We start from the raw sequence: 57,671 nt of genomic DNA on the forward strand, positions 1-57,671 counted from the left end.
CCTCAAAATAGCCTGATTTTATCGGTTTTCGTGTTCAGCTGGATATGTTCAAATGGTGTCAATGTAAAAGACGCTGTAAAATAAAAAAATGCCGTGATGAAAATCACGGCATTTTTTTGCTATTATTTGCTAGAAGCAAAATAACGTTGAGGCAAGCGACGCAAAATGAAGATACCCAAAACACCACAAGCAACAGCCTTGATGATACCTGGTAGGATAAAGGGAATAAAGCCAGTTTTAAGCGCGGCTAAAAATTCCATACCGGTGCCAAATTTCAACCAAGCGGTACCAAAAAAAAGTGTCACCATGGCACCGACGATATTTGCAATAACTGCCCAAAAATAATTTTTTTGCGTGGCTTCTAAAATAGAGCCGGTTACTAAGCCGTTGAAGATAAAACCGATCAAAAAACCACCCGTTGGTCCGAAAAGTACACCAAATCCAGCGCTACCGCCAGCAAAAACGGGTACACCGATTAGACCTAAGATAAGGTAGATGGTAATCGCCCAAGTTCCGGTTTTCGTTCCTAAAATGGTGACGGTTAAGCCAATGATGAAGGTTTGTAAAGTCAAGGGGATTAAACCCAAAGGTATTGTTACTTGGGATAAAATAGAAATGATCCCTGCAAAAATTGCTGCTAATAATTGTTCCCGTAAAGAAATACGCATTTTTTTCACTCACTTTCGTTAACTCCATTTACAAATGGTTAACAAGATTATATTTCTTGGTTAACGAAAAGTAAAGTGTTTTTTTAAATAGTTAACCAAAAAAATTTAAAATATTGTATGATAGTAAAGAATTCGCTTAAAAAAAGAATTAGAGGAGAAATTATGAAGCCGTTGAAAAAACAGATGCTGGTAGTTTTTGGTATTGTAGCGCTAGCACTACTCTTACTATCCTTTTATAAACCAGCGGGGAAAGCAGAAAGTGTTAAAGAAGATTTTGCCAGTTCAAAACATTATTCAGAAAAGGAAATTCAGGCGGCTGCAGAAGTTGTAAAAGGTGGCTTTTCTGAAGTCTTTAAAAATTGCCGCTTAGATACATTATCGTATCAAGAAAAATTACAAAAATATGCCCGTCTAAAAAGTGAAAAAGAAGTTGCCCCAAAAACAGAATATTTATTGTTGACCAGTACCCTTTACGTGGGTCCAGCTGGGTATGAAAATTTACGTCCCAATACTTTTTACCGCGATTGGTGTTGGTATTTAAAGCGAATTGATAAAGGTGAGTGGCAATTGTATTACTTTGGAAATCTGGAATAAATTTCGCTTTAAAATAGAAGTGTGATTCCTTAGAAATGTGCAGTCGTCTTTTGACGACTGTTTTTTTATTTAATCCGATACTACAAAAAGCTGTTTTATGAAACTATGAATACGATAGGCATGCAAGCATTAATCTAACTCTAGATACGTACACACACATTAACGATGAAGCGGATCGGTTAGCAGTAGAAAATCTCATGGATTATGTTGATAATAAGTAAATTCTAAAAAAATCTAAGGTGAAATCGAAGGTAGAATATTTTTTTGACAAATAAAAAAACGCAAATCCTTGAAGAAAAAGGATTTGCGTACAATGTAATCGTGATTACATTAATTGGTTGTAGAATTCAACGACGAATGATTCGTCAACATCAGGTGTCATTTCTTCACGTTCTGGTAAACGAGTTAATGAACCTTCTAATTTTTCATCATCAAAGCTAACGAAAGCAGGACGTCCGATAGTTGCTTCTAAAGCAGCGCGAACAGCTACGTTGTTTTGAGATTTTTCGCGAACACCAATCACTTGACCAACTTCAACGTGGTATGAAGGGATGTCAACGCGTTTGCCGTCAACCGTGATATGACCATGGTTAACTAATTGACGAGCTTGACGACGAGTAGTAGCCAAACCTAGGCGGTAAACGACGTTATCCAAACGTTGTTCTAACAAGATCATGAAGTTAACACCAAGTTTACCTTCTTTGATTCTGCCAGCTTTAACGAATAAGTTACGGAATTGACGTTCGTTCATGCCGTACATGTGGCGTAATTTTTGTTTTTCAGTTAATTGCAAGCCGTATTCAGATTTTTTGCCGCGGCTGTTAGGGCCGTGTTGACCTGGTGGGAAAGGACGACGAGCTAATTCTTTACCAGTGCCAGATAATGAGATACCTAAACGACGTGATAATTTCCATGATGGTCCAGTATAACGTGACATTTAAAAATTCCTCCAATAAAATAAAATTGTTTTTTGGAGTAAAATAATCCGATGAAAAATTCATATTCGTGCAGTTCATCCTTCAATCTTCACCTTTGCAGCCGCGGTTACACAATTGAACTGGCATGCCAGCGATGGACTGGTGACGAGCTATTATTCTTCTGCTGCATTATTTTACACAAAGCTTAGTATACGATAATTTTCTAGCTATAGTCAAGAAAAATTGTTCTACTAGGCTGTTTTCACAAAATGATAGGGTATGGGAATAAAAAACGCTGTTTATTTATCCGCATTTTTAGTATAAATAGATTATTTTAGTGAAATAGGATCAAGATGACTTAGACAACGGTCATTTTACATCGGCAAAAAGAGTTATTTTTCTCTTTGAAAACTAACGATATTTGAAAAAAAGATTAAAGATAATCATCGTCTTGTAATTTTGTTACGTACTTTTTCAGAAATTTCCCGAAAGAACTTTACAAAACCGAATTGCCTCTATAAAATAAGTGGGTATTTATAATTATTCACTTAAAGTAGAGGAGAAAAGAGATGAATCCTGTATCACCGTTATTTTCAAAAATTGACACATCGATTGAAAAGAAAGTTGATTTAATCCAAGGAAGTTACTTTCGTTATGCGGTCCGTGCAATTTTAGCTTGTTTATTTTTAGGTTTGGGAACGGCTGTGGCATTTGCAATCGCAATGAAAGGCGAGCATATTGTGCCAGGTTTGGGCAAAATGTTGTATGCCTTCATGTTCAGTTGGTCACTTGTAATGATTTTGTATTTGAATGCCGAATTGGGAACTTCAAATATGTTATACATGACTGTTGGTGTTTATCGTAAACGTTTGAATTTTGGGTTAGCTGCGAAAATTTTATTTTCTTGTATTTTGTTTAACTTGATTGGCGGTTTGGTAGTGGGCTTTTTAATTGCTCAAACAGGGCCATTTCAAGGTTTAGAACCAGATAATTTCTTCTTTACCTCTATTACAGGTAAATTGGAAAAATCAGCGATGCAAATTTTGATTGAAGCGATGTTTGCTAATATCGTGGTGAATACAGCGGTTTTAATTAGTATGCGTATGAAAGATGATGCTGGTAAAGTAGCGGCAATTATCTTTATCATTTTTATCTTTGCTTTTTTAGGCTATGAACACGTGATCGCAAACTTCCCAGCTTTTTCATTAGCTTATTTTGCTTCTGGTGGAGCAATTGAAGGTATGACAGCAGGTACTGTTTTTCATAATCTTATTTTTGCTTTAATCGGGAATTATATTGGTGGCGGCTTGGTGATGGGCTTAGGCTTTGCTTGGTTAAACAATTCGAAATCCATTTATGTTGACTAATTTTTAACAGTTGTAACAAAACTTTTGATTGGCAAATCTTTGCAAAGAAGATTTGCGTGAGATAAGTTTTGTTACAGCTTTTTTTTGTGACAAACTGTAAGTAGTAATAGTCTTTTGAGGTGTAATTTAGTTTGTCTTTTGTTATGTAATCTGATTTTGAAAAATGAAACCTTGCTTGTTTTTCTAATAACTTTTACAATTGACGTTGATAAGAAAGAAAACGCTGCAAATTCATAAGGAGATTTTATGTCACGATTAACTTTTGTGCCTAATCCAAGTCAAGCTATTCCCATGGCTAAATATATGAAAAATAAATTTCCTTTTTTGGGTATTCCAAAACCACTACGCGCTAAGGCGCAAAAAGAACTTTTAAAGGCAAGTCGCCAATGGTCTACAGCCACATTGCAAGAAGAAATTTTTTATTATTATCAGCAAGACGCACGAGAATACCAGTATTTAGCGATTGATTTGTTTAATAAAAATGTTTTGCGGCTTGAATTGTCTGAGTTAAGAGCTTATTTGCCACTAGTGGCGCAAAAAGAATGGTGGGACAGCATTGATGCGTGGCGTAAAGGGTTTAATGATTACATTAAGGCCTATCCTAAAAGCTTAGCAGAAGTGTTCAGCTGGTTTTATCAGGCAGAAGATTTTTGGTTGCGCAGGATGAGTATTAATCTGCAATTGCAAAGTAAAACTGCGACAGATTTGGTTTTACTAGAAAAAGCGATCTTGTGGGATCTGAGTACGCCAGAATTTTTCATTCAAAAAGCTATTGGTTGGTCATTGCGGGAATATAGCAAAACAGATCCAGTTTATGTAACACAATTTATTGCCCAGAATAATTTAAGTCCGCTTGCTGCAAGAGAAGGTAGCAAGCAGCTAAAGAAAGCGAGTAAAAAATGAAGCGAAAATTAATTGCCTTTGATATTGATGGAACATTGTTGAACAGTCAAAAAGAAGCCTTACCCAATACAATAAAAGCCTTGGAAAAATTGCGCAATAATGGCCATTTGGTCATGGTTGCTACCGGTCGTAGTCGGTTTTTGGCCCAACCGGTCTTGAAAAAATTGGCTTTTCATAACTATGTGGTTTGCAATGGTTCAGCCGCTTTTTTAGACCACAAACAGGTTTATAAGCATTTATTGGATGAAGCGCAACTAACAGCGCTAATTTCTGAACTGGATGAATTAAGAGTCGATACCGCTTTTATTGGGATGGATGCAATGGGTCGCCATAGTGATTTTAATGTTTCCGTCATGGACGAAGCGATGCGCTCTTTTGGCTCTCATGTGCCAGAATTTGATCCTGATTTTAAAAACCAACAAGAAGTGTATCAAGCGTTAGCTTTTTACGACGCTAATTATGAAGGCCGTTTTGATGAAAAATATCCGGCGTTGCGTTTTGTTCGTTGGCATGAAAAATGTGTGGATATAATTCCAGAAAATGGTTCAAAAGCTGCCACAATCCTCCATTTGGGAAGAACTCTCGGCATAAAACAAGAAGATATTATTACGTTTGGCGATGGTCAAAATGATAAAGAAATGTTGTCTGCAGCTGGAATCGGTGTGGCGATGGGAAATGCTGAAGATGATGTGAAAGATGTTGCATCTATTGTAACTGCTTCAAATGATGAAGACGGGATTTTTAAAGCCTTACAAGAATTAGCTTTAATTTAAATAATTTGGAGGTGGAAAAGATGAAAATCGCACTAATTGCACACGATCGCAAAAAAGATTTGATGGTACAAATGACAACGGCTTACCGAGATATTTTAGCGCAACATGAACTGTTTGCGACTGGAACTACAGGTCAGAAAATTGCAGAAGCAACGGGCCTTTCAGTCCATCGCTACAAGTCGGGTCCTTTAGGTGGCGACCAACAAATCGGCGCAATGCTTGCGGCTGATGACTTAGACATGGTGATCTTTTTGCGCGATCCACTTGCCGCGCAACCCCATGAACCAGACGTAACAGCTTTGATTCGGTTGTGTGATGTGTACGAGATTCCCCTCGCCACTAACATTGGTACCGCTGAAATATTAATTCGTGGCTTAGCACTAGGACTAGCTGATTTTCGTGAAGTCATCCACGAAAACGATCAACGGCCACTTTCATTTTAATGATGTATTAAATGTGCTTTGTCGATGCGACAAGGCACTTTTTTTACTATCAGAAATTAACAGGAATAAACGAATTTTATCGGCAACAAACAACGATATTTTTTTGATTTTGGCATCCGTTTTAAAATATTTTGTTCTTATGGCGCAAAAGCTAAAGGAGTGCGCGCTCTTTTTTATTACCGTTAGTTAACGCTAGTGATGGACACTTTTTTTTCCTTGGAAAAACCACTATAATGGAACAAGACATTTAAGAGAAGAGGAAAATTTGTGCGGGTATTATTTATTGGAGATGTTGTTGGAACACTAGGTAGAGAAACGATTACGGCGTATTTGCCCAAGTTAAAGAAAAAGTATCGTCCGCAAGTAACGATCGCAAACGGGGAGAATGCCGCCGGGGGTCGGGGGATTACAGGCAAAATTTATAAAAAATTTTTGCAAGATGGTGTGGATGTCGTAACACTAGGAAATCACACCTGGGATAATCGCGAGATATTTGAATTTATCGGGGATGCTAAAAAAATGATTCGCCCAGCTAACTTTCCTGCTAAAGCACCCGGTGTGGGGATGGTTTTTGTTAAAGTAAATGAAATTGAGCTAGCAGTAATCAATTTGCAGGCCCGGGCATTTATGACAGCGATTGATGATCCTTTTACGAAAGCAGATGAATTAGTAGCAGCAGCCCGAAAGCGGACACCGTATATTTTTGTCGATTTTCATGGAGAAACGACTAGCGAAAAACAGGCTATGGGCTGGTATTTAGATGGTAAGGTTTCGGCTGTTGTCGGAACCCATACCCACGTGCAAACAAATGATGGGCGTATTTTACCAAAAGGAACAGCATTTTTAAGTGATGTCGGCATGACAGGACCTTATGACGGAATTTTAGGCATGAAAAAAGAAGGGGTCATTGAACGCTTTATCACAGCTTTGCCACAACGCTTTGAAGTGGTGGAAGAAGGAAGAAGTATCCTATCTGCCTGTGTGATTGACATTGATGAAAAAAATGGTCATGCCAAAAAAATAGAGACGATTCAAATTTCAGCAGATCGTCCATTTTATGAATAGGAAGAAAAAATGGAAAATTTTGAACCAGAAGTAACGGCCGCATTAAATGAATTAGTTCAGGCGCTAGCAGAAAATGAAGTTGTCAAAGACTATCGCCAAATTGCAGCAAAAGTGGCAAATAATCCCCGCTTAAAAGAACTGGAAGAAAAAATTAAAGCAGCGCAAAAAGAGGCGGTACAATACGATCATTATGACAAGCCAGAAGCACAAAAAGCCGCAATTTCAGCAGCGAATGAATATACTAAAGAATATGAAAATCATCCGTTGGTCATTTCTTATCGCGAAAAACTGGCACTAGCTAATGATTTACTGCATTTTATTACGGAAAATATCTCCCAAGATGTGAATCAAACCTTAGAGAGTCACAACGAACAGGAAAAAACAGAAAATTAGTCTAGAAAATTTTTAAGCTAAAGCTAATAAGTGAAGTAAAAAAATAAATTTTACCCTGGTACAAAACAGTTAGTGTGAGCTACTGAATAACTAAAGGAGGAGCTTTCATGCCTCAAAAGACTAAAAATACACCCATGATGGAACAATATTTAAGTATTAAGGCAAACTATCAAGATGCTTTCTTATTTTACCGTTTAGGAGACTTTTATGAAATGTTTTACGAGGATGCGATTAAAGCTGCTCAAATTTTAGAACTGACTTTAACCAGCCGCAATCGTAATGCAGATGATCCAATCCCCATGTGTGGTGTCCCGTATCATGCGGCTCAAGGCTATATTGATACGTTAATTGAACAAGGATACAAAGTTGCTATTTGTGAACAAGTAGAAGATCCCAAAACTGCTAAGGGCATGGTAAAAAGAGAAGTTGTCCAATTGGTCACGCCGGGGACAGTCATGGATGCAAAAGGATTGGCAGCAAAAGATAATAATTTTTTGACCGCTTTGAATTTTGACGGTGATACGTATGGATTTGCATACGTGGATTTAAGTACAGGTGAGTTGAAGGCCGCAATACTGCCAGATGAAGAAGCTGTTTTAAACGAAGCCAGTGCTTTGCAAACAAAAGAAATTGTGTTTACTAGTGAAATTACAGAAGAGTTAAAAAAGACGTTGCAAGAACGGTTAAATCTCGTCTTTTCTAGTCAAATGGAAATGACGGATAATGCTGAATTTCAATTTTTAACCAGTGAATTAAAAGAAGCAACTGAAAAAGAAGTTACGGGTAAGTTATTATGCTACTTAGCAGAGACCCAAAAGCGTAGCTTAGCCCATATTCAAAAAGCAGAAAGCTATCAACCAGATCACTACTTAAAGATGGATTACTATTCGAAGTTTAACTTGGAGTTGGCACAATCGATTCGGACGGGTAAAAAACAAGGTACGCTATTGTGGCTTTTAGATGAAACCAAGACAGCCATGGGGGGGCGCTTGTTAAAACAGTGGTTAGATCGTCCCTTAATTCAAAACAAACAAATCACGCTGCGTCAAGAGATGGTGCAGTCTTTATTAGACAGCTATTTTGAGCGGGCTGATTTACAAGCAGCCTTAACCAAAGTGTATGACTTAGAACGCCTAGCCGGTCGGGTAGCTTTTGGCAATGTGAATGGGCGTGATTTACTACAACTAAAAACATCGCTCATGCAAGTTCCGCAAATTCGTAATCTTTTAAGCGGGATTAATAATGGTGCGTGGAATGATCTGCTACTCGATTTAGAACCGATGGATGATTTAGTTGCTTTAATTGAACAAGCTATTAATGAAGAGGCCCCTTTAGCCATTACAGAAGGCAATGTCATTAAAGACGGTTTTAACGCGCAACTGGACCAATATCGCTTGGCCATGCGTAACGGCAAACAATGGTTAGCTGAGTTAGAGGCAAGTGAGCGAGAAGCTACTGGAATTAAAAATTTGAAAGTCGGCTTTAACCGCGTCTTTGGCTATTATATTGAAATTACCAAAGCCAACTTAGCTAATTTAGCAGAAGGCCGTTATGAACGAAAGCAAACCTTAGCCAATGCGGAACGTTTTATCACCCCAGAATTAAAAAAATTGGAAACGCAAATTTTAGAAGCTGAAGAAAAATCAGTGGATTTAGAATACCAGCTCTTTTTAGCCGTACGAGAAGAAATCAAAAAGGCAATCAGCCGCTTGCAAAAATTAGCCAAAGCAATTAGTGCCACCGATGTGTTGCAAAGTTTTGCCACAATTGCGGAGCGCTATCAATATGTGCGACCAGCTATGAATAATAAACAAGAATTAGCGATTAAAGAAGGACGACATCCCGTTGTGGAAAAAGTTTTGGGCCATCAAGAATATATCCCAAATTCCATTACAATGGATCGTGAAACGTTAATTCTTTTAATCACCGGACCGAATATGTCAGGTAAGAGTACCTACATGCGGCAGTTAGCATTGACTGTCATTATGGCTCAGATGGGAAGTTTTGTACCAGCCCAAAGTGCCAATCTGCCAATTTTTGATCGTATTTTTACCCGCATTGGTGCAAGTGACGATTTAATTGCTGGTCAAAGTACCTTCATGGTGGAAATGATGGAAGCCAATCAAGCGTTACGGCATGCCACACCGAATAGTTTAATTTTATTTGATGAATTAGGGCGCGGCACAGCAACCTATGACGGGATGGCACTGGCGCAAGCTATTATTGAATATATTCACAAAGTAGTAAAAGCCAAGACCCTTTTTTCAACCCACTACCACGAATTAACTGTTTTAGATGAAGCATTGCCCCAGTTGCGTAATATTCACGTAGGCGCGGTGGAAAAAGATGGTGAAGTTGTTTTCTTGCATAAAATGATGGAAGGGGCTGCTGATAAGAGTTACGGTATTCATGTGGCCAAAATTGCGGGCTTGCCAACGGATTTACTGGAACGGGCCGCAACGATTTTACAGCATTTGGAAACACAAGAGACCACCGTTACCACACCTGCGTCAAAAGTGTCAGAAGAAGTCGAGCAAATTTCATTATTCCAAGAAGTTTCCACAGAAGAATTAGGTGTCATTGATACGTTGAAAAAATTAGATTTATTGGATACAACGCCACGAGAAGCGTTAAATATTTTATACGAGTTGCAAAAACGAATTTAGAAAAGGAGGCAGACGATGGGTAAAATTCAAGAGTTATCTGAACGTCTTGCCAATCAAATTGCTGCTGGTGAAGTGGTAGAACGCCCTGCATCAGTGGTGAAAGAATTAGTTGAAAATGCGATTGATGCAGGATCTAGTCAAATTGATATTTTAGTCGAGGAAGCTGGGCTAAAAAAAATTCAAGTAACAGATAATGGTGAAGGCATTGCCGAAGATGATGTGGAAAATGCTTTTAAACGCCACGCAACAAGTAAAATTCACAGTCGAGATGATTTATTTCGGATTAGAACATTGGGATTTCGTGGTGAAGCACTGCCAAGTATCGCCTCTGTATCTTATGTAACAGTAGAAACAGCGATTCAAGGTACTACGCAAGGTTCTTTGTTGCAACTAGAAGGTGGCAAAGTAATCCAGCACACAGCGGCGCCATTACGACAAGGAACTAAAATTACAGTTGAAAATTTATTCTTTAATACGCCAGCCCGTTTAAAATATGTCAAAACATTGCAAACGGAATTATCTAATATTGGGGATATCGTCAACCGCTTGGCATTGAGCCATCCAAATATTGCATTTCGTCTTGTTCACGATGGCAATAAAATGCTCACCACTGCGGGTAATGGTGATTTGAAGCAAACGATCGCCGGTATTTTTGGTGTTCAAACTGCGAAAAAGATGTTGGCTATTGATACAAAAGATTTAGATTTTACGGTCACAGGCTTTATTTCTTTACCTGAAGTAACACGGGCTAGCCGTAATTATATTTCAACCATCATTAATGGACGCTATATTAAAAACTTTGCGTTAAATAAAGCCATTATTACCGGTTATGGTTCAAAATTAATGGTTGGACGTTTTCCGATTGCGGTTTTAGAAATTACCATGGACCCACTATTAGTGGACGTGAATGTCCATCCAACCAAACAAGAAGTTCGTCTATCCAAAGAGCCAGAGTTAACAAAGTTAATTAGTAAAGCAATCAATGAACGGCTGCGGGCAGAAAATCTTATTCCCGATGCAGGAGAAAATTTGAGCTTTAAGAAAAAAATTTCCCGTGATGAACAAGAAAAAACAGAACAATTACAAATGGCATTGCCGGCTGCTGAAAAGAAAAACAACGGTTTAACGTTTGATCCTAGTAGCGGCAAATTTGTTTATCGTAATTCACAGTCTGTGGATAAAGCTGTGGATGATTGTGGACAAGTTGAGGAAAGTAGCGCTGAAAATCCCGTGCCAACAGCTGATGAGAAGACAAATGAATTTTATAATAGTTCACAAGTAGCAGAAATTCCAACAGAATTTCCCGTTGCGCCAAGTTATCCCCAACAAGATGAAGATGAGCCAGTTTTTATTTCTCCTGTGGATAATAAAATTGAAGATAAGCCAACTTTCTCAGCAGAAATTACACCCGAGCGTGAAGTAGAACTATCACCAGCAGAACTTGCCGAAGAATTGCAAAGTGAGTTAGATCATCCAGAATTTAATCTGCAGGATAAAAATGGCAGCCAAGCTTTAAACAAAGCAATCGCAGCTTTAGAAGCTGAAAAACCAGTAGAACGTTTTCCACAATTGGAATACTTTGGACAAATGCACGGCACGTATCTTTTTGCCCAAAGTAGTGATGGCCTGTATATTATTGATCAGCACGCAGCCCAAGAGCGGATTAAATACGAGTATTTCCGTGAAAAAATTGGCGATGTAGGCAACAGCTTGCAAGAACTACTCGTTCCGATTGTGTTGGATTATCCCAATAGTGACGCTATAAAATTGCGGGAGAAAAAAGAAATGCTGCTGGAAGTTGGGATTCAACTAGAAGACTTTGGTGCCAATAGTTTCATTATTCGCGCGCATCCAACGTGGTATCCTGCTGGACAAGAAGAAAGTATCACCCGTGAAATGATTGATATGTTGCTAACGACAGGAAATGTCAGTGTCAAAAAGTTTCGGGAAGCAACAGCGATCATGATGAGCTGTAAGCGATCCATTAAAGCCAACCATCACTTAAATGAATTGCAGGCGCGTGTGTTGCTGCAAGATTTGACGCTATGTGAAAATCCATTTAATTGTCCCCATGGTCGTCCAGTATTGATTCATTTTAGTAATGGTGATATGGAGAAGTTATTCAAGCGCATTCAAGATCCTCACCGTTCACCTATGAGTGGTCTGGAAGATTAATTTTTTAAGCTAGTTGGAAGATTGTTTCGGCAGTTTTCCCGCTAGCTTTTTTTAGCCAGATGAAAAAGCGAGTGAGGGGGATATCTTTTGAAAATACCTCTAAAGTATGAAGTATTTTCTGTTTTTTTCTGGCATAATAAATAAAAGTCTTATTAAGGAAAGAGTGTTGTGAATGATTGTTGATTTTGTTGTTTTAACCGGGTTGTTTGGTATTGGTATTATTGTTGTCAATTTATTAATTGCCCTGATGGAAAAAAACAGTTCTAAAAAAGGATTAGTTGGGTTAACCATTTTTGAACTGCTTTTCATGGGTATTTTTTTGTATCTTGCACTTCCAAGTAAAAACTTGAGTTCACTTTTATGGTACAACTTGTGGGGCGCATTTGCCGCAATCTTGTTAGCTGGAGGTTTATTAACCCTTGTAAAAGCGGGGCGTAAAATTCGTCAAAAAACATTAAATGTAACCGGAAAACGAGTGGATGTTTCTTTTGATAAAAAAACTTCTCCTGTGCAGTTGGGAAAATTGTTTGGTAGTGTGGTGGCCCTGATGGTAATTTTATTTGCTGTTTCTAAAATTAGTGCAATTACTTCTATTGACGAAGTTTATTCTTCCATCCATGCTAAAACAGAGGAAAAAGCAGAGGTATTAACTTCTACCAAAGAGACCCCAATTGCAATTGCACCAGATATGGCCAAGCGGAAAATGCTACAAAAATTCTCAGTGATTCCAAACTCCAATATGTTCACCTTAGATGGCATTACTGCCCAGACGATTAATGGAGAATACGTTTATGTAGCAACAGTGGAATACAATGGTTTTTTCAAGTGGCTTAAACTTGGAGAAGTTCCAGGTTATTTCAAAATTAGTGCTACGGATATTAATGCACAGCCAGAATTTGTCAAAGAGCCATTGAAGTACACCCCCTCGGCTTTCTTTAATCAAGATGCCGGACGAAAAATTTATGCTGCGTTTCCCGGATATGCTTCTTATGGCAAAATCAATTTAGAAATTGATGATAAAGGAATTCCTTACTACATTCAAACACTGTATAAAGAATATGGTGTAACCGGACTAATGCATTATGACAATTTCAAAACGGCAGTCTTAAACGCCCAAACAGGAGCAGTTAAGCTTTATGACAGTAAAAAGGCACCAGCTTTTGTGGATGCACCCATTACTTCAGCCGCGGCGAATAGTATGAATGAATTCTTCGGGCGTTATGGGCAAGGCTGGTGGAACCAATTTATTTTTGGGGCCAAAAAAGATGTGAAGGTTCCTACAGACAATGGTATTTATGCCGCTGGTCAAATTACGCCAATGCTTAGTAAAGAAGGGCAATTAAATTATTTTACCGACTTTACCAGTGGCGATGATGATCAAGATTCTGCGTTGGGGTATTCATTAATTAATGCCCGCAGTGGTCAATTGACTTATTACCGTGATTTGGAAGTTGGGATTATGGATAGTGACGGTGCGATTTCCATTGCTGCTAAAATCTATCCAGAAAAGAAATGGGATGCTGAAATGCCTGTTCTTTACAACATTGATGGCGTTCCAACGTGGATTGTTTCGTTGATGGATACCAAAGGAATCTTCAAAAAATATGTCTATATCAATGCGGTGGATAACGATATTGTTGTCGATGCCGAAAATGCGCAAAGCGCACTAGACGCTTATCGGATTGAGCTTGCAACTAAAGGCAGCAATAATAGCAGCACCGATGCGGATTCCTTAGCTGAAAAAAGCGGTATCGTCCAACGTGTGGTTGTGCTAGCAAATGGTAGTAATACTGTTGTATCCTTTATGCTAAAAGATGATAAAACTGTCTATAGCGTCAATTCAAACAACAGTCCCTACGCTATTTTTATTAAAGAAGGCGACAAAGTTACCTTTAAAGCTAACGTGACAGCAGATCAAACTGCGGCCAGCATTCAAGATTTAACAGTAGCGGGAATTGGTGAAATAAAATAAAAAAGAAAAAATCGGGAAATCACTCTTTCCCGATTTTTTCTGGTGGAAATTTTTTAAATTTGAAGAACAATTTCAAAAATTTGAAAAACAATTTCTAAAACTTCTGTCCTTATTTTTTTAGGTCTATTCAGTTTCCTCCGCTTTTTTTCTTCATGCTTATCAGTTGAAAGTAAGAAGGAGTAGTTTTACACTTGACAGTGGCGTTAGAAGTAAAGATTTATCATTTAGCTATAAAGGTTATTGTAAAGGGCAATTTAAAGGAGGAATTTTTCTTGGCAATTATTTTAGCATCACAATCCCCAAGACGAAAAGAATTGTTAGCGCGTTTGGTAGCAGATTTTAAAGTTGAACCGGCAGATATTGACGAAACGGTAAAAAAAACAGATTTACCCGAAGAATACGTGATTCATATGGCAAAAGAAAAAGCAAAGGTTATTGCAGCTAAACATCCCAATGATTTGGTGATTGCAAGTGATACGATTGTAGTAAATCATGGCAAAATTTTGGGTAAACCTGAATCAAGAGCAGAAGCTTTTACCATGTTAAAGGATATGAGTGGTGGCATGCACCATGTTTATACGGCGGTTGTGATGCGTAAGGGGCATCAAGTTTTGCAAGAATTGGTTCCTGCCAAAGTTTTATTCTTTGAATTAAGTGATGAAGAAATTAATCGGTATCTGGATACAGGAGAGTATGCAGATAAGGCTGGTGCTTACGGTATTCAAGGTCAAGCTAGCCTATTTGTTAAAAAAGTTGATGGTGATTATTATAGTATTGTCGGCTTTCCGGTAGGCGTTGTGAATCAAATGTTGAAAAAAATAAATTAAAAAATGCGCAGCAAGTAGCGGGATAAAAAGTCAGATAAGCCACTGATTTTCGTGCCAATATTTACTGCGTATTTTGTAGGCATAAAATTTCTGCTTTCAGACACAGGGGCGTACTATTTTCTTAAGAGGTGATATTCATGGATAAAGAAGAATTGAAAAAGAAATTAACACCAGAAGAATATGCGGTAACACAAGAAAATGCAACGGAACGGCCCTTTACTGGGAAATACGACGATTTTTATGAACAAGGAATTTATGTGGATGTTGTTAGTGGCGAGGCCCTTTTTGCTTCGACGGATAAATACGATGCTGGTTGTGGCTGGCCTGCTTTTTCAAAACCAATTGAAAAACTAGGTGTCAAAGAAAAAGCAGATTTTTCCCACGGGATGCACCGAGTAGAAGTAAGAAGCAAAGAAGCCAACTCACATTTGGGGCATGTTTTTAGTGATGGGCCACAAGCGTTAGGAGGCCTGCGTTATTGCATTAATTCTGCGGCATTAAAATTTATCCCCAAAGCAGAAATGGAAGCTGCTGGTTACAAAGAATATTTGCCGTTGGTAAAATAGTCAGCTTTTGTCTAGTTCCAAACTATGCTACAATAAGGGGAACGTATGTACAGGAAGGACAAAATAATGTACGAGTATTTAATCGGCAAAATTACGGGGATAACCCCGGCGTATATCGTGTTAGAAAATCAAGGGATTGGCTATCAGATTGCAGTAGGAAACCCTTATCGTTTTCACGAAAATAAAGAAACAAAAGTGTACGTCCAGCAAGTTATCAGAGAAGATGCCCATAGTTTATATGGTTTTAAAACGCTAGCGGAAAAGCAACTTTTTTTACGCTTAATCAGCGTTTCAGGCATTGGTCCAAAGTCGGCTTTGGCGATTATGGCCGGTGAAGAGCATACCGGTATGATCAATGCGATTGAATCAGGGGATGTAACGTATTTAACCAAATTTCCTGGCGTAGGTAAAAAAACGGCCCAACAAATGATCTTGGATTTAAAAGGCAAATTAGGGGACTTATACGACCCACAAATGAATTTGGAACTCTTACCTCATGCAAATGGTAAGATGGCGTTAACAGAGGCAATGGAGGCTTTAGGAGCATTAGGCTATAGTGCCAAAGAAGTCAAAAAAGTTGAAAAAGCTTTGGCGAATGAAGAAATGCAAACGACAGACGAATATTTACGGGCTGCCTTAAAGCTTGTAATGAAAAAATAGAGAGGGGGGAAAACTGTGACAGAAGAGAGAATTGTCTCACCAGAAAAAGAATCTGCAGAACAATTATTAGAAAAATCATTGCGGCCACAATTTTTGTCGCAATATATTGGGCAAGATAAAGTAAAACATGAATTATCTATTTATATTGCGGCGGCCAAAAATAGAGAAGAGTCTTTAGATCACGTCTTGTTGTATGGACCACCAGGATTAGGTAAGACCACTATGGCGATGGTGATCGCCAATGAAATGGCAGTTAATATTCGGACCACTAGTGGCCCTGCGATTGAAAAACCAGGTGATCTTGTCGCAATTTTAAACGAATTAGAACCTGGCGATGTTTTATTTATCGATGAAATTCATCGCTTGCCGCGAGTAGCAGAAGAAATGCTCTACTCGGCGATGGAAGATTTTTATGTGGATATTATGGTAGGACAAGGACCAACAGCTCATCCTGTCCATTTTCCCTTGCCTCCTTTTACCTTAGTGGGGGCAACGACGCGAGCAGGAATGCTTTCGGCACCATTACGGGATCGTTTTGGAATTATTAGTCACTTGGAGTATTACGAAGAGACCGATTTAAAAGAAATCGTCTTGCGTTCAGCTGATATTTTTGCTACCGACATTGTGGCAACTGGTGCCCATGAAATTGCCCGGCGTTCTCGTGGCACGCCGCGAATTGCAAATCGTTTGTTAAAGCGTGTGCGCGATTTTGCCCAAGTGGAAGCAGATGGGATTATCGATGATAAAATTGCCGCCAGAGCGTTACGATTATTACAAGTAGATGAAGCAGGACTGGATTATGTCGATCAAAAACTAATCAAAACTATGATTGAGCTTTATGGTGGTGGCCCGGTTGGCTTAAGTACATTAGCGGTAAATATCGGCGAAGAAACTGAGACAGTAGAAGATATGTATGAACCTTTTTTAATTCAAAAGGGATTCTTAAAACGAACGCCGCGGGGACGAATCGCTACCAGCCTGGCTTACGAACATTTTGGTTACCCTTATGAATAATGGAGTGTGTTGGTATGGCTGTTAATCAGACAAAAGTAAAAATTGCGACAGCGTTAATCGAACTGGTGAAAACAACAGATTATAATAAAATCAGCGTGCAAACAATCGCCAGTCAAGCTGGTATTAACCGCCAGACTTTTTATTATCATTTTGCCGACAAAGATGAATTACTACGATTTATTTATTATAGTGAGGCATTAAACTTTTTAACAAGTGACGAGTTGTCTTTGGACAATTGGGAAGAACAGGTTTTACAAATGTTGCGGGCGATTCATTCACGGGGAGATTTCTATCGAAAAACCGTAGCCGATCGAAAAGAAATCCTAATTCGCGAATTTTCACAAATTGTCGGACGTCTTTTTCGTAAATTGTTTGAAGAATTTGATACAGAAAACTATTTGTCAGAATCTGATAAAGACTTTTATGGTCACTTTTTTGCCTATGGCTGTAGTGGTGTCTTGTTAGCTTGGATTGAAGCAGATTATCCAGAGTCGCCCTTAGAAATTGCGACCCAAATGTTTCGGCTGGCAAAAGACGTAGAGCTTTATTCGTATCGGTTATATCAACAAGATGATCAGTAGGAGGTAAAGACATGGCTAGTATTTTATTTGTTTGTTTAGGTAATATTTGTCGCTCGCCAATGGCAGAAGGATTATTGCGACAATATGCTAATGAAAGAGGCTGCAAAATAGAAGTCGATTCTGCTGCGACTAGTCGCTGGGAGATCGGAAATCCACCTCATCCTGGCACCCAAAAAATTTTGAAAGCAGCAGGCGTTGATGTCGCACAAATGTTTTCTCGACAATTAAAAGCTGATGACTTTTATCATTTTGATTATCTTGTGGGCATGGATAAAGAGAATATGGCAGACATTTTAGCTGTGGCACCACCGGATAAAACAGCACAAGTGGCGTCTTTTATGTCTGTTGTAGCTGGTAAAGAAGATATTTTTATTCCAGATCCTTATTATACAGGTGATTTTAATGAAACAAAAAACCTAGTAAAAATGGGGTTAAAACCATGGTTTGAAATTTTGACTAAGGCTTAGGAAGTCAAAAAAGCTTGTCTTTTTGCGGAAATTTGATAAAATATGCTTACTTATCACAAAGGGGTGGCAGAAATGAAAGAAAAAATGAATGTCAAAAAATTCGGCAATTTCGTGGCCAACACCTCGAATGCCTTATTAAAGGGATTTTTAAGTGACAGTATGGAAGAAGAACTGCAGGCAAAAATTTCAGTGGAGATGGCAGAAACTTTAGTTTTAGCAGCTGAAAAGGAAAGTTTAGTAGTTTTACAGTTGGATATAGCCAAAAATAGTGTTAAATACGAGACCGTGTATGGTTGGATTTTAAATAAGCAGTTAAATCCCAATCATTTAGTCATTAAACCACAAAATAATGAACAGCAAATGCGGATGATTCCTTTAGAGTCGATTCGTAAAGTCAGTATTTTAGATAAAGAAGGGCAACGCACGAGTATTACTCGCGCATAAGGGCCAAGTAAAATTAGAATAGTCTAGTCAGCTGCGCAACGTTTGTTTGCGTGGTTTTTTTTATTTAAAAAAATGCGAAACTAAAAAAAGGGCCCGTCGCTAGGGAGGCGACGGGCAAGGAGTTAAAAATGAAAAAGTGTTAGTTAGGGTTGTTTGTTGGTACACTTATATACTACAAAGTATTTATGAATTTTTTGTGAATCAAAGATACAGAAGTTGGTAAATATCTTTAAAAAAGTATTAAGGAAAAAATACTGATAACTAAAAACTAAAGTTTCAAATTATAGGCACGAAAGGTATCACCGTGTTTTAAATCACCGTATTGATAGCCGCGTTTAAACCAATCGACGCGCTGCTCAGAAGTGCCATGGGTGAAGCTATCTGGAACAACATAACCTTGAGCTTCTTGCTGTAAGGTATCGTCGCCAATTTGATTGGCAGCAAGAATGGCTTCATCAATATCACCAGCTTCTAAGATAGGCTGTCCTTGGTACGTTTTATTTTCGAGATAGCGAGCAAAGCAACCGGCAAAATAATCAGCCTGTAATTCTAAAGCGACGCTGTAACGATTATATTGTTTTTCTGAGAGCTGACTGCGAAGGCGGTCCATTTCTTCAGAGGTGCCAAGTTCGTATTGAACGTGGTGTCCGACTTCATGGGCAATAACATAAGCCATGGCAAAATCACCCGTTGCGCCAAAGCGCTGGGACAATTCTGTTTGAAAACTCAAATCTAGATAGACTTTTTGATCTCCAGGACAATAAAATGGTCCAACCGCAGAAGAAGCTTGGCCGCAAGCCGAGCGCACACTGCCGCTGTATAAAACCAATGTCGGATCTTGATAATCTGGTTGGTGTTGCGCGTATTCTGTTTTTTTGAATTCTGTGTTCCAATAATCTTCCAAGTGGCCAAAAACAACGCTGGCAAATTCTTTTTGATCATCTGTACCAGTGGGCTGTTGGGCAGTAATCGGGCTATTATCAGTTCCTAAAAGTGACCCCAAATCGATATTGCCACCAGAAAAGAATAAAGAGAATAAAACGATTAAAAGTAGGCCAATCCCGCCCCCGCCGATTACACCACCGGATAAACCGCCGGAACTGCTTCTACGGTCTTCGACGTTTTTACTTTGTCGTCCGCCTTTAAAACGCATTAAATCTCCCCCTTAATTGCGCGTCTATTTATTTTTTTCGTTAAAAATCTTGCGTAGACGTTTGTATAAGATAATGTATTGTTCATCATCTAAACCGTGTTCCCATAAAAAGACGTTTAATTCAGGGTACTGATTTTTTACTAATAAAGAAGAGCTGATAATTAAATCATATTGGTCACGTTTTTGGCTGTTGTATGTTTCAGCGTTAACAAATTGCAAGTCAAACATAAACTGATAAACACTTTTAACAAGTAGATAATTGTGTTCTAAAGCCACACCAACTTCTACTTTATGCGCTTTTGTAGTTGTATCGTAAAGAGGCATTAAAACTTGCGTAAAGCCATTGACCAAACTGCTAATCGTCGCATTATTAACAAAGCTATTATAAGGTTCTTGTTCACTCATCTCGGTAAAGAAAGTGTGAATTTTAGCTTCCATTTCTCGAATTGGCGATTCAAAAACTTGTTTTGGTCCCAATAGTCGTTGAATAGTTGGAAACCGATATTTAATGACATAATAACCAAAGGTAATATTTAATAGATTTCCTAGTACCATTGGTTGATCCAAAAGCGCAGGGTTGTCTGAAAATAAGTCAGCTTTGGCAAAATCTAAGAATTTTTCCACCAAGGTATAAACAGGATTTGGTTTTTCGCTGAAGTCTTTAATGGTTTGCGTTAAGGTTGGATCATCTTCTAACGTGTAAAAAGGAATAAAGTGTGCCAAGAAGAAAATAAAGCTAGACTCTGCTTTATTTTGCCGTGACGTCAATTTATTGTCTACTAAAGGATTCAAACGAGAAAAATCATAATAATCGTTATCTTTCATCAAGCAGTCGTAAGCTTTGTCATATTTTACAAAATTACCTTTTTCAATTCGCAATAAGAAAATCGCGGCAAAGTATTTTAATTCCCAACGACCTAAATAAGTACGGGAAAGTGGGAAGTACTCGCCAAAGGCATCGACAATTTTTTCAACTTTTTCTTCGGACACACTAAAAGGCCAAGTAATCCCTCTAGAACCCAACCAGATTAAATTGAATAGGGCCAAGCGTACAAGGCGTTCATCCCCCACCATGCCAGCTTCAGTGTATGTAAAGCGCAAATTAAAAGATTTCAAGAAGTTCTTTAACTTCTCAATCTTACGCGATACTGTCGAGCGACTTGAGAAGTAACGGTCACAGAAATCTTCAATCGTTGGATTTTCTTCATTCATAAAATATAAAATAAATTGAAATGGCACTGAACCTTGTAATAGATAGTAACGGTACTCGTCGATGGTGGCCGTTAAATTAAGACAATCAATTTTGCCAGCCCCGATTAAAAAACTTTCGTGTTCAGGATGAATCTTACTAATATCTTTATCAATTTCCGTTAAGTCGATGACAGTTTGCTGGTAGTTTAAATCCATTTCTTGGGCCAGCTCTGCAATTGGGTAATTCTGTCGCCCAATAAACATCATTTTGCGGAACAGTTTAAATTTTAACAAGGTTGATGAGTCCATCATCAGCTCTTCATATACCATAAATATCCCTCCGTAATTTGACTCCTTTTCCCTCATTGTATCGTTTTTTTGTCAGACTGTCAGTTATAAGCACACGCAAAAGCGCCGGCTTTTAAAAAGAAGCCAGGCGCTTTTGTTTGTTTATTTTATATTTTGTTTTTAAGAAAATTTACTGCGAATTTTCAACTGGTGCTTTTTTGATGACGGTCCATATTAAACCTACACCAAAGCCGATAACAGCAGGTAAAATCCAGCCCATTCCCAGTTTGAAAAAGGGAAGGTAATCTGTCGCAAAGTGTAAGAGACTTTGAACCGGAGCTAAATTTTTCAAGAAGGCAGGGGCAGCGTTCAAACCGTCAATGATTGCAGCAAACAAAGTGAAATACGTGGTAAGTCGATACACGCTAGCTCTTTGTTTAAACAAAGGTCCAAGTAAAGCTAATAAAATTAAAGTGATGGCTAACGGATACGTGAACATCAACACCGGTGTTGAAAACTCAATGATCTTCGTTAGTCCAACATTGGCAAATAAGCAGGCTAAAAAACTAGCACCAGTAACAAAAGTTGTATATTTTTGTTGGGGGAATAATGCGACGAATGTTTCCGAAAAAGCCGTAATTAACCCGATTGCAGTTTTTAAACAAGCGATGATAACGATAAAGGCTAGTAAAATACTTCCACCGGTACCAAGATAGTGGCGGGCAATCTCTGCTAAGGCAATGCCCCCATTTTCAGAGATGGCAAACTTACCTAAACTCATGGTTCCCATTAAAGCCAGTAAAGTGTAAATAATACCCATTAAAAGAATGCTGACAAAACCCGATTTAACCGTATCGATGGCAATCGTGCTGGATTTTTTAACGCCCATATCTTTTAAGGTCGTCACAATAATAATCCCAAAAGCAAGGGAAGCTAAAGCATCTAAGGTGTTGTAGCCTTCAGTAAAGCCTGTTAAAAAGGCGTGATTGGTGTAGTCTGCTTGAATAGGCGTAGCCTGAATACCACCGATAGGATTTAAAAAGGCTAATAAAATTAAAATTCCTAATAGTAATAAAAACAACGGATTTAAAAATTTACCGACATAATTTAATAATTTTGTTGGCTTGCGGGATAATGCCCAGGCAGCTACAAAAAATAAAATACTAAAGCCTGCTAATGCTAGTGTAGTTTGCTCCTTAGCCAAAAAAGGCGCTAAGCCAATTTCAAAAGAGGTTGTTGCTAACCGAGGTAAAGCAAAAAATGGTCCGATAACTAAGTATAATAAAATAGTAAAAATTTTGGCATAGGTCTTATTGACACGACAAGCTAAATCATAAAGTCCGCTGCTGCGGGATAAACCGATAGCTAAAACACCTAAAAAAGGTAAGCCAATACCAGTAACCAAAAAACCTAAATTCGCGCGAAAGACGTTAGCACCGGCTAGCTGTCCCATGTGCACTGGGAAAATTAAATTTCCCGCTCCAAAGAATAGACCGAATAACATTGAACCGACAAACAAATAATCTTTAAATTGCAGTTTCTTTTCCATTTTCCCACCTCTAAAATTGTGTTTTCTAAAAATAATTGCAAAAGGCTTCGATAAATAAGTCATTTGCTCTTGTGAAAAGATTTTTTAAATGACAAATGTACCGTTTTATAAGTGTTACAAAAATAACAGAAAAGGTCTTGATTTTCAAGAGTTTTCTGAAAGTTTGAATAAAAACGTGCTAAAGCAGGGGATAAAAGGATTACTTGTGCCCATAATCTTTAGGTATGCTAAAATAAGACGAGGTGAATATTGTGACAAAAGGACGTTTAACGGCTTTTACTGACGGTGTTGTAGCAATCGTCATTACCATTTTAGTATTGGAAATTCGTTTTCCCCAAGCGCCAACTTTAGCATCACTTTTAGCCATGCGGGATGTGTTAACTGCGTATACTATCAGTTTTATTTTTGTCGCGGTTATTTGGGTGACACATCATCGGGTGATGAAGATGACAGAAAAAGTCGATGACCGGGTCATTTGGGCCAATATTTTTTGGCTTTTTTGGTTAACTTTGTGTCCAGCTGTCACGCAGTGGGTGGGAAGTAATCCGGGGATGTTCTGGCCAGCGTTAGCTTATGTGGTGGTGTACACCATGTGGAGCTTTTCATTTGGTATTTTGACAAAGCAAATTTTAAAAGCGAATGATGACAACACCCGGGGAACACAGTTGTTGCGCAATGATCGTCGCAGCAGTTTTTCAATGGTGATTAATCTATTATTAGTGGCAGCCGTTTTTTGGCATCCTACGATTGGGTTGTTTGGTCGTTTTATTGTTTCTGCCATTTGGATTCCTTCTTACGAAACAGCCGCCAAAATTCAAGCAGGATTGCACCTATAAATTTTTTCATTTTCGCAGGGGAAATTATCCTCCCTGATATAGATAAAAAGCGTTGGTAGTGAAGGGGAATCCTTCATTACCAACGCTTTTTGCAGGTAACAAATAATTGTAACAAAAGGTCCTCATTTTATTTTCGCTCGAATTTAAAATGATAAATGAGCCACAAGATAACAAACCAAACTGGCGTTACCAAGGCTGCAATACGCGTCTCTTTTGATAAAAGTAAAACGACGGCAACAAATAATAAAAAGGCAAAAATTAAGACATTGCTATAAGGGTAAAGGGGCATTTTGAAGTCGTGACTTTTCTTTCCCAACATACTTTTGCGATATTTCATATGGGTGTAAACCAAGATACCCCAAATAAACAAAAAACAAGTCGTCGCAACACTTGTTACGATGGTGAATACTTCACTGGGCATAAAGTAATTTAAAATGACGGCAATAAAAATGACTAATGCCGAAAAGAAGATGGCATTACCTGGAACTTGATGTTTGGTTAATTTTTCAAAGGGCTTTGGCGCACTGCCTTCTTGAGCTAAAGAGCGTAACATACGGCCGGTACTGTAAATCGCGCTGTTACAAGCAGATGCGGCGGCTGATAAAACGACTACATTAATGACAGTAGCAGCAGCAGTAATACCAATGTCAGAGAAGACTTCAACAAATGGACTTTCACTGGAATTTAAACTATTCCAAGGGTAAATTGCCATAATGACAAACAATGCTCCTAAATAAAATAGAATAATTCGAATAGGGATGTTGTTAATTGCTTCTGGTAAAACTTTTTTCGGATTTTTGGTTTCGCCAGCAACAAGTCCAACCAACTCAATTCCGGCAAAAGCGAAAGTTACCATTTGAAAAGAGAGAATAAAGCCAGAGGCACCTTTTGGAAACCAGCCACCGTGATTCCAGACATTGCTGATTTTAACTGTCCCTGCAGCGGTTTTGTAATGGGTGACAATCATATAGGCGCCTACGATTATTAAAGCAATAATGGCCACTACCTTGATTAAAGCAAACCAAAACTCCAATTCGCCAAATAAAGACACAGCAATCATGTTTAAGGCAACTAGTAAAACTAAGGCAATAATTTCAGGCAGCCATTGGGGGACTTGCGGAAACCAATACCTCACGTAAAGTCCAGTGGCAGTTAAGTCGGCCATGGCAATTGAAATCCAACAAAACCAATAGGTCCAACCGGTTAAAAATGCCCATTTTTTGCCTAAATATTCCGCAACAAAATCTAAAAAAGAGTGTTTGTCCGTATTTGATAAAAGTAACTCGCCTAAAGAGCGCATAATCAAAAAGCAAACGCAGCCGGTAATTAAATAGGCAAATAAAATGGAAGGTCCAGCTAATTGGATCGATTTGCCGGCACCTAAGAAAAGTCCCGTTCCAATCGCGCCTCCGATTGAAATTAATTGGACATGGCGATTTTTTAAACTACGATTTAATTCTTGTGGTTCCATAAATCATTCATCCTTTGTAGGTGAGCACTACACTCACACAAATTTTTAAAAGTTTGAAAAGCATTGGCTCCATTTTAGGATAATTTTCTGAAAATTTCAATGATTGATTTTTAAACCGGTAGATAAAAAGTCTTCGTAAGCCTAATTTGCTTAGTTTCACAGCGCGTTAGTTCGTAAATTTAGCCCCATAATCTTACCATAAGTGATTTATTTAGAAAAAATCTGTCGAAAAAAAAACACCGGGTAGGTTTTAGAAGATTTATTATCTTCTAAAATCTATCCGGTGTAACAATTATGCGTCTTTGTCTAAAACGCGGTGTAGGAATTTTTTGGTGCGTTCTTCTTTTGGATTTGCAAAGATATCTTCTGGTGAACCTTGTTCAGCGATAACACCTTTATCCATGAAGATTACGCGATCAGAGACATCACGGGCAAAATCCATTTCGTGGGTTACGACTACCATGGTTAGACCAGTATGGGCTAAAGCTTTCATGGTTTTTAAAACTTCTCCTACCATTTCAGGATCTAGCGCAGAAGTTGGTTCGTCAAAAAGCATCACATCTGGATCCATTGATAACGCACGCGCAATGGCTACCCGTTGTTTTTGACCACCGGATAATTGAGCAGGCTTGGCATCAACGTAGCGATCCATACCAACTTTTTCTAAGTTTTCTAAAGCAATCTTTTTTGCCTCAGCGCGGTTTCGTTTTAAAACTGTGGTTTGACCAGTGACACAATTTTCCAAAACGTTCATATTGTTGAACAGATTAAAGGATTGGAAAACCATGCCTAAATGCGTCCGATACTTTGTCAGGCTATAACCTGGGGATAAAACATTTTCCCCTTTATAATAAATTTCACCACTAGTAGGTTTTTCTAGTAAGTTAATGCAGCGTAATAAAGTTGATTTACCAGAACCAGAGGAACCGATAATTGAAACAACTTCACCTTTAGCTACAGAAAAATCGATATCTTTTAAAACTTCATTTTCACCAAAGCTTTTTTTCAAATGCTGAATGTTAATAATTTGTTCTGCCATGTTCTTTCCTCCTAAGCCTGTGCCTATTGTTCTTCTGCTTCTAAATCAGCTTCGTCTGCTTTGATATAAGATTGGGGACCATCCATCCGTTTTTCCACAAAACGTAAAATGCGGGAGATGCTGTAGGTCATAATCAAATACATGATGCCGACAATTGTAAAGACTGGGAAGAACTTGTAGTTGGTTCCGGCAGCAGATGTTCCTTGGAAGAACAAGTCCGCAACAGAGATAACGCTTAGTACAGCTGTATCTTTAATATTAATGACAAATTCATTACCTGTCGCTGGCAAAATATTGCGGATTACTTGAGGCAAGACAACTTTTGTCATGGTTTGTCCGTGAGTCATCCCAATAGCTTGAGCGGCTTCAAATTGACCAGGGTCAACGGCAAAAATACCACCACGAACGATCTCAGACATATAAGCTCCGGTATTAACCGAAACAATGATAAAAGCAGCTAAGGTTCGATTCAAATCGATTTGGAAAACTTGTGCGAGTCCATAATAGATGACCATCGCTTGAACCATCATTGGTGTACCCCGGAAAACTTCAATGTAAACAGAAAGTAGCCAATTAAAAAATCTTTGGAAGATAAAAACAGCTTTGTTTTCTGCTTCTGGTAATGAGCGAACAACGCCGATTAATAAACCAAGGCTCGTTCCTAAAATCGTGCTGACAATGGCAATCAATAAAGTTAAGCCGGCCCCACGTAAAAATAGTCCGCCGTATTGGCCCCAAATGGTTTTAATATCGTGTAAAAAGCCAGACTCTGCTTCATTTTCTTCTGTCGCAGCAGGTTGCTCTTTAATGGCAGCATCCATCAATTTTGTGCGTTCATCTTCAGAAATACCCGCTAAAATTTCATTAACCTTTGCGACATCAGGATCACCTTTACGCATTCCGACAGCGACTTGGACATCTTCTGGATTGGTTTTAAAGCCTTTATCTTTGGCAAATTCTACCATAGCATAACTTTTATCAACGGATGTTGCAGTCACGCCTTCTGGTCGTTCTGAAACATAACCGTCAATCACACCAGAAGATAATGCCGCCCGCATTGCAGAAAAATTCTTTTGCGCTTGTTCTTTTTTTACATCGGGAATTTGGTCAATTACGGTATAGTGAAAGGTATTTAATTGTGCAGTGATTTTAGCGCCTTTAAAATCAGCTAAGTCTTTCGCTTTTGCGTATTTACTATCTTTTCGTGTGACAATAACGAGATGTGATTCATAATAAGGATTGGTAAAGTCGATTTCTTTTTTACGTTCGGCAGTAGGTGACATGCCGGCAATAACAGCATCAATTTTTCCAGATTGCAATGCGACAGGTAGGCCATCCCAATCGGTTTTAACGATGACTAATTTTTTGCCTAACCCCTCGGCAACTTTTTTGGCAATCTGAACATCGTAGCCACCTGCCCAAGCTGAGCTTTCTCCTTGAATTGGGACAGCGCCGTGGGCATCAGTGGTTTGCGTCCAGTTAAATGGCGCATAGCCAGCTTCCATGCCTACCCGTAAAGTGTCAGCTGGTGTTTTGCTGTCAGCTAAGGCCGGTGTCGCAGCAAAGGCGACGGTGAAAAAACTTAAAATAATGGTAAGTAGTGCGGTAACTGAGATTTTTTTGTTCATGTTCTGCTCCTTAAAAAGTATTTGACAATACCAACGAATGAAGTGGGGCCACTTAAGACTTAAGAGAGATGGGGGAAGTTGTAGCCAGCGAAAACAAAAACAGCCGAAATCTGTTCGTATGAAAAGAAATCGGCTGTTGACAAAGAGCATAATTCGTCGACAAACCTCTCACAAAACATAGCGCAACTTAGCCAAAAGCTAAGACAGTCCGCCGGGTATTTCCCGCGCGTCCCAACAAATCGGTGAGCAAACACGCGACTCATTTCGGCATCATACCCTAGGCCTGCTTCTTAATATTTGCTTACTCGACAGGATTAATGAATGATGCGACCTCTACCTCGGTGACGGAGGTATCTCGTATTCAGTTGATAGTACAAGAGAATTTTACGTCAATTTAGTAAAGCTGTCAAACTTTTTTACATTAAAATGAAATATTATGCAGTATTTTCAGTTAAATGAAGGTTCTTTAATTTTCACTTGAAATACTGTTGTATTAGTAATTTATCTAGGATTTGCTTAAGTTTATATAAGGAGATGTTAGTTTTTACCAATGTTTTTTTTTAGTTTTGTTTCAGCAAAGATTCATGAAAATATATGTATAAAATATACGGAGAATACAAAAAAATACTGCGTTAAGAAAATACCTGAAAAAAGGAGAACCCATTGTTTTCTTGTATTTTAAAAGCAGTATTTTTCTTTATTAAATTAAGCGATACTTTCTTTTGGTTCGCGACCCAAAATAGCTTGGACAACGGTTAAGACAAGTAATACGCCGATGATAATATAAATCAAGCTTGAGTATTGTGTAATTCCCCAACCCCAGGTGCGATAAATTGCCAAGACGATTGCTTGTAGAATGGCAGCAAGAACGTTAAAGAAAGCAAATGCCCATAAATTGCCGTTTTCTTTGCGGGCCAAATAAAAAATAGAAAAGAAAATGCTTAACGCAGCCCATGCAACACAAACTAGGATTACGCCCCAATAAATAATGAATGGTACCAATGGTTTCACCTCGCTTTTACATAAACGTAACTTACTTGTTACGTTTTTCCCAATGTATTGTATCACGTTTACAAGACGCTGTCATGAATTGAATTCATTTTCATTTATCCTGCCGATTTTAGTAGAGAAAATAAAGTGTTGGTAAAGACATTAATTGACGATTAATAGAGTTTAGGCTACTTTTAAAAAGACAAGTTTATTAGATTGGGAGTGGATAGTATGTGGTTTGTAGCAGCGCTAGTAACAATTTTAGCTTGGGGGACAGCAGATCTTTTTTATAAGAAAGGCAATGACCCCAACGATAGCCACAGTGCGATGAAAACCACAATTATGGTGGGCTTAGTTATGGGACTACACGTTTTGTTTTATTATGTCATTTACGAAGGTATCAGTTATGATTGGCATAATTTAGTGCTGTATTTGCCAGTATCGGCGATGTATATCTTGTCAATGGCGATTGGTTATTTTGGCTTACGTTATATCGAAGTTTCCATTTCCTCGCCAATCAGCAATTCTTCGGGGGCTGTAACTGCAGTATTAGGCTTTTTAGTTATGGGCAACAGCGTCAGCTGGTTACAGTTGGTCGCCATTTTGATGATTTTAATTGGTATTTTACTGCTATCGATTTTTGAAAAAGAGCAAGATGATGCTACTCTTAAGGCAGAAGGTGTCAAAATTGATAAAAAATATCGCTTTGGTGCCATCGCAATTTTATTTCCCATTTTGTATATGATTATTGATGGAATGGGGACATTTTTAGATAGCTATTATTTAGAGTATCGCAAACTAATGCCTGAAGATCAGGCTAATATGAGTTATGAATTAACATTTTTGATTGTGGCTTTAATTTTATGGGCATACTTAGAATGGGTGAAAAAAGAGCCCGTCTTTGTTTTTAATGAAAAAGACAAAGGTCTTGCGGCAATTTTTGAAACATTAGGGCAATTTTTCTACGTTGGGGCTGTTTCTACCAAAGAAGCAATTATTGTAGCGCCCTTAATTTCAGCTTATGCGATTGTATCGGTCATTTTAGGGCGTATCTTTTTAAAAGAAAAATTGAAAGCCAAACATTATTTTGTCATTGGTGCGATTATGATTGGAATTATGATTTTAGGCTTTTATGATGCGTAATGGGTAAAAGTAATTCAGTAGATAAAAGGCTAATCTGTCAGATCTGATTATTTCAATAATAAAAAAGGCGGTTGTGATTTGCAACTTCAAAAAGTTGGCTTTAACAGTTAACGTTTGTTTTTTGAAGTTGAGTAATGCGGCTGCTTTTTTGTTTAAATAATTGTCAGATTCATAAGGAAATCAGCGAAGCAGGTGTTTCTGACGTATAATAGAAGTTGAGGTGTTATAAATGACAGCAATAAAAGATGCTATAAAAATAATTGATGAAGCCCCAAAAATTACCTTTTTAACCGGTGCCGGAGTTTCGACCCCATCGGGTATTCCAGATTATCGCTCGCTACAAGGAGTCTATCAGGGGATTGATCAGCCAGAATATTTATTAAGTCACGATTGTCTTGTTTATGAGCCACAAAAATTTTATCAATTTATCAAACAACTTTATCATCCGGAGGCACAGCCAAATATTATTCATAAAAAGATTGCAGCCTTAGCAAGAAAAAAGCCCGTTTGGGTCATCTCCCAAAATATTGATGGGCTTCACGACAAAGCCAAAACGCCGCATGTTGTCAATTTCCATGGTAATTTATATGATGTTTATTGTTGTAAATGTAATCAAAGCATTCCTTGGGAAAAATATTTAACTTGTGATATCCATGAAAATTGTGGCGGACGTTTACGACCAAATATCGTCTTATATGGTGAAGGGTTTACAACCGATGTAGTTAATCACGCAACAGCTGCGGTTAAAGCCGCAGATTTAGTAGTAATTGTCGGTACTAGTTTTCAAGTAGCGCCATTTAACCAACTGCTCTATTACCGGGACAAACACGCCAAAATTATGGCAATTAATCAAACACCCCTTGCTATTCAGGAACCGTTTACCATGGTACAATGTGCGGCAGAAGATTTATTTAAGGAAATCAATATTTAGGAGGGTACTAATGGTTAGTGAAAAAGAAAAAATGATTGCAGGACAACTGTACTTTTCAGAAGATCCTGAATTAGTTAGCGAACGTAAATTTGCTAGAGAGCAAATGCAATTGATTAACAAAGAAGAAGACGCGGCGCTTCGGAGCCAGCTTTTAAAAGAAACTTTTGGCAATGTAGCAGGGAATATTTACATGGAACCAACAGTGCAATTTGACTACGGCTACAATATTACGGTGGGGAAAAACTTTTATGCCAACTTTAATTGTGTTCTGCTAGATGTTTGTCCGATTACAATTGGGGACAACTGCATGATTGCGCCAAATGTTCAGCTTTTAACCGCAACACATCCTTTAAACCCAGTTAAACGCAACAGCGGGTTAGAAAGCGGCAAGCCGATTACAATTGGGAACAATGCGTGGTTAGGAGCAGGCTCAATTATTTTGCCGGGAATTACCTTAGGGGATAATGTCGTAGTTGCTGCAGGTAGTGTCGTGACTAAATCTTATCTTGATAATGTGGTAATAGCAGGCAATCCTGCGCGGGTGATAAGAATGATTGATGAGGATAATGCCAAAAGCCCATTAGAAAATGCGCGTAAAGAAATTGATCAAATTGACCGAGAATTGGTAAGTTTACTTGAAAGACGGATGATGGCAGTCAGCCAAATTGCCGCTTTTAAAAAGGAACAGGCACAACCAGTCTTAGATGTAAAACGAGAAGCCGCTGTTTTACAAAAGGTAGCTGAAAACGTCAAAAATACTGACTATAAGCAGACAATCACAGCCACTTTTGCCGATATTATGGCGCATTCGCGCAACTATCAACAGCAGAAATTGTCAGAAGGTGAGAAGTAGATGGAGGGAAAAAAGCGACGTGAGGTGATTGCAGAACAGTTGAAGACTGCGCAAAAGCCAATTAGTGCCTCCAAGTTTGCTCAGCAATTTGCAGTTAGTCGCCAAATCATCGTGGGAGATATCGCGTTGATGCGGGCCTCTGGATTAGAAATAAAAGCGACCGCCCGCGGATATTTACTGCAAGAAAAGCGTCACGGCAAATTAAGCAAGATTGTCGTGCAGCATGATGCCAGCCGAACCAATGAAGAATTAAATCTGATTGTACAAAATGGCGGTGAGGTAGTTGATGTCATTGTCGAGCACGAGATTTATGGTGAATTAACAGGCAACTTGCAAATAAAAACGCCAGCAGATGTAGCAGCTTTTATGAAAAAATACCAGCAATCCAATGCCAGCTTACTTTCAGAATTAACCAATGGCATTCATCTACATACGATTGCTTATGAAAAAGATGAGGATTTCGTTAATATAAAAAATGCTTTAGCAAAAGCAGGTATTTTATACCAAGAATAAACGAACTTGTTTAGACAGAATAAAAAGCCGCGCAAACTTTTTTCGTAAAGTTTGTGCGGCTTTTTTATCTTGCTTGGCTAATTTTTCTTACTCAATTACCAATACGCCTTCTTTTAAGGAGAATGGGTTTTCTTCATTAATGTGATCGTAGAACATGACGCCATTTAAGTGGTCAATTTCATGTTGCACCACAATGGCTTCGTAGTTTTTAAGACGACGTTTATGTTTAATACCATCTTCATCATAATAAGAAACACTGATGCGTGCATGGCGCACAACGTAACCAGGTACTTCACGATCAACTGACAGACAGCCTTCGCCTTCACCTAGACAGGCATCTTGGACTGAATGGCTCAAAATTTTAGGATTGAACATAACAGTACTAATAACTGGTGTATCATTTTCTGGATCGTTGCTAGGTACGTGGACAGCAATTAAACGTTTTGAAATATCTAATTGTGGCGCAGCTAAGCCAACTCCGCCGCGCAGATGCATTTCTTCTGCCTTGATTGGATCTTGACTATTTTTTAAAAACTCTAACATTTCTTCCCCAAGTTTCTTTTCTTCTGACGTTGGGGGCATGGGTACTTCTTTGGCAACTTCCCGCAAAGTGGGATTACCTTCTCTAATGATGTCATCCATCGTAATCATGATTTTTCACCTCAAAGTTGATTTTCCTAAAAGTAAGTTTACCACAGAATGCTATTTGGTGGGGCTTTGAAATTTTCTTCTTAAATTTTTGCAAAGCGTAAGAAATGCTATTTCAAAAAAATAATAAAAATAACGAAAAAAGGTTGCGTAAAAATAAATCATGATGTATACTCCGAGGTGTAAGCGATTACTAATCGTTTTTTCATAAAAGATGGAGGGATTTCATTGTTTGGCTTTTCGATTTTTTTAAATGAAACACTGTCCCAACAGCAAAAAGACTATGTGGCGCAAATGGCACAAGCTGGTTTTAAAGGCATCTTTACTTCTTTACACATTCCAGAAGATGACGCAACAAAATACAGAGAACGTCTTAGCCAATTAGGGAGTTGGTGTCAAGAATTCCAGTTGGATTTGATGGTAGACATTTCTGGTAACGCGTTAGTTAAAGCTGGTTTTCAAATGGAAAACTTAGCTGAATTGACAGCAATTGGCGTGACTGGTCTGCGTATGGATTACCATATCAGCAATAAACAAATCGCCAACTTTAGTCACCAGTTGCAAATAGCATTAAATGCTAGCACGGTCACCCAACAAGATATTGCTGAATTAAAGGCAGCAAATGCCGATTTTTCACACTTAGAAGCTTGGCACAATTATTATCCGCGACCAGAAACTGGTTTAGCTGAAGATTGGTTTTTAGAAAAGAATCACTGGCTAAAAGCAAATGGATTTACTATTCAAGCCTTTGTGCCAGGTGATGCCAATTTAAGAGGTCCGCTTTATGAAGGTTTACCAACATTAGAGCAAGATCGTTACCACCACCCTTTGGCTTGCGCCTTATGGCAGAAAAAGTCAGCAGTTGATTTGATCTATATTGGTGACGGAGGCTTAAAAGAACGGACAAAAAAACAATTTGAACGTTTTATAAATAACAACGAAATTTTATTACGTGTCAATGATTGTGGGACAGAATATTTTTCTTATATTTTAGGCGAGCATGTGAATCGGCTCGATGAAGCGCAGGCGGTCATTCGCAGTGCGGATGCGAGATTTCGTAAGATTCCCCACATTGCAGCCCAAAATACAGTATCCCGTACATTAGGAAGTGTCACCGTAGATAATGAAAAATATTTACGTTATACAGGTGAAATTCAACTTTGCCAAGAAGCACTACCTGCAAATGACAAAATTAACGTAGTAGCAGAAGTTGTAGCAGAAGAAAAAGATTTAGTTAGTCACATTAGAGGTGGCATGAAATTTAAACTTGAACAAATGGAGGAAGAACATGAGTAAGATTAATTTAGAAAACTTAACAACAGAGCGCCGTAATGAAGCAACCTTTGGCTTAGATGAGATGTCAGTTAAAGAAGCTTGTCAAAAAATGAATCAAGAAGATCAAAAAGTTGCTTTAGCGGTTGAAAAAGAATTGGCTAGCATTGAAAAAGTAGTCGAAGCAACAATTGCAGCTTTCAAAAAAGGCGGCCGTTTAATTTATATGGGGGCTGGCACTTCAGGCCGTTTAGGGGTCTTAGATGCTGCAGAATGTGTACCGACTTTTGGTGTAGAACCAGAAATGGTAATCGGCCTTATTGCTGGTGGTGACAAAGCGATGACCGTCGCTGTTGAAGGTGCAGAAGATTCTGCAGAACTTGGGGCCAATGATTTACATGAATTGAAATTAAACGAAAATGATATGGTAGTCGGCATTGCAGCTAGTGGACGGACGCCTTATGTTATTGGTGGTTTAGATTATGCCCGCCAAGTTGGCGCTGCTACGGGTACGATTTCATGCAATAAAGATGCGGAAATTTCTAAACATGCACAATTCCCAATTGAAGTTGACTGTGGTCCTGAATTTTTAACGGGCTCTACGCGTTTGAAATCTGGAACAGCACAAAAATTAATCTTAAATATGATTTCAACAATTTCAATGATTGGCATCGGCAAAGTTTATAACAACTTAATGGTGGATGTAAAAGCAACCAATGAAAAATTAGTTGAACGCTCAAAAAGAATCATCATGCAAGCAACAGAGGTGGATTATCAAACAGCAGCACGCTTCTTTACAGCAGCAGATGAAAATGTTAAATTAGCCATCGTCATGATTTTGACAGACAGCAATAAAGAAACCGCCGCTGAAAAATTAGTGGCAGCAGATGGTTTTGTAAAACAAACATTAAACTAATGGCATTATGGAGCTGTAGTAAACTATTACAGCTCCTTGAATAAGAAGATTTTAAACAATTTATGATTTCAAGGAGGAAAGTTAGAATGGCAAAAGAAGAATTGAGTTTAGAGCAGTTGGCAAAAGAGATTTATAAAGGCGCCGGTGGCATGAACAATGTTGAAAGCGTAACCCACTGTATGACGCGGGTAAGAATGTCGGTTCGCGATCGTGATGAAGTTAATGAAGCACAATTAAAAGCGATTCCAGGCGTATTGGGTGTAGTGGACGATGAACAACTACAAGTAATTATTGGTCCTGGGAAGGTTAATAAAGTTGCAAAAGAAATGGCAAGTCAAGCGGGTGTTTCTTTAGGTGAAGAAATTAAAGCTACTACAAATGGTAAAGATGCACTTAATCAAAAAGCCGCAGAAATGAAAGCAGCACAAAAAGCCAAACAAAAACAATCACCATTCAAAGCACTTTTAAAAGATATTTCTAATATTTTTGTACCAATGATTCCGGCTTTTGTTGGCGCTGGTTTAGTCGCAGGTATTGCTTCTGTTTTAGCCAATATGGTTACGGCTGGACGGCTAGACGCTGCGACATGGCAACAATATATCGATGTTATGAATATCTTAAAAAATGGGATGTTCTCTTTTCTAGTCATCTACACAGGTGTTAATGCAGCTCAAGTTTTTGGTGCAACACCAACACTTGGTGGGGTAATTGGCGGGGTCGTAACCTTAACTGGGATGAACCCAGAAGCACCTATCACCAACCTTTTTAATGGTCAACCTTTAGCACCACAACAAGGTGGTATTTTAGGTGTTATATTTGCAGTATGGTTACTTTCAAAAGTTGAGAAAAAATTACATGATATCGTCCCAGAAGCAATTGACATTATTGTAACACCAACCATTTCATTACTTGTTATCGGATTAGCGGAAATTTTCTTAATTATGCCTTTAGCTGGTTTTGTTTCAAATGGTTTAGTTGGCGGGATTAACTGGATCTTAAACGTCGGCGGTGCATTTTCTGGTTTTGTATTAGGGGCAAGTTTCTTGCCGATGGTTATGTTTGGTTTACACCAAATTTTAACACCAATTCATATTCAAATGATTGAAGCAACAGGCAGCACACAATTATTGCCAATTTTAGCAATGGCTGGTGCTGGTCAAGTTGGGGCGGCTTTGGCATTGTGGATTCGTTTACGTAAAGACAAAGAATTAACAGAAATGATCAAAGGTGCGTTGCCAGTTGGTATTTTAGGAATTGGCGAACCGTTAATTTACGGGGTAACACTACCACTTGGTAAACCATTTATCACTGCTTGTATTGGTGGTGGTGTTGGTGGTGCAGTAATCGGCGCTTTAGGTAATGTTGGCGCAACCGCAATTGGACCTTCTGGTGCAGCATTAATTCCATTAATTGCTAACGGCCATTGGTTAGGTTATGTATTAGGCTTATTGGCAGGTTACGCTGGTGGTTTTGTGGCAACTTATTTCTTTGGTATTCCAAAAGAAAAATTGGCAGCTGAAAAAATGGCAGAAGAACCAACAACAGCTGTTTCACCAGTACAAACTACACCTGTCAGCGAAGTAGCAGCAACAACTGAATTCTTTGCTGTAGCAAATGGTGAAGTAAAACCTGTTTCAGAATCAACAGATGCAGTTTTTTCGCAAAAAATGATGGGTGAAGGTTACTTTGTTGTACCAAAAGAAGGCACAATTTATGCACCTGTAACCGGCACGATTTCATCTGTATTTCCAACGAAGCACGCAGTTGGTATTACAACGGACAATGGTTTAGAAGTGTTATTACACATGGGTGTTAATACGGTTGAATTAGAGGGTAAACCATTTGATTTGAAAGTGGCAGAAGGTCAAAAAGTAACACCAGATACGATTGTGGCTGATGTCGATTTAGCAGCAATTAAAGCAGCTGGCAAAGGAACAGATATGTTAGTCTTAGTGACAAATATGGATAAAGTAAAAAATGAAGTTTTAGAAAAAATTGGTGCAACAGAAGCGAAAACACCAGTTATGAAGGTGGAAGTATAACCAAATTTTTCTTTTCGAGTAAAAGAAGTAAAGTGAGGTAAAGGATATCCTTTACCTCACTTTTTTTTTGCGAAATACTTGTAGAATTTGAAAAATAATGGGAAAGTGATAGTAAGAATAGTACGCAGAACTTCTCATTATAATGAAAATGAAATAGCCAGCTAAACGAAAGTTATTGAAAGACAAGGAGGTCAGAAGATGGCCGGAAAAAAATTAACGATCCCGCGTTATCAACAAATTGCTGTTGAAATTGCAGAGCGAATTGTCGAAAACCGCTATAAAGAAGGCGAAAAAATTCATGCCCGCTCTACTTTAGCAAGCAATTTTAACGTTTCCCCTGAAACAGCTAGAAAAGCAATCAATGTTTTAGTTGATCTGGGCATTATGGATGTGCGTCATGGTAGTGGAGCTTATGTTGCTTCGCGTGATAAAGCGCAACGTTTTTTAGCACAATATAAAGATGTGAGTTCAATTCAAGAAATAAAAAAAGAAATTTTGGCTAGCGTGGAGCAGCAACAACAAGAGCTAGAAAACTTTTCGGGGCTGCTAGACACGCTTGTGAATCAAACCAGACGCATCCAGCAGACGGCCCCGTTTTTACCTTACGAAATTCAGTTGGACGAAACGGCCAATCACTTAAATGAATCCATTAAAGATTTGAATATCTGGCAAGAAACAGGGGCAACGGTGGTGGCCTTACAGCATGAAGAACGATTGCTTTTGTCACCGGGACCTTATGCGAAATTTGAAGTTGGCGAAACGGTCTTTTTTGTAGGGGATGAATTAGTTTTTCAACGTATGATGAACTTCTTTTATCCAGAAAAAAGATAAATATTAAGAAAACCTTAAGAAGATAAATGACTAGTGTTATAACCAGGAAAACGAATTCACGTTTTTTCCTGGTTTTTCTTTTTTGACTAAGTGACCACATGATGATAATCTAGTGTGGTCAGTTTTTTGAGAGGGAAATTTTCAAAGTTGTTTTCAAACTTGGAATTTTCCATCCTAATAGCAGAAACACACTATTGCATTTCGTTATTAGGCAAGCTGTTTTACTAGCTTAAAACAGCAAAAATAAATAGGGGGTAACAAAATGGCTAAAGTGAAAGTAGAACACTTAACAAAAATTTTTGGCAAAAAGCAGCAACAAGCCCTTGCCATGATGAAAGAACATAAAAGCAAAACTGAAATTTTAGAGAAGACCGGTGCGACAGTCGGTGTTTACGATGCGAATTTTGAAGTAAACGAAGGGGAAATTTTCGTAATTATGGGCCTTTCGGGTTCTGGTAAGTCAACGTTAATTCGTTTGTTAAATCGTTTGATTGACCCAACAGATGGTGAAATTTACATCGATGGAAAAGATATTGCAAAGATGAATAAAGAAGCTTTACAAGAAGTTCGTCGTAATAAAATCAATATGGTGTTCCAAAGTTTTGCACTATTTCCACATCGCACAATTTTAGAAAATACGGAATTAGGGTTGGAAATTCGCGGTGTCTCAAAAGAAAAACGACGCAAAAAAGCAGAGCAAGCCTTGGCTAATTCTAGTTTAATCGCCTTTAAGGATCAATATCCCGAACAGCTTTCTGGCGGGATGCAACAACGGGTTGGTCTAGCTAGAGCCCTTGCCAATGATCCGGAAATTTTATTGATGGATGAAGCTTTTTCAGCGCTAGATCCTTTAATTCGGCGGGAAATGCAAGATGAATTGTTGGACTTGCAAGAAAATGTGCAAAAAACCATTATCTTTATTACCCATGATTTAAACGAAGCTTTGCGAATTGGTGATCGAATTGCTTTGATGAAAGACGGCCAAATTATGCAAATTGGAACCGGTGAAGAAATTTTAACGAATCCAGCCAACCAATATGTGCGTGATTTCGTTGAAGATGTTGATCGCTCCAAGGTGTTAACCGCACAAAATATTATGGAGCCGGCAATTACGATGAATATTGAAGCAGATGGGCCTAACGTGGCGTTAAATCGCATGCGTAAAGAAGGTGTCAGCATGTTGTTAGCAGTTGACCGTAAACGTAAGTTAAAGGGTAGTTTGACAGCATTAAAAGCGTTGGAAGCGAGAAGAGATCAATTACCACTAAAAGAAGTCATTGATAAAAATGTCAAAAAAATTCCCCAAGATATGCTAGTAACTGATATTTTTGACGTGATTAAAGACGCTGAAGCACCTTTAGCTGTTGTTGATGAAAATGATAAATTACTGGGCGTAGTCATTCGCGGTAGTGTGATTGAAGCACTCGCTCAAACCGGAGACAAGGAGGTGGAATTTGTTGGATAATTTATTACAACAAGCAATTCCAGTAGCAAAATGGGTGGAGAACTTTACAGATTGGTTGACAAAAACCTTTGCGGGGTTATTTAGCTTCGTGCAAACGATTGGTCAAGTCATTATGGACACTATCACCAATACCTTGCTGTTTATTCCACCGTTGTTATTTATTGTCTTATTGGCCGTCGCTGCCTTTTTCTTATCAAAGAAAAAACCAGGACTGACGATTTTAACTTTTTTTGGTCTATTATTTATTTACAACCAAGGTCTATGGAATGACTTGATGAATACGGTCACGTTAGTTTTACTTGCGAGTCTCGTTTCAATTATCATCGGGATTCCGTTAGGGATTTTAATGGCGAAAAGTGAAAAAGCCAATACAATTGTGTCGCCGATTTTAGACTTTATGCAAACAATGCCGGCATTTGTTTATTTAATTCCTGCTGTTGCCTTCTTTGGTATCGGAATGGTGCCGGGTGTTTTTGCTTCTGTTATTTTTGCTTTGCCACCAACTGTTCGAATGACAAATTTAGGAATTCGTCAAATTCCAAGTGAATTAGTCGAAGCTTCCGATTCTTTTGGCGGAACAGGGAAACAAAAACTATTTAAATTAGAATTGCCTTTAGCTAAAGGCACGATTATGGCAGGGATCAACCAAACGATGATGCTTGCACTTTCAATGGTTGTAACAGCATCAATGATTGGTGCTCCCGGACTTGGTCGTGGGGTCTTATCTGCCTTGCAACAAGCACAAGTCGGGAATGGTTTTGTTAATGGTTTAGCTTTAGTTATTTTAGCAATCATCATCGACCGTTTTACACAAAAATTAAATGCACCAAAAAAAGAACGGAATAAAAATCTTGCTCCTGCTGCTAAGAAAAAACAAAAATGGCTCACAGGTGGTGTAGCTGTTGTCGTGATCGCTTTAATTTTTGGCTCAACTTTTGCTGGGAGCCATGCTTCTGATAAGGGAGAAATTCACCTGTCTTATGTTGAATGGGATACAGAAGTAGCTTCTACTAATGTTGTCGCTGAAGTTTTAAGAGAAGAAGGCTATGATGTGAAATTGACACCGTTGGATATGACGGTGATGTGGCAATCTGTTGCCAATGGCGAAACAGATGGCATGGTAGCGGCGTGGTTACCCCATACACACCAGGCACAATATGCTAAATATAAAAATCAAGTCGAAAATTTAGGTGAAAATCTAAAAGGTGCCAAACTTGGGATTGTGGTACCAAGCTATATGGCTGTTAATTCGATTGAAGATTTAAGTGATCAGGCCAAACAACAAATTATCGGCATTGAACCAGGAGCTGGTGTGATGAAAGCAGCAGATAAAACTCAGGCTGCTTATCCGAACTTAAAAGATTGGACCGTTGAATCTTCTTCATCTGGCGCCATGACTGTTGCATTGGGTAAAGCTATTAAAAACAAAGAACCAATTGTTATTACTGGCTGGTCACCTCATTGGATGTTTGCTAAATATGATTTGAAATATTTAGCTGATCCTAAAGGGACAATGGGGGGAGCTGAAACAATCAACACGATGGTTCGTAAAGGCCTAAAAGAAGATCAACCGCAAGCGTACAAAATTTTAGATAACTTCCATTGGGAACAAAAGGACATGGAAGATGTCATGTTAGCCGTTCACGACGGCAAAGATCCAGCCCAAGCTGCTAAAGAATGGGTGAAAAATAATCCAGATAAAGTAAATGAATGGGTTAAATAAACAAAATAAAAAATCCGTATTCCCAAGCTAACACGTAGCAAAAGGGAATACGGATTTTTTTATGGCGTGAAATAAGCGGATACATAAGCCTCATTTGCTTAGACAAAAAGAAACAATGACGAAATTTAAAAATGTTTTTCCCGGAAGTCTTTGATGATTTGCCGTGATTGATAAATTTTTTCAGCATTTTCTTGGTTGCGGCTGATATATGAGTAAAACAAAATATCCACTGCTAAAAACTGTGCAATTAACGAATTGGTGGCCGCACTACGCAGGTCAGCTTCTTGTGGTCGGGAAACCTGTAAGGAAACATCCGCTAATTTAGAAAGTCGGTTATTACCAAAACGAGTTAGGGTAATAATTGGAATCTTCAATTCTTTTGCGATTTCAGCAAAGTAAACAATTTCTGGCGTTTCACCGGAATTTGAAATCAACCACAAGGCTGCGTCTTTTTTAGTGTTGATAAGTTGTGGTAACAATGCGTTATAGTTCGTTTCTAAAGACACGCTTTTACCAATACGGTCCCATTTTTGTTTAATGTCTTCGGCTACTAGATGAGAAGCACCTACGCCGGTTACAAAAATCCGCTCTTTTGTTTCCAGCAACTTCAATGCGGCCACTAATTTTTCGTCACTTAAGATTTGTGTCGTTTCATGTAGTGTAAGTTGGGCATTTTGCGACAATTTTTCTTTTAAAGATGCAATTGGTTCATTTTTTTTTACATCTGAATATTCTTGGTTCCCGCCATTCTGTTGACTTTCAGCTGAAATTTGAATTTTGAAGTCGGTCAGACTTGAAGCGCCAACTTTTTTGGCAAAGCGGACAACAGTCGGTGCGCTGGTTTTTGAACCTTTGGCAATTTGTTCAGCTGTCATAGTCGGTATTTTATCAATATTCTTTTTTATATAACGAAAAATCCGCAGTTCTGCTTTGGATAATTCACTTTCCATTCCTTGAATTCGATTGATTAGTGCCATTGCAATCACCTCAAGGATATTATAACAGAAAAGGTATGCACTGGGGATGCTAAAGGATATCAGAAATGGACGTATTTTTGTCATAGGATAAGCTTGTCTAACGGTCCAAAATTTTTTGCTTTAGGAAAAAGTAGTGTAGTTTAGTAAAAAAAGTACCTCCGTAAAATTTCAAAGCAATTTTTACGGAGGTACTCTTTTTTATTTGGCTAACAAAGTCAATAGAAGACTTAGAAAGTTTTTGCTGCAGCTTTTACTTCTGTTGTAGCTTTTGCCATAATTTCATCGACTTTGGTTGGGTCAAAGTCTAAGCCTTCAGCTAAAACTTCACTAAAGTCGCTGATACCAATGAAGTTCAATAGTTGGCGGGTATATTGGGCAGCGAAGTCTTGTCCATTATAAAAACCGCCGCTTGCTTGAATATGCAATGCTTTTTTACCTGTAACTAAACCAACCGGACCTTCAGCTGTATATTTGAAGGTTTTACCGGCAACACAGATTGTGTCAAACCAGGCTTTTAAGCGACTTGGGATGCTTAAATTCCACAATGGGTTGGCAATCACGACTTTATCGGCCTTTTCAAATTGTTCCGTCAAACCATTAAAAGCAGCCAACTTAGCTTGTTGCGCAGCTGTTAGCTCGTTAAATTGTGCCCCGTTCATTAAAGCGTGCCAGCCAGAAGTGATATCACCATCGATTTCAGGGAAATCAGCAGCATAAGGATTGACCACGATAATTTCATCGTTGGGGTTAGTTTCTTTATAAGTAGTTAAAAAGCTTTCTAATAATTGAATTGCATGAGAATCTTTGGCATCAAGGGGATGTCCTTTAACTGCAAGTAATGTTGTCATGTTTTTTTCCTCCAATTTTTTTCAGTACGTATTTGTTGCCACAATTAACAAGCGACATCAGTTTTTTTAAACTATGTATGCGTATAAAAAAACGCACGTTGTGATTATAACGGTTACATTTAATAATTTTCAATTTATTTGCTTGTGAAAGACGATAAGTAAAATTTAAAAGGATTCAACTTGCATTTTCTCTTCTAATCAAGTAAAGTATACCTGTGTGCAATGCGCACCACCTGTCACTTGGTTTGGCGAGTCACCAACGCTTTACTCAGTCGCAGGGAGAATAATAATGTGAGGTGAAAAAACATGGCAATTTCAAAAGAACGTAAAAACGAAATCATGACAAAATTTGCACGCCACGAAGGCGACACTGGTTCTCCAGAAGTGCAAATCGCTGTGTTGACTGAAGAGATCAACCACTTGAATGAACACGCACGCGTCCACAAAAAAGACCACCATTCTTACCGTGGTTTGATGAAAAAAGTTGGTCATCGTCGTAACTTGTTAGCTTACTTACGTAAAACTGACGTACAACGTTACCGCGAATTGATCCAAGCTTTAGGATTACGTCGTTAGTCGTTATCGTCTTAAAAGTGAGGTTCAGCATGAATCTCACTTTTTTTGCTATAAAAAACTAAACAAAAGCTGGGGTAGTGGTAAGGCTAACTACTAACCAAATGAAAGCTTTGAAATGTTATTTTAAATTTTTCATTTGTTTAGTAGCAGCCCACTATCTACAGAAAGATAGGAGAACTTATGACAAAGCAAGTATTTAAAACAACTTGGGGCGGCCGCCCCTTGCAAGTTGAAGTCGGTCAATTAGCTAAACAAGCCAACGGAGCAGTGTTAGTCCGCTATGGTGATACAGCCGTATTGAGTGCAGCCGTTGCCTCAAAAGAAGCAAAAGACACAGACTTTTTCCCATTGACGATTAACTATGAAGAAAAAATGTATGCCGTTGGTAAGATCCCTGGTGGTTTTATTAAACGTGAAGGTCGCCCTTCAACTGACGCGACATTGACAGCCCGTTTAATCGACCGGCCAATTCGTCCAATGTTTGCAGAAGGTTTCCGTAATGAAGTGCAAGTAACCAATATTGTAATGAGCGTAGAACAAGATTGTTCACCTGCTATGGCTGCAATGTTAGGTTCATCTTTAGCGCTATCTATTTCAGATATTCCTTTTGATGGCCCAATTGCTGGTGTTGAAGTTGGTCGTGTCAATGGTGAATATGTGTTGAACCCAACTGTTGAACAAGCAGAAAAAACAGATATCGAATTGAGCGTAGCCGGGACAAAACAAGCAATTAACATGGTGGAATCCGGCGCTAAAGAAGTGTCAGAAGACGATATGCTAGGTGCTTTACTATTTGGTTTTGATGCAATTAAAGAATTAGTTGCTTTCCAAGAAGAAATTGTCGCAGCTGTCGGCAAAGAAAAAATGGAAGTAAAACTTTTACAAGTTAACCCAGAATTAAAACAAGACATTTACGACAACTACTACAATGTTATGAAAACTGCTGTTATGACAGAAGAAAAACTAGCTCGTGAAGATGAAATTGAGAAAGTAAAAGAAACTGTCAAAGAAGTTTACGCAGAAAAATTTGCTAATATTGAAACAGAAGACTTGGTTCAAATTACAAAAGAAATCAAGCAAGTAGCTGAAGACTTAGAAAAAGATGTGGTACGAGAATTAATTACAATTGATAAAATCCGCCCTGATGGTCGTAAGTTAGACGAAATCCGTCAACTTTCCTCAGAAGTTGGTTTATTACCACGGGTTCATGGTTCTGGTTTATTTACGCGGGGACAAACGCAAGCTCTATCTGCTTGTACTTTAGCACCATTAGGAGAACATCAAATTATTGATGGTTTAGGTGTGGAAGAGTCTAAACGTTTCATTCACCACTACAATTTCCCCCAATTTTCAGTTGGTTCAACGGGTCGCGCCGGCTCACCTGGTCGTCGTGAAATTGGACATGGTGCTTTAGGGGAACGTGCATTAGCACAAGTGATCCCAAGTGAAACAGATTTCCCTTATACAATTCGTTTAGTCGCAGAAGTTTTAGAATCGAATGGTTCTTCTTCACAAGCAAGTATTTGTGCAGGAACATTAGCATTGATGGATGCTGGTGTGCCAATTAAAGCGCCAGTTGCCGGTATTGCGATGGGTCTGGTTTCAGATGGTGAAAATTACACAATCTTGACAGATATTCAAGGCTTGGAAGATCACTTAGGCGATATGGACTTTAAAGTTGCAGGTACCAAAGATGGTATTACAGCACTACAAATGGATATCAAAATTCAAGGTATTACAGAACAAATTTTACGTGAAGCATTAGCGCAAGCGAAAAAAGCACGTTTTGAAATCTTAGAAGAATTAACTTCAACATTGGCGCAACCGCGCGAAGAGTTGAGCCCATATGCACCGAAGATTGAAATGATCCAAATCGATCCTGAAAAAATCAAAGTGGTTATCGGTAAAGGTGGCGACACCATTAACGGTATCATTGAAGAAACAGGCGTTAAAATCGATATCGATCAAGAAGGTAAAGTTTCAATCGCCTCAGCTGATTCAGAAATGATTCAAAAAGCGATTAAGATTATTGAAGAATTAACCAAAGAAGTAAAAGTTGGCGAAGTTTACTTAGGTAAAGTTGTCCGCATTGAAAAATTTGGTGCCTTCGTTAACTTAATCAAAGGTAAAGATGGCTTAGTTCACATTTCACAGCTCGCAAATGAACGTGTAAACAACGTAGAAGACGTAGTGAAATTAGGGGATGAAGTTTTAGTTAAAGTAACGGAAATTGACCGTCAAGGCCGTGTCAACTTATCTCGTAAAGCATTATTAAAAGACGATAACAAAGAAGACGCTAAATAATAAAAATAGGCTTGGAGCAGAGGTTTGATTAACCTTTGCCCCAAGCCTTTTTAGTTGGGAAAATGATAAGATTTCTCTTTCGCGCTGGTATTAAAAAATTCCCAATGCTATGAGCTTTTATGGATATTGCGCTTCACAAACTACTCTGATAAGAAATAAGGTAAAACTTTTAAAAGTTTGACGAACAATTTAAAAAAATTCACACTTATTTTTCCTAGACTAAACGAGTTTACTTCGGCTTTACTGTTAATTCTTTTGTGCTTTGATAAGTAACATCATAGGGCGGCGAAGTTCTTCTTTCATGCCATCTTCATGCCATCTGTCTTTTGGCGGCAAGGGTTCCACCACATCTAAAAGCGTAAAATCATTTTTTAACAAAGTCTGCAAATAAGTTGTGAGGGTCCGATGATATTTTACAACTTTTTCCCCTAAGAAATTGGTTTTTCGTAAACCTTCTGTAAAGTAATGGTCAAGGGGATAATGTAAAATATTTCCATTGTCATCGTAATACCAATCTTCTGATCCTTCTGCCGTGAAGGCGGGATGTTCCACTGAAAAAAGTAAAATTCCCTCAGGTTTTAAGTAGCTTTTGATATTTGCAATTAAACTAGCAAAATCAGCGACATAATGAATAGCTAAAGAGCTCATGACGATATCAAAAGAATCAGCAGGAAATGAAATTGTGGCAATATCAGCTTGTAAATAATGGACAGGATATTCTTTTGTTTTTTGTTTGGCTACTGTTAACATTTTTTTTGATAAATCTACGCCGGTTACATTCTTTGCGCCGTGTTTTGCGGCATAAAGACAGTGCCAACCATAGCCACAGCCAAGATCCAAAACTGTTTTTTCCTTAAAGTCTGGTAATAACTTTTGCAGCGTTGGCCACTCTCCAGCACCAGTTAAACCTTTTTGGCTGCGGTCCATTTGGCTGTACTTGTAAAAAAATGTTTCGTTGTCATAAATATTTTCCATGTTTTTTCCTCCATGTCATTTTTTATTAAATGCCATGGCGTTTGGCTCTTTTATGGGCAATCATAGTATCAACCTACTTTCTCTTTTTATTTTAGCACGCTTAGTAGGAAATATCGCTGCGATAACTTTTTTTTACTTGTATAAATAATAGGCTTGCAATCAATAGGGTTAAAAATTCACTTAAAGGTAAGCTGCTCCATACCCCGACTATGCCAAAAGTTTTTCCAAGTAAAATTACAAAGGGGAGAATTAATACATAACCCCGCAGCAAAGCAACTGCAAAAGATTGTTTTGCGTAACCGACAGCAGAAAAGAAAATACTAAAGACGATAGTAAAGCAGGCACCAAACAAGGCTAAAAAGTAAATCCCCATCCCTTTGGTTGCAAGGTGTGTTAAGGTCGCATCGTGATCGCGATTAAATAAGCCGACAATTGGGAACTTGAAAAGAGTTATAACGAGATACAACAGGAAGGCTAAAAAAAAGCTAACGGTAAAACCGTAACGTAAATAGCTGAAAACTTTTGTTTCTTCTTTTTTTGCTGCCGCTTGTGAGATTAAAGGCTGAATACCCTGTGCAACGCCCGTAAACAAAGATAAGCCGACAAGTAAGATATTGGCAAGTACGCCATATGCTGCTACAGCGATATCTCCGCTTAGAGCAAGCAGCACTTGATTGAAAACTAAAATGCTAATGCCGGTACTCATTTCGGTCAAAAAAGAAGCTAAGCCTAATTGTGTGCTACAGCTGATGGTCTTGAATTTTGGTAATGTAAATTGCCAAATTAAACGACGGTTGGCTTTCTTTTTGTGAGTACTTAAAATCAATAAACTTAAAACGGGAGCTAATACAGTAGCTAGTGCAGCCCCGGCCATTCCCATATTCATTGGGAAAACGAAAATATAGTCAAAGATAATATTAAAAAGACTAGAAAAAAGCATAGCTTTCATCGCCAGTTGCGGATTATGATCATTGCGAATAAAGGCTAAGACCAAATTGTTGCAAATGAAAAAAGGCGCCATAATTAAAATGAAACGTAAGTAGGTCGTAGTTAGCGGCAATGTGGCCAAACTTGCTCCCAGTAAAGAAGCTAAAGGTGCTGCAAAAATTAAACCCAACAAAGTAAAGAGGAGTCCGATGATAATTCCTGTCAAAAGCAGCTGGGAAAAGTAATTTTTTTGTCCTCCTTTTAAGACAAACAAGGTAGCACCTCCCATTCCTAAAAGTAGTCCTAAACCATTCAAAAGGTTAAAGAGCGGTAAAGCAATATTAAGAGCAGTTAATCCTAAAGTTCCTACACCATTTGCAATAAAAAAAGTGTCGGCTAGAATATACAAAGACAAACCAAAAGTACTTAAGACGCTCCGCGTGACATAGCCTCTAATTTCTTTCATAAAAATTCCTCCAAAAAAAGAGCAGAACTTTATCCTCCATTGGCCTATGGGATAAAGTGCTACTCTCAACAATTTTTTGTTGGCAAAACCCGGCGATTTTGCAGATATGTGAATGAATTCATTTTAGCAACTTGCCAAATATTACGCAATCTTAATGAGCAAAGGTTCATTTTATTTTTCAAATTAAGTTGTTACATAAGCAAATAATGGAAAAAAGACCAGTTTTAATTTTGTACCTTAATAATAAGGAGATGAGAAGATGGTCTATCAATGCTTATTGGAAAGAGATGAACGAGCAATTTGGCAAATTTATTCGTTGGGACAAAGAGGTGAGCTGGTTGCATATGAGCACTTGCAAGCAGCATTTCATTTCGCTAAGACAAAGATTCAGCGCTTGTGTGATTGGTGGGCAGAAATTGAGGAAAAAGAGGCAGTCGGAATATATTTTACGCCACAAAATGCCGGTATTCAGGTTGAATTAGCAGATCATTTTTGTCAAACGCGTTTGTGGCAAAGACTTTTGTCTGAAAGTTTGACATTTCACTTGTTGTGGCAAAAACTAAACGATCCCCTGGTAACGATCACGCAACTTTCACAGCAGCACTATATTGCCCGGAAAACAGTGTGGCGACGTTTAGAAGGACTTCGGCCATTGTGGTTAAATTTCAATTTACGCTTAGATGATAATTTTCAAAGCTGCCTGATGGGTTTGGAAAGTCAGAAACGTTACTTGATTTTGCAGTTAAAAAAGATGCAGATGCTGCCCTTTGAAAGAGATAGTGCAGCACTATTGTCCTACATGCAAGAACTTAGCTTAAAGCGTCAAAATTTTGGCTTTAAACTAACCCCGATGGAAGCAAAAATCTTACATAGTCGTGCACCACAACTTCCTTATCAAATTGATGAAAGAGGATGGCTATATTTATTGCGTCAATTATTAGGAAATGAGATTTGGTTACCTAAAAGTTATCAAACTTTCGTTACTGCATTAGAAAACCACCCCCGTTCACTTGGTTTAACGCCAACAAGCACAAAAGAAATTTATCGCTATCATTTATGTTTGCAGCTTTTTTGTGGCGATAGCTTTGAGGAGTTTTTAACGCCTCGCTGTATTTTATCTGAGGCTTATTTGATACAAGAGTTCAGTGAAAAATATGTGGATAAGTATGCAAGATTCACCCGCAAGCATCGCTATGTCGTTAATGGCTATGATTACGCATTGAAAAAGAAGTCTTCTTCTTTAGAATTTGCTTAAATCTACTTTTTTAAGCGAAATTTATTGCATATAATTATAATTTTATTGTAAATGATGATAAAATATAAGCAATAAGTGACGAAAGTAGGTGGCAGAATGCTGGAGTTATTTTGGTCTTTCATTGTTGGTAGCACATTAGGTCTATTGGCTGGATTAATTATAGGAAATGATATTCGTAGTGGTTTTTTAGGCTATATGATAATAGGTTTTTTAGGTAGTTGGGTCGGGCGAATTTTTCTTGGTCCCACTGGTCCACAAGTTGGTGGCTTCTACGTAATTCCCGCTTTAGTTGGTTCGGTGATGTGTCTAGCAGTCTGTTCATACCTTTTACAAAAAATTCGTCAGTTCGGTTTTTATTAGTTTTCATACCAGTGTGGTTGTGCCTAAAAAATAGAGGCACAACCTTTTTTTTCGAAGGCAATAAATTAGAATAGTAAAATTTAAAACGGATTTTTTAACCTTAGTAGAGGTTTTATATTTATTTTGAATTTAATAAAAATATATTGAAATTGAAGAAGTTAAAAAAAAGGAAAATCTATTTGGTTTACAACAGATACAGGAGTTCTATCGGGCGTAAGTTGAATGAAATTAAATGTGTTTAATTAATTTTTTGTACAACAACATCTTTTATGGATTATTAGTATCTATAAAAAACGAAAGTTGTTACGAATAGAATAGTCGAAAATATTCAGAAAAATAAATGTACTTATAAGCATAAAAACTACTACAATTTTGTAACTGACGCTCAAAGTATATGAAATACTATGAGCAATCAGGTGGAATTTATGATTGTACTTTACGATAATGATTTCGAAAGTTTGTTGGAGATAGTCCTTGCTTTTTAGTAAAACTTTTTGAGAAAAACGATAGACTGTTAAATCCAGATTTATGTGCAATTTCTTCAATCGAATAATTTGTAGATTTTAATAAGGATTGAGCGTGGTTCATTCGTAATTCTTGTAGATACTGTTTGGCAGAAACACCATATACTTTTTTCATACAGCGTGAGATATAAGTTGGATGAAAATTTAACTTATGTGCAATGTCTTGAATTTCAAGACGTTCTTTAAAATGGGAGTTGATTGATAGTACCGTTTGTTTTGCTACTTCACTAATATTCACGGACAAATCATCTGTTGTATTTGTTGTAATAATTTTCAAAAGTTGTAATAACAATGATTCACGTTCGAGTACTTGTTCATCTGTCATTGCTTGTTGGAGATCGTTAAGCTTTTCAAAATTTTGTATGACTACCTCAGGATGTGAGATGGAAAAGAATTGTGGTAAAATCAATTGTTTTTGTTCGCCCCGAGTTAGCTGTGAAATACTATTCCATTTACTTGTTGTTTGAAAATGTACCCAATAGAAATCTGTCTGTTTTTCAACAGGTTTATGACTAAAGTGGTGTAAGTAGGGGGTTAATATCAGCCCTTGATTAGCATTGATTTCGTAACTTCTATTTTCTTCTGTCAGGTATAGACAGCCCTTTGTAACAAAAATAAAGTCGAAGAACTCAAAATTTCGACGATCAATATGTTTTGTACCTGAAAAATAAATAGCTTTATTTGATTCTTCGAAATAAGGAAATGGTGGGATATTAAATACAAAGTAATTCATCTATAAATTCTCCTTGTCTTAAAAAGTACAAATATAGGTTGCTTTCATAGATTGATATTACCGCAAAAAAGCATAGAATTAAAGCAAATAAAGAAAGCGCATACTTTTTGAAGGAGGTTTTTTTTTGGAAGCAGTCAAAAAAGTAATACTTGCAAATCGGTTTGAAACATTATCGTTAGGGAAAATCAAACCAGCCGGATGGTTGAAAGAACAGCTGATTATTCAAGCAGAAGGCATGAGTGGCCAGTTAGAGGAAAATTGGGAAGATGTTGGTAGCAACAGTGCTTGGATTGGTGGAACTGGAGAAGGGTGGGAAAGAGGACCCTATTACTTGGATGGCTTACTACCGTTAGCATATCTACTCGAAAATGAAAAATTAATCAAAAAAGCACAAAAATGGATAGAATGGATATTATCAAGTCAACGGGAAGATGGTTGGTTTGGTCCAACCTCGGATAGTGACTGGTGGAGTCGAATGATTGTGGGAAAAGTTCTAATACAATATTTTGAAGCAACAAGTGATGATAGAGTATTACCGTTCTTATTAAATTATGCACGTTACCAACTACAGAATTTACCTAACCGACCATTGTATGAATGGGGGCGCTATAGAGGTGGGGAAAATGTTCTGGTACTTATCTGGCTTTATGAAAAAAGCAATGAAAGTTTTATTCTTGAATTGATTGATATTATTAATGAACAAACGATGGATTGGGGTAAGTTATATAAAAACTATCCATTTAAAAGGTATGTTACAGAGTTCGATCATGGCAGTCATGTTGTTAATGTAGCCATGTCTTTAAAATATTTTGGTTTAAAATATCAATTGACTGGTATTAACAGTTACCATGAAGATTTAATTGAAGCATTGAATATACTTACTACATATCATGGTCAACTCCACGGAATGACTTCTGGAGATGAATGGTTGGCAGGGACGCACCCTAGTCAAGGTACCGAATTGTGTTCAATTGTTGAGTATATGTTTTCAATGGAGACATTAATGAAGATTTTTGGAGAAAACGAATTTGCTGATAGGTTGGAAAGAGCCGCATTTAATTCTTTACCTGCAGCAATAAGCCGAGATTGGCTATCTCATCAGTACGATCAGCAAGTAAATCAAATCTGTTGTAGTGATGATAAAAGAAATTGGACCGAAAATGGAAATGATGCAAATATGTTTGGATTGGAACCTCACTTTGGTTGTTGTACTGCAAACATGCATCAAGGTTGGCCTAAATTTGTTGAGCATCTTTGGATGAAAGAGGGCGACAAGTTAGTTTGTCAGAGTTTGGTACCATGTATTGTTGAAGATGGAGGAGTAAGTATTGAAGTTCAAAGTGAATATCCATTTCGGCATAAGATGCTTCTAAAAGTAAATTCTATACAATCTATTGATATAAAAATACGCATACCTAGTTGGGTAACAGATGTCAAATTGAAAAAGAACGGTGTAATAAAAAGAAACCATATAGAAAATGACTTTCTATATATTCAAAATTCAATGGGGACAGAAGAATATGAACTTTATTTTAAAGCAGAAGTTGTCAAAGAATTTCGTAGCCAAAATGCTATAGGAATAACTTTTGGGCCACTGATATTCGCTCTTCCAATTGATGAGAAGTGGAATAAAAAATCTGGCGAAGCTCCATTTTTTAATTGGGAAATTTTTCCAAAATCAAATTGGCGTTACGCATTATCGACTAAAGAAAATTATAGAATTATTTTTAACGAAATAAGCCAAAAACAAGTTTTTGATAGTAGACATTCTCCAATTGTGTTATGCACAAGTGGTTGGCAAGTAAAAAATTGGCAAGTTGTGAAGAATTCTGCCGGAACACCACCATATCGAGTTGAAAAAGGTAGCATAGAAAAAATTATATTAGTACCATATGGCGGTGCAAAGCTACGTATTGCTGAGTTTCCTACCATTGATGAACGGCCTTAAAGGAGGAAAAGTTATGGAATCTACAGTAGAGATTGCGAAGAGAAAAAAATCACATATAAAAAACAAACAATTATCGGATAAGTTGGGTTCTTTTTTATTCGTATTACCTTTTTTGGTTGCTTTTACACTATTTTTGCTCATTCCGATTATATATGGTATTTATATAAGTCTTTTTCAATGGAATTTATTAGATAATATTCCGACATATGTTGGATTAGAAAACTACATTCAATTATTCACTAAAGGAAGTTACACTTATGAAGTTTTTGTTAGTACTTTGGGTAACACAATGCTCTATGCTGTAATAACGGTTCCGCTTTTTACAACGGCTTCGCTAGGCCTAGCAATTTTGGTTAATAATGTTATTCCGAAGTTAACTGGCCTTTTTCGAACTATTTTCTTTTTCCCGTATGTATTATCGCTATCTGTAATAGGAGCCGCATGGGCTTTAATTTTTAATCCCGGCGCAGGATTGCTAAATGCACTTTTAGCAGGGATTGGACTTAATCCAGTTGCTTGGAATGCAACTCCTGGTGGAGCTTGGACGATGATTATAGTTACTTCTTTATGGTGGGGAATAGGGTTTAATATGCTTCTATTCATTAACGCGTTAAATAATATTTCTAATGAACTATATGAAGCCGCTGACATTGATGGAGCTTCTATATGGAAAAAATTTATGTGTATAACATTACCTTCAATTCAACCAATTATGATGTATGTTGTGATTACCTCGACCATAGGTGCATTTAATCTGTATGGGCAACCGTTACTATTAACAGGCGGCGGTCCCGGGACCTCAACAAAAGTAACAATGATGTCAATACTAGACGAAGCATTTATTCGCCATCAACTGGGGTCAGCTTCTGCAATGGCAGTTGTATTAGGAATAATAATTGGTTTATTCATTTTAATTCAATTTATAGTTACACACCGAAAGGAGAAGTAAGATGACATATTCCAAAAGAAAAAATATGGTGGCAACTTTTTTAGCGTTTTTTGTATCATTGCTATTCTTGATTCCTACAGTTTGGATTGTTCTTACTGCATTTAAGACAGATTCCGAAGCACTGAGGGGAGGAATTAATTTTTGGCCAGATAAGTTTACTTTAGAAAACTTTATTTATCTTTTTTCTCCAGATAATTATGAAGTCGATGTCTTTGGTTGGTTGAAGAATACTTTGGTTGTAGCAGTTATAGGTACTCTATCAGTTGTTCTGATTGATTCGATGGCTGCATATGGCTTAGCTAGACTAAATGTTCCTTTTAAAAAGGTTATTTTGTTGCTTATTATGATTAGTATGTTAATCCCTGGTGTTATTACTTTATTACCCCAGTTTTTAAATTTTGCTAATATGGGACTACTGAATACGTATGCTGTTATGATTTTACCAGTGACTGCAAGTACGACAGGTGTTTTCTTACTATATCAATTTTTAAAGGGATTTCCAGAAGCGATTGAAGAATCTGCAGTGTTGGATGGTGCTAACAAATGGCAAATATTTTGGTATGTGGTTTTGCCTAACGTTAAACCAATGGTTGTTACTCTTGCGGTTACGACTTTCATTGGATTGTATAATGATTTTCTCTGGCCGTTAGTAACGATTAACCGAAATCAATTAAAAACAATGACTGTAGGTGTTGCAAATATGATGTCAGGCTCTTTATCTGTAAGTTATGGTCGATTAATGGCTCTATCTTTACTTTCATCAATACCTATGATAATCGTATTTATTATTGCACAAAAACAACTGGTTAAAGCGATTACACATACTGGGATTAAATAAGGATGGAGAAAATATGAAAAAAATTATATCGTCATTTTTTATATTGATTATATTGGTAAGCCTAACTGCGTGTTCAAAGTCCGAAGCAAAGGAAAAAGACAATCGTACTGTGATTACGTATTGGGCATCAATGGGTGGAGCAGATTCAGAGGCTATGCAAAAAATTGTTTATGGGTTTAATAAAAGTCAGGACAAGTACATTTTAGATGCACAATTCATCACGAGTGATTACTATAAAAAAATGGACTTAACTGTAGCCAATAATATGGTTGGTATGCCTGATGTTATGATTATGCATTCAGATAAACTCGCTACCTATGCTCAGCGTGGTATTCTGTCTCCAATATCGGATTTAGGTGAGTCGCCATTATTAGTAAAAGATGCCTATAGTGAAACGGCTTGGGGGGCTGGAGAATATGACGGTGTTCATTACACTGTTCCATTAGATATACATGGACCGGTTTTATACTATAACAAAAAATTATTCAGAGATGCTGGTTTGGATCCTGAGAGTCCACCTCTTAATAAAGAGGAGTTTTTAGAAGCTGCTAGAAAAACAACGAAGGGAGATGATTATGGATTTGTCATGTCAACAGATTTTATCAATGAATTCCTTGTGGAGTCTATGGTAGAACAGCATGGTTCAAGTTTTTTTGACAAAAATAATTATCCTAATTTCGATACGAATGAAATGCGTGATGTTTTACAATTTGAAATGGACATTATAAACAAATATAATATAACTCCTAAGGACGATTACGATACAATTGGGAATTTTTTGCGGGGAAATGTTGCGATGATTTTTAATGGTCCTTGGACTGCTCCGACTTTTGAGAATACCGATTTAGAATGGGGAATGGCAGAAGTCCCTCAATTTTTTAATGAAAAATTGGCTGTAACGTGTAAGTCACATCAATTTGCAATTCCATCAACTTTAAGAGATACAAATAAAAAAGCTGGGGTAAAAGCATTTTTAGAGTATGTGAATCAGAATTCTATGGATTGGTCTAACTCGGGTCAAGCACCAGCATCAAAAGCTGTTTATGAAAGTACAGAATTTAAATCCAAGCCTCAAAATGCAATGGCAAATGAGTTTAAAAGAGCTGTCTTTACTCCACAAGTAGATAGTATTGGCCTATATAGTCAGATGCTTTATGCTCAAATTTCTGAAATAATTTATGGTAGGAAAACGATAGAAGAAGGAATTTTTCAAGCACAAAAAGATGCAGAGAATATGTACGAAGCTGAGCATCTCGATTAATATAATTATAAGGTAGTTAACTCATATGCAGTTAGCTACCTTATTTATGATTTTATAGAAAATATTTATGAGAAGAAAAATGACGATAGTTTGTAAACGCTTTACATAATGTTATGTTAAAATTAATTGAGCTATTATTTTTATCGTCTTAAATTTTCCTTTAAAGGAGGTGCCTGATGGGATTTTGGAGCCGTATATTTGGCAAGGAAAAAACCGATACAACGCAGCGACAATTTGTTTTACAAAACAATGCAGTGGCACACAAAACGCAAACTGACAATGATCAGTGGGAAGAGCTACCTTTTTTTATTCCCAATGAGGATGACAATGAACTTATAAGTGTGATTGCTACAAGTATTGCTGCTGGGAACGAAGAGGGAAGTTCTTTTGTGGTCAAAAAAATTATGAAAAAAAATTCTGAAGCACAATTAGTGGCAATCGTTGCTGCGAGTATTGCCGCCGGGGTAGCACCAGATTCACAATTTATTGTTAAAAAAATTTATCAAAGAAAATGACGGAGGGATTATATGTTACGGAAGTTCAAAATTTCAATTGATGGCAAAGAGTATTTAGTCGAAATGGAAGAAATTGGTGGCGTAACACCGCAAGTACCATCACCAATGCCTGCTGCAGCCACACCACCACCAACGCCAACACCGACAGCGCAACCTGTATCAGAAAGCACACCCAAAGATAAACCAAAATCTACCGCTGCACCAGCAGGTAGTCACACACTCAGTGCCCCTATGCCAGGTACAATTTTAAAATTGTTAGTAAATCCCGGCGAGTCAGTGACAGCGAATCAACCTGTAATGATTTTAGAAGCGATGAAAATGGAAAATGAAATTGTAGCACCAAAAGATGGGACAGTTGCTGAAATCTTTGTGCAGGTGGGGGCAATTGTCAACGCAAGTGATCCCTTGATTGCCTTTAATTAGCAGTTAGGAGGGAAATTTGTTGTCAAAAATTAAATTTATGGAAACCGTTTTGCGCGATGGTCAGCAAAGTCTGATTGCCACTAGGATGCCAACGCGGGATATGTTACCGATTTTAAAAAAGATGGATCAAGCGGGGTATCACGCATTAGAAATGTGGGGTGGTGCCACTTTTGATGCATGCTTGCGCTTTTTGGACGAAGATCCTTGGGAAAGACTACGAGCTATTCGCAAAGAAGTTAAAAATACCAAACTCCAAATGCTTTTGCGGGGACAAAATTTACTTGGTTACAAAAATTATGCTGATGATGTGGTGACTGAATTTGTCAAAAAATCCGTTGAAAATGGTATCGATATTGTGCGTATTTTTGATGCTTTAAATGATACGCACAATTTAAAAACTTCTGTGGAAGCTTGTAAAGCAGCTGGGGGACATTGTCAGACCGCAATTTCGTATACAACCAGCGATTTTCATACTGTTGATTATTTTGTCGCCCTAGCAAAAGAGATGGCCGAACTTGGAGCAGATTCGATTTGTATTAAAGATATGGCAGGGGTACTTGTACCTCAAACCGGGTTTGAACTTGTTAGTCGTATTAAAGATGCTGTTAGTTTACCAGTGGATGTGCACGTGCATGCGACAAGCGGGATTGCGGAGATGACGTATTTAAAAGTAGCTGAAGCCGGAGCAGATATTATTGATACGGCAATTTCTTCTTTTGCTGGTGGGACGAGTCAACCGGCGACAGAATCTGTAGCAATCGCCTTAGCTGGATTAGGTTATGAAACGGGGTTAGATCAAGGAAAATTGGAAAAAA

General features: G+C 37.9%; 54 protein-coding genes and 1 riboswitch (1 of these 55 running past the window's edge). Of the genes, 39 read left to right on the forward strand and 15 right to left on the reverse strand.

The window, feature by feature from the left end; genetic code table 11:
* Nucleotides 1-122: 122 nt before the first annotated feature.
* A complete protein-coding gene (locus K4422_RS11525; RefSeq protein ID WP_230711207.1) occupies nt 123-668 on the reverse strand; it encodes a biotin transporter BioY in 546 nt (181 codons plus the stop codon).
* A 162-nt stretch (nt 669-830) separates the two neighbouring features.
* Here K4422_RS11525 and K4422_RS11530 point away from each other — a divergent pair, with 162 nt between their 5' ends.
* A complete protein-coding gene (locus K4422_RS11530) occupies nt 831-1,262 on the forward strand; it encodes a hypothetical protein (protein ID WP_230711208.1) in 432 nt (143 codons plus the stop codon).
* Between the two features lie 325 nt (nt 1,263-1,587).
* On the opposite strand, the gene rpsD is transcribed toward K4422_RS11530, so the two are convergent.
* Nucleotides 1,588-2,199 (reverse strand): 30S ribosomal protein S4, encoded by a 612-nt coding sequence (gene rpsD / locus K4422_RS11535; RefSeq protein WP_230711209.1) that lies wholly within the window; start codon nt 2,197-2,199, stop codon nt 1,588-1,590.
* Between the two features lie 549 nt (nt 2,200-2,748).
* Between rpsD and K4422_RS11540 the strand changes: the two genes are divergently transcribed.
* From K4422_RS11540 to K4422_RS11615, 16 genes are all read left to right on the forward strand, one after another.
* Entirely contained in the window at nt 2,749-3,546 is a 798-nt protein-coding gene (locus K4422_RS11540) for a formate/nitrite transporter family protein (RefSeq protein ID WP_230711210.1), read from the forward strand.
* Between the two features lie 246 nt (nt 3,547-3,792).
* Complete coding sequence (locus tag K4422_RS11545; RefSeq protein ID WP_206903500.1) at nt 3,793-4,449, forward strand: DNA alkylation repair protein; 657 nt, start codon at nt 3,793-3,795, stop codon at nt 4,447-4,449.
* Entirely contained in the window at nt 4,446-5,222 is a 777-nt protein-coding gene (locus K4422_RS11550; protein ID WP_230711211.1) for a Cof-type HAD-IIB family hydrolase, read from the forward strand. The genes K4422_RS11545 and K4422_RS11550 overlap by 4 nt, the downstream gene beginning before the upstream one ends.
* 20 nt (nt 5,223-5,242) lie before the next feature.
* Nucleotides 5,243-5,665 carry a methylglyoxal synthase gene (mgsA, locus tag K4422_RS11555; RefSeq protein ID WP_230711212.1) on the forward strand — a complete coding sequence of 141 codons (423 nt, stop codon included), beginning with the start codon at nt 5,243-5,245 and terminating at the stop codon, nt 5,663-5,665.
* 267 nt (nt 5,666-5,932) lie between these two features.
* The gene (locus tag K4422_RS11560) at nt 5,933-6,730 is read left to right on the forward strand and encodes a TIGR00282 family metallophosphoesterase (RefSeq protein WP_230711213.1); all 798 of its coding nucleotides are present in this window, start codon (nt 5,933-5,935) and stop codon (nt 6,728-6,730) included.
* A gap of 9 nt (nt 6,731-6,739) precedes the next feature.
* Nucleotides 6,740-7,123, forward strand: coding sequence for a YlbF family regulator (locus K4422_RS11565; protein WP_230711214.1), 384 nt, complete (start codon nt 6,740-6,742; stop codon nt 7,121-7,123).
* Between the two features lie 107 nt (nt 7,124-7,230).
* Entirely contained in the window at nt 7,231-9,789 is a 2,559-nt protein-coding gene (gene mutS, locus K4422_RS11570) for a DNA mismatch repair protein MutS (RefSeq protein ID WP_230711215.1), read from the forward strand.
* A gap of 15 nt (nt 9,790-9,804) precedes the next feature.
* A complete protein-coding gene (gene mutL / locus K4422_RS11575; protein ID WP_230711216.1) occupies nt 9,805-11,964 on the forward strand; it encodes a DNA mismatch repair endonuclease MutL in 2,160 nt (719 codons plus the stop codon).
* A gap of 172 nt (nt 11,965-12,136) precedes the next feature.
* On the forward strand, nt 12,137-13,936 hold the full coding sequence (locus K4422_RS11580) for a DUF3488 domain-containing protein (RefSeq protein ID WP_230711217.1): 1,800 nt from the start codon (nt 12,137-12,139) through the stop codon (nt 13,934-13,936).
* Between the two features lie 272 nt (nt 13,937-14,208).
* Nucleotides 14,209-14,763, forward strand: a complete 555-nt coding sequence (locus K4422_RS11585) for a Maf family protein (protein ID WP_206903508.1) — start codon at nt 14,209-14,211, stop codon at nt 14,761-14,763.
* Between the two features lie 137 nt (nt 14,764-14,900).
* Nucleotides 14,901-15,329, forward strand: a complete 429-nt coding sequence (gene msrB, locus K4422_RS11590; RefSeq protein ID WP_230711218.1) for a peptide-methionine (R)-S-oxide reductase MsrB — start codon at nt 14,901-14,903, stop codon at nt 15,327-15,329.
* Nucleotides 15,330-15,395: 66 nt separating this feature from the next.
* A complete protein-coding gene (gene ruvA / locus K4422_RS11595; RefSeq protein ID WP_206903510.1) occupies nt 15,396-15,989 on the forward strand; it encodes a Holliday junction branch migration protein RuvA in 594 nt (197 codons plus the stop codon).
* Between the two features lie 15 nt (nt 15,990-16,004).
* On the forward strand, nt 16,005-17,003 hold the full coding sequence (gene ruvB, locus K4422_RS11600; RefSeq protein ID WP_206903511.1) for a Holliday junction branch migration DNA helicase RuvB: 999 nt from the start codon (nt 16,005-16,007) through the stop codon (nt 17,001-17,003).
* A 14-nt stretch (nt 17,004-17,017) separates the two neighbouring features.
* Entirely contained in the window at nt 17,018-17,584 is a 567-nt protein-coding gene (locus tag K4422_RS11605) for a TetR/AcrR family transcriptional regulator (protein WP_206903512.1), read from the forward strand.
* 11 nt (nt 17,585-17,595) lie between these two features.
* Nucleotides 17,596-18,051, forward strand: coding sequence for a low molecular weight protein-tyrosine-phosphatase (locus K4422_RS11610; protein WP_230711219.1), 456 nt, complete (start codon nt 17,596-17,598; stop codon nt 18,049-18,051).
* A gap of 72 nt (nt 18,052-18,123) precedes the next feature.
* Entirely contained in the window at nt 18,124-18,495 is a 372-nt protein-coding gene (locus tag K4422_RS11615; protein ID WP_206903514.1) for a hypothetical protein, read from the forward strand.
* A gap of 268 nt (nt 18,496-18,763) precedes the next feature.
* Here K4422_RS11615 and ypfJ read toward each other — a convergent pair whose 3' ends face one another.
* The 3 genes from ypfJ to brnQ all read right to left on the reverse strand — a co-directional run bounded on the left by ypfJ (nt 18,764) and on the right by brnQ (nt 22,676).
* The gene (gene ypfJ / locus K4422_RS11620; RefSeq protein ID WP_230711220.1) at nt 18,764-19,648 is read right to left on the reverse strand and encodes a KPN_02809 family neutral zinc metallopeptidase; all 885 of its coding nucleotides are present in this window, start codon (nt 19,646-19,648) and stop codon (nt 18,764-18,766) included.
* A 24-nt stretch (nt 19,649-19,672) separates the two neighbouring features.
* On the reverse strand, nt 19,673-21,169 hold the full coding sequence (locus K4422_RS11625; RefSeq protein ID WP_230711221.1) for a helix-turn-helix domain-containing protein: 1,497 nt from the start codon (nt 21,167-21,169) through the stop codon (nt 19,673-19,675).
* Between the two features lie 148 nt (nt 21,170-21,317).
* On the reverse strand, nt 21,318-22,676 hold the full coding sequence (gene brnQ / locus K4422_RS11630; protein ID WP_230711222.1) for a branched-chain amino acid transport system II carrier protein: 1,359 nt from the start codon (nt 22,674-22,676) through the stop codon (nt 21,318-21,320).
* Between the two features lie 251 nt (nt 22,677-22,927).
* Between brnQ and K4422_RS11635 the strand changes: the two genes are divergently transcribed.
* Nucleotides 22,928-23,512 (forward strand): TMEM175 family protein, encoded by a 585-nt coding sequence (locus tag K4422_RS11635; RefSeq protein ID WP_206903518.1) that lies wholly within the window; start codon nt 22,928-22,930, stop codon nt 23,510-23,512.
* A 127-nt stretch (nt 23,513-23,639) separates the two neighbouring features.
* On the opposite strand, the gene K4422_RS11640 is transcribed toward K4422_RS11635, so the two are convergent.
* The 4 genes from K4422_RS11640 to K4422_RS11655 form a co-directional block, all read right to left on the reverse strand.
* The gene (locus K4422_RS11640) at nt 23,640-24,983 is read right to left on the reverse strand and encodes an amino acid permease (protein ID WP_230711223.1); all 1,344 of its coding nucleotides are present in this window, start codon (nt 24,981-24,983) and stop codon (nt 23,640-23,642) included.
* Nucleotides 24,984-25,275: 292 nt separating this feature from the next.
* Nucleotides 25,276-26,022 carry an amino acid ABC transporter ATP-binding protein gene (locus K4422_RS11645; protein ID WP_230711224.1) on the reverse strand — a complete coding sequence of 249 codons (747 nt, stop codon included), beginning with the start codon at nt 26,020-26,022 and terminating at the stop codon, nt 25,276-25,278.
* 23 nt (nt 26,023-26,045) lie between these two features.
* Complete coding sequence (locus tag K4422_RS11650) at nt 26,046-27,650, reverse strand: ABC transporter permease subunit (RefSeq protein ID WP_230711225.1); 1,605 nt, start codon at nt 27,648-27,650, stop codon at nt 26,046-26,048.
* 170 nt (nt 27,651-27,820) lie between these two features.
* A riboswitch (Lysine riboswitch) is annotated at nt 27,821-27,994 on the reverse strand.
* A gap of 361 nt (nt 27,995-28,355) precedes the next feature.
* On the reverse strand, nt 28,356-28,652 hold the full coding sequence (locus K4422_RS11655) for a hypothetical protein (RefSeq protein ID WP_230711301.1): 297 nt from the start codon (nt 28,650-28,652) through the stop codon (nt 28,356-28,358).
* A gap of 219 nt (nt 28,653-28,871) precedes the next feature.
* Here K4422_RS11655 and K4422_RS11660 point away from each other — a divergent pair, with 219 nt between their 5' ends.
* The 4 genes from K4422_RS11660 (at nt 28,872) to K4422_RS11675 (ending at nt 32,080) form a co-directional block, all read left to right on the forward strand.
* Entirely contained in the window at nt 28,872-29,783 is a 912-nt protein-coding gene (locus K4422_RS11660) for an EamA family transporter (protein WP_206903522.1), read from the forward strand.
* 229 nt (nt 29,784-30,012) lie between these two features.
* Entirely contained in the window at nt 30,013-30,714 is a 702-nt protein-coding gene (locus tag K4422_RS11665; RefSeq protein WP_230711226.1) for an NAD-dependent protein deacylase, read from the forward strand.
* Nucleotides 30,715-30,724: 10 nt separating this feature from the next.
* Nucleotides 30,725-31,567, forward strand: a complete 843-nt coding sequence (locus tag K4422_RS11670) for a chorismate mutase (RefSeq protein ID WP_230711227.1) — start codon at nt 30,725-30,727, stop codon at nt 31,565-31,567.
* Nucleotides 31,568-32,080 (forward strand): transcription repressor NadR, encoded by a 513-nt coding sequence (locus K4422_RS11675; protein WP_230711228.1) that lies wholly within the window; start codon nt 31,568-31,570, stop codon nt 32,078-32,080.
* A gap of 87 nt (nt 32,081-32,167) precedes the next feature.
* On the opposite strand, the gene def is transcribed toward K4422_RS11675, so the two are convergent.
* Entirely contained in the window at nt 32,168-32,731 is a 564-nt protein-coding gene (def, locus tag K4422_RS11680; RefSeq protein ID WP_206903526.1) for a peptide deformylase, read from the reverse strand.
* A 225-nt stretch (nt 32,732-32,956) separates the two neighbouring features.
* Here def and K4422_RS11685 point away from each other — a divergent pair, with 225 nt between their 5' ends.
* From K4422_RS11685 to K4422_RS11710, 6 genes are all read left to right on the forward strand, one after another.
* Entirely contained in the window at nt 32,957-34,024 is a 1,068-nt protein-coding gene (locus K4422_RS11685; RefSeq protein ID WP_230711229.1) for a MupG family TIM beta-alpha barrel fold protein, read from the forward strand.
* Nucleotides 34,017-34,916, forward strand: coding sequence for an N-acetylmuramic acid 6-phosphate etherase (murQ, locus tag K4422_RS11690; RefSeq protein ID WP_206903528.1), 900 nt, complete (start codon nt 34,017-34,019; stop codon nt 34,914-34,916). The genes K4422_RS11685 and murQ overlap by 8 nt, the downstream gene beginning before the upstream one ends.
* A gap of 86 nt (nt 34,917-35,002) precedes the next feature.
* A complete protein-coding gene (locus K4422_RS11695) occupies nt 35,003-36,958 on the forward strand; it encodes a glucose PTS transporter subunit IIA (RefSeq protein WP_206903529.1) in 1,956 nt (651 codons plus the stop codon).
* A 198-nt stretch (nt 36,959-37,156) separates the two neighbouring features.
* The gene (locus K4422_RS11700; RefSeq protein WP_206903530.1) at nt 37,157-37,789 is read left to right on the forward strand and encodes a GntR family transcriptional regulator; all 633 of its coding nucleotides are present in this window, start codon (nt 37,157-37,159) and stop codon (nt 37,787-37,789) included.
* Between the two features lie 262 nt (nt 37,790-38,051).
* A complete protein-coding gene (locus K4422_RS11705) occupies nt 38,052-39,254 on the forward strand; it encodes a quaternary amine ABC transporter ATP-binding protein (RefSeq protein ID WP_230711230.1) in 1,203 nt (400 codons plus the stop codon).
* The gene (locus tag K4422_RS11710; RefSeq protein WP_230711231.1) at nt 39,247-40,977 is read left to right on the forward strand and encodes an ABC transporter permease/substrate binding protein; all 1,731 of its coding nucleotides are present in this window, start codon (nt 39,247-39,249) and stop codon (nt 40,975-40,977) included. Before K4422_RS11705 ends, K4422_RS11710 begins: the two co-directional genes overlap by 8 nt.
* Before the next feature lie 125 nt (nt 40,978-41,102).
* Here the strand turns inward: K4422_RS11710 and K4422_RS11715 are convergent, their stop codons facing one another.
* On the reverse strand, nt 41,103-41,954 hold the full coding sequence (locus K4422_RS11715; protein ID WP_206903533.1) for a MurR/RpiR family transcriptional regulator: 852 nt from the start codon (nt 41,952-41,954) through the stop codon (nt 41,103-41,105).
* A gap of 227 nt (nt 41,955-42,181) precedes the next feature.
* Nucleotides 42,182-42,802, reverse strand: coding sequence for an FMN-dependent NADH-azoreductase (locus K4422_RS11720; RefSeq protein ID WP_206903534.1), 621 nt, complete (start codon nt 42,800-42,802; stop codon nt 42,182-42,184).
* Nucleotides 42,803-43,108: 306 nt separating this feature from the next.
* Here K4422_RS11720 and rpsO point away from each other — a divergent pair, with 306 nt between their 5' ends.
* Both rpsO and pnp read left to right on the forward strand, forming a co-directional pair.
* Nucleotides 43,109-43,378 (forward strand): 30S ribosomal protein S15, encoded by a 270-nt coding sequence (gene rpsO / locus K4422_RS11725; protein ID WP_016173693.1) that lies wholly within the window; start codon nt 43,109-43,111, stop codon nt 43,376-43,378.
* Between the two features lie 180 nt (nt 43,379-43,558).
* Nucleotides 43,559-45,682: a polyribonucleotide nucleotidyltransferase gene (gene pnp, locus K4422_RS11730; RefSeq protein ID WP_206903535.1), complete on the forward strand. Its 2,124-nt coding sequence runs from the start codon at nt 43,559-43,561 to the stop codon at nt 45,680-45,682.
* A 246-nt stretch (nt 45,683-45,928) separates the two neighbouring features.
* Here pnp and K4422_RS11735 read toward each other — a convergent pair whose 3' ends face one another.
* Entirely contained in the window at nt 45,929-46,657 is a 729-nt protein-coding gene (locus K4422_RS11735; protein WP_230711232.1) for a class I SAM-dependent methyltransferase, read from the reverse strand.
* Nucleotides 46,658-46,757: 100 nt separating this feature from the next.
* Nucleotides 46,758-48,050: an MATE family efflux transporter gene (locus tag K4422_RS11740; protein ID WP_206903537.1), complete on the reverse strand. Its 1,293-nt coding sequence runs from the start codon at nt 48,048-48,050 to the stop codon at nt 46,758-46,760.
* A 259-nt stretch (nt 48,051-48,309) separates the two neighbouring features.
* Here K4422_RS11740 and K4422_RS11745 point away from each other — a divergent pair, with 259 nt between their 5' ends.
* Together K4422_RS11745 and K4422_RS11750 are read left to right on the forward strand one after the other, a co-directional pair.
* On the forward strand, nt 48,310-49,305 hold the full coding sequence (locus K4422_RS11745) for a helix-turn-helix domain-containing protein (RefSeq protein WP_230711233.1): 996 nt from the start codon (nt 48,310-48,312) through the stop codon (nt 49,303-49,305).
* Nucleotides 49,306-49,401: 96 nt separating this feature from the next.
* Nucleotides 49,402-49,665: a GlsB/YeaQ/YmgE family stress response membrane protein gene (locus tag K4422_RS11750; protein WP_206903539.1), complete on the forward strand. Its 264-nt coding sequence runs from the start codon at nt 49,402-49,404 to the stop codon at nt 49,663-49,665.
* Between the two features lie 423 nt (nt 49,666-50,088).
* Here K4422_RS11750 and K4422_RS11755 read toward each other — a convergent pair whose 3' ends face one another.
* On the reverse strand, nt 50,089-50,922 hold the full coding sequence (locus K4422_RS11755) for an AraC family transcriptional regulator (protein ID WP_230711234.1): 834 nt from the start codon (nt 50,920-50,922) through the stop codon (nt 50,089-50,091).
* A 124-nt stretch (nt 50,923-51,046) separates the two neighbouring features.
* On the opposite strand from K4422_RS11755, the gene K4422_RS11760 reads away from it, so the two are divergent.
* From K4422_RS11760 to K4422_RS11790, 7 genes are all read left to right on the forward strand, one after another.
* Nucleotides 51,047-52,870 carry a beta-L-arabinofuranosidase domain-containing protein gene (locus K4422_RS11760; protein WP_230711235.1) on the forward strand — a complete coding sequence of 608 codons (1,824 nt, stop codon included), beginning with the start codon at nt 51,047-51,049 and terminating at the stop codon, nt 52,868-52,870.
* A gap of 13 nt (nt 52,871-52,883) precedes the next feature.
* Complete coding sequence (locus K4422_RS11765) at nt 52,884-53,819, forward strand: carbohydrate ABC transporter permease (RefSeq protein WP_230711236.1); 936 nt, start codon at nt 52,884-52,886, stop codon at nt 53,817-53,819.
* 1 nt (nt 53,820) lies between these two features.
* Nucleotides 53,821-54,657 (forward strand): carbohydrate ABC transporter permease, encoded by an 837-nt coding sequence (locus K4422_RS11770; protein ID WP_230711237.1) that lies wholly within the window; start codon nt 53,821-53,823, stop codon nt 54,655-54,657.
* Nucleotides 54,658-54,670: 13 nt separating this feature from the next.
* Entirely contained in the window at nt 54,671-55,918 is a 1,248-nt protein-coding gene (locus tag K4422_RS11775; protein WP_230711238.1) for an ABC transporter substrate-binding protein, read from the forward strand.
* A 176-nt stretch (nt 55,919-56,094) separates the two neighbouring features.
* On the forward strand, nt 56,095-56,433 hold the full coding sequence (locus K4422_RS11780) for a hypothetical protein (protein WP_230711239.1): 339 nt from the start codon (nt 56,095-56,097) through the stop codon (nt 56,431-56,433).
* Between the two features lie 12 nt (nt 56,434-56,445).
* Nucleotides 56,446-56,856, forward strand: coding sequence for an acetyl-CoA carboxylase biotin carboxyl carrier protein subunit (locus tag K4422_RS11785; protein ID WP_230711240.1), 411 nt, complete (start codon nt 56,446-56,448; stop codon nt 56,854-56,856).
* 19 nt (nt 56,857-56,875) lie between these two features.
* Nucleotides 56,876-57,671, forward strand: partial view of an oxaloacetate decarboxylase subunit alpha gene (locus K4422_RS11790; protein ID WP_230711241.1) — the 5' portion only. 593 nt of this gene lie beyond the right edge of the window; only the first 796 of its 1,389 coding nucleotides appear in the window; the start codon lies at nt 56,876-56,878; the stop codon falls past the right edge of the window.

This window comes from Enterococcus sp. SMC-9, assembly GCF_021011285.1.
Lineage (GTDB): Bacteria > Bacillota > Bacilli > Lactobacillales > Enterococcaceae > Enterococcus_C > Enterococcus_C montenegrensis.

Excerpts from the sequence above, each read along its gene's own strand:
- K4422_RS11675 (WP_230711228.1), top strand. The coding sequence starts at position 31,568 with ATGGAGGGAAAAAAGCGACGTGAGGTGATTGCAGAACAGTTGAAGACT.
- K4422_RS11650 (WP_230711225.1), bottom strand. The coding sequence starts at position 27,650 with ATGAACAAAAAAATCTCAGTTACCGCACTACTTACCATTATTTTAAGT.
- K4422_RS11700 (WP_206903530.1), top strand. The coding sequence starts at position 37,157 with ATGGCCGGAAAAAAATTAACGATCCCGCGTTATCAACAAATTGCTGTT.
- K4422_RS11605 (WP_206903512.1), top strand. The coding sequence starts at position 17,018 with ATGGCTGTTAATCAGACAAAAGTAAAAATTGCGACAGCGTTAATCGAA.
- K4422_RS11770 (WP_230711237.1), top strand. The coding sequence starts at position 53,821 with ATGACATATTCCAAAAGAAAAAATATGGTGGCAACTTTTTTAGCGTTT.
- K4422_RS11750 (WP_206903539.1), top strand. The coding sequence starts at position 49,402 with ATGCTGGAGTTATTTTGGTCTTTCATTGTTGGTAGCACATTAGGTCTA.
- mgsA (WP_230711212.1), top strand. The coding sequence starts at position 5,243 with ATGAAAATCGCACTAATTGCACACGATCGCAAAAAAGATTTGATGGTA.
- K4422_RS11780 (WP_230711239.1), top strand. The coding sequence starts at position 56,095 with ATGGGATTTTGGAGCCGTATATTTGGCAAGGAAAAAACCGATACAACG.
- K4422_RS11670 (WP_230711227.1), top strand. The coding sequence starts at position 30,725 with ATGGTTAGTGAAAAAGAAAAAATGATTGCAGGACAACTGTACTTTTCA.
- ypfJ (WP_230711220.1), bottom strand. The coding sequence starts at position 19,648 with ATGCGTTTTAAAGGCGGACGACAAAGTAAAAACGTCGAAGACCGTAGA.
- ruvA (WP_206903510.1), top strand. The coding sequence starts at position 15,396 with ATGTACGAGTATTTAATCGGCAAAATTACGGGGATAACCCCGGCGTAT.
- K4422_RS11640 (WP_230711223.1), bottom strand. The coding sequence starts at position 24,983 with ATGGAACCACAAGAATTAAATCGTAGTTTAAAAAATCGCCATGTCCAA.
- K4422_RS11660 (WP_206903522.1), top strand. The coding sequence starts at position 28,872 with ATGTGGTTTGTAGCAGCGCTAGTAACAATTTTAGCTTGGGGGACAGCA.
- msrB (WP_230711218.1), top strand. The coding sequence starts at position 14,901 with ATGGATAAAGAAGAATTGAAAAAGAAATTAACACCAGAAGAATATGCG.
- K4422_RS11610 (WP_230711219.1), top strand. The coding sequence starts at position 17,596 with ATGGCTAGTATTTTATTTGTTTGTTTAGGTAATATTTGTCGCTCGCCA.
- K4422_RS11565 (WP_230711214.1), top strand. The coding sequence starts at position 6,740 with ATGGAAAATTTTGAACCAGAAGTAACGGCCGCATTAAATGAATTAGTT.
- K4422_RS11525 (WP_230711207.1), bottom strand. The coding sequence starts at position 668 with ATGCGTATTTCTTTACGGGAACAATTATTAGCAGCAATTTTTGCAGGG.
- K4422_RS11755 (WP_230711234.1), bottom strand. The coding sequence starts at position 50,922 with ATGAATTACTTTGTATTTAATATCCCACCATTTCCTTATTTCGAAGAA.
- K4422_RS11580 (WP_230711217.1), top strand. The coding sequence starts at position 12,137 with ATGATTGTTGATTTTGTTGTTTTAACCGGGTTGTTTGGTATTGGTATT.
- K4422_RS11720 (WP_206903534.1), bottom strand. The coding sequence starts at position 42,802 with ATGACAACATTACTTGCAGTTAAAGGACATCCCCTTGATGCCAAAGAT.
- mutS (WP_230711215.1), top strand. The coding sequence starts at position 7,231 with ATGCCTCAAAAGACTAAAAATACACCCATGATGGAACAATATTTAAGT.
- K4422_RS11530 (WP_230711208.1), top strand. The coding sequence starts at position 831 with ATGAAGCCGTTGAAAAAACAGATGCTGGTAGTTTTTGGTATTGTAGCG.
- rpsO (WP_016173693.1), top strand. The coding sequence starts at position 43,109 with ATGGCAATTTCAAAAGAACGTAAAAACGAAATCATGACAAAATTTGCA.
- K4422_RS11715 (WP_206903533.1), bottom strand. The coding sequence starts at position 41,954 with ATGGCACTAATCAATCGAATTCAAGGAATGGAAAGTGAATTATCCAAA.
- pnp (WP_206903535.1), top strand. The coding sequence starts at position 43,559 with ATGACAAAGCAAGTATTTAAAACAACTTGGGGCGGCCGCCCCTTGCAA.
- K4422_RS11665 (WP_230711226.1), top strand. The coding sequence starts at position 30,013 with ATGACAGCAATAAAAGATGCTATAAAAATAATTGATGAAGCCCCAAAA.
- K4422_RS11540 (WP_230711210.1), top strand. The coding sequence starts at position 2,749 with ATGAATCCTGTATCACCGTTATTTTCAAAAATTGACACATCGATTGAA.
- rpsD (WP_230711209.1), bottom strand. The coding sequence starts at position 2,199 with ATGTCACGTTATACTGGACCATCATGGAAATTATCACGTCGTTTAGGT.
- K4422_RS11740 (WP_206903537.1), bottom strand. The coding sequence starts at position 48,050 with ATGAAAGAAATTAGAGGCTATGTCACGCGGAGCGTCTTAAGTACTTTT.
- K4422_RS11775 (WP_230711238.1), top strand. The coding sequence starts at position 54,671 with ATGAAAAAAATTATATCGTCATTTTTTATATTGATTATATTGGTAAGC.
- mutL (WP_230711216.1), top strand. The coding sequence starts at position 9,805 with ATGGGTAAAATTCAAGAGTTATCTGAACGTCTTGCCAATCAAATTGCT.
- K4422_RS11705 (WP_230711230.1), top strand. The coding sequence starts at position 38,052 with ATGGCTAAAGTGAAAGTAGAACACTTAACAAAAATTTTTGGCAAAAAG.
- K4422_RS11550 (WP_230711211.1), top strand. The coding sequence starts at position 4,446 with ATGAAGCGAAAATTAATTGCCTTTGATATTGATGGAACATTGTTGAAC.
- brnQ (WP_230711222.1), bottom strand. The coding sequence starts at position 22,676 with ATGGAAAAGAAACTGCAATTTAAAGATTATTTGTTTGTCGGTTCAATG.
- K4422_RS11625 (WP_230711221.1), bottom strand. The coding sequence starts at position 21,169 with ATGGTATATGAAGAGCTGATGATGGACTCATCAACCTTGTTAAAATTT.
- K4422_RS11645 (WP_230711224.1), bottom strand. The coding sequence starts at position 26,022 with ATGGCAGAACAAATTATTAACATTCAGCATTTGAAAAAAAGCTTTGGT.
- K4422_RS11545 (WP_206903500.1), top strand. The coding sequence starts at position 3,793 with ATGTCACGATTAACTTTTGTGCCTAATCCAAGTCAAGCTATTCCCATG.
- K4422_RS11735 (WP_230711232.1), bottom strand. The coding sequence starts at position 46,657 with ATGGAAAATATTTATGACAACGAAACATTTTTTTACAAGTACAGCCAA.
- K4422_RS11785 (WP_230711240.1), top strand. The coding sequence starts at position 56,446 with ATGTTACGGAAGTTCAAAATTTCAATTGATGGCAAAGAGTATTTAGTC.
- murQ (WP_206903528.1), top strand. The coding sequence starts at position 34,017 with ATGAGTAAGATTAATTTAGAAAACTTAACAACAGAGCGCCGTAATGAA.
- K4422_RS11765 (WP_230711236.1), top strand. The coding sequence starts at position 52,884 with ATGGAATCTACAGTAGAGATTGCGAAGAGAAAAAAATCACATATAAAA.
- K4422_RS11745 (WP_230711233.1), top strand. The coding sequence starts at position 48,310 with ATGGTCTATCAATGCTTATTGGAAAGAGATGAACGAGCAATTTGGCAA.
- def (WP_206903526.1), bottom strand. The coding sequence starts at position 32,731 with ATGATTACGATGGATGACATCATTAGAGAAGGTAATCCCACTTTGCGG.
- K4422_RS11615 (WP_206903514.1), top strand. The coding sequence starts at position 18,124 with ATGAAAGAAAAAATGAATGTCAAAAAATTCGGCAATTTCGTGGCCAAC.
- K4422_RS11695 (WP_206903529.1), top strand. The coding sequence starts at position 35,003 with ATGGCAAAAGAAGAATTGAGTTTAGAGCAGTTGGCAAAAGAGATTTAT.